A 48455-nucleotide genomic window follows, 5' to 3' on the forward strand; every position below is an offset into this window, starting at 1 on the left:
CAAACACCAGGGCAGCCGCACCGTACTGTGGGCCGAGGAGTAGTTCGAGGAGGCCGGCGGCGTCTTCAACCTCGCCAACCTCATCAAGACCGACCCGGCAGCCGGGGAAGGGGAGTAACGAGCCATGGCCGACTCGAGCGGCGACGGCCTGGACCGCGCCCTCGAAGGCACGTTCACCCGGCCCGTCCCCAAGGGCGCCCCGGCCCAGATGAGATACCTGGTCCGGCAGCTCAAGGGCACCCGGGCCACCGCACAACTCCTCGGCGTGTCCATGCGTACCGTCGAACGCTACGTCAAGGACCATCTCAAGCAGCCCCGCCCCGAGCTGCGCGCCCGGATGGAACGCGAGGTCAGACGCCGCTGGCAGCCGCAGGTCACGGCCCGGGCCAAGAAGAAGGCGGCCACCACCGACGGCCTGGTCGTCTCCACCCGGGCCCGGTTCGGCTTCACCGCCGCCCCCGGCACCACCGACGACGCCCGCATCCGCGACATCACCCAGGCCCTCACCCCCCAGTGGGCCGACCGCCTCTTCCAGGCCCACGACACCGGCGCCACCGAACACCAACTCCAGCGCATCGCCGCCGACGGCCTGGCCCAGATGTACTTCCGCGCGGGCAACACCCGCGCCGCGGGCCTCGGTGTGGAGTTCACCGACGTCGAACACGTCGACATCGAGCTGTAGGGCGGCTCGACGCGTTCTCCTCACCCGGGCGATCCGGGACAGCGGGAGTGAGTCGAAGCACGATAGTTGTCACACAGGCGGGCTTGTTGTCACCCTCGGTCCGATATTGCATCGCCTGAGGTGGGCGCCCGATGGCAGGCTGCCCGCATGGACCACGCAGAAGCACTGCTTATCGGAGGACGAGCTGGTGTCGGCAAAACGACGGTGGGGTGGGAGGTTTCGGCGCTGCTGCGCTCCGCGGCTGTCGCACACGCGATCATCGATGGTGACTTCATGGGGCAGGTGCATCCTGCACCAGAGGGAGACCCTCACCGCGCGGAGATCACCGAGAGCAATCTGACTGCCGTGTGGGCGAACTTCACCCAGCGTGGATACCGGCGTCTCATCTACACGAACACCTTGAGCGTGCTACCGGAGGCAGCGGGCATGTTCGAACGTGCCATGGGACGTGGGGTACGGATCACACGGGTCTTGCTCACCTCCTCCGACGCCACTGCCCGTGAGCGGTTGGTGGGCCGGGAACGCGGCTCAGAGCTGGAACAGGAGCTGGAGGGAAGTGTCCGCAAGGCACGGCTCCTGGATCAGCGGGCCCCTGAAGACACTGTGCGAGTAGCGACGGACGGGCGGCTCATCGTCGACATCGCACGGGAGGTAGTGGCCGCCACCGGTTGGGCAACCACCGTTTCTCCGTGACAGAAGGGCTGCCGAACGAGTACTTGTGACAAGTCGAATGCCTCGTTGGTGACAACCAGGCTGCCTCGTCCAGCTCTGCCCGCCAGCTCAGCGGGCTTCGCCGATGACAACTTCTGCGCTTCGGCTCAGGGAGGCTGCCCCGGTGACGCACACCCCGTCGCAGTTCACCCCGAGAGCGGGCCGTCGTGATCCCGCTCCTCACCCAGTGACGAGGTGTGCGGCCAGCCCCGCGCCCGTCCCATCACCTCCTCGCAGTTCAACGCCGTGACCCAGGCGTCGGCGTGCTCGGTGTTCCCGCCGTCCGGAAGCGGACCCACCCCGAGCACCCGCAGGCCGGCCCGCCACGCCGACTCGACCCCGGTCAGGGAGTCCTCGACGGCCAGCGCCGCCGCCGGAAGGACACCGCACAGGCGGGCCGCGGTGGCGTACACATCGGGCCACGGCTTGGGCCGTACCGCCTCCCCCCGCTCGCCGCCCGCCACCGGCACCGGTTCCGGTTCCGGTGCGGCCTGCTCCCCGGGCGGTGCCGTGGGCACGACGATGTGGCGGAAGTGCCGGCGCAGTCCGGCGCGGTCGAGGCTCTCCTCCACCACCTCCAGCGGGCAGTTGCTGGCCACGGCCAAGGGCAGCCGCCCGGACAGCAGACGTACGAACTCGGAGGCGCCCGGCATCGTCAGCGGCTCCTCCGCCACGAGGGACAGGAAGTGTCCGAGCAGCGCCGAGGTCAGGTTTGCGGCCAGTTCGGGCTTGTTCGCCTCCTCGGCCATCAGGCGGCCGCAGTCAACGTAGTGCACGCCTTTGGCACGCTCGGCGAACCCTGGCGGAGGCAGCAGCCCGAACTCGCGGAAGGCGCGGCCACGTGCCTCCTGCCAATGGCGTTCCGTGTCCATCAGCGTGCCGTCGCAGTCGAAGACGACGGCCTCGGGCGACCAGTTCGAGAGGGCGTGGAGCGGTGGCGTCATGGTGGTCTCCTGTGGAGCGGACGGGCGGTCACACGCGTGCTGGACCGCTGGGTGAGGTGATGCGGGACTTCGACGACCGGGCTGCCGGGAGAGTGAGTGTTCGTCCGGCGGTGCCACCGAGAAGACGGCTCGAATTCCAATTGATCGGCCGCGAAGAGAAAAACATTGCAGTGACTACGTTATTTAGGGCCGAGAAATCGGTGCAATCACCGCTTCGAGTACTCGACCGGCGGGCGATCGCGGTGTAAGCGGTTGACGAGGATGTCTCGGCCCGACGGTCTGATGCAGCGTCACCAGTGCTGTCTCAGCGCCAGGTTGGGGCATATGTGCGCGGCAATAAAACCCGTCGCTTCATGCGGCGGCGCTTCGAACGGCGAACCAGGAGTGGCGCCCGCGAAGCCAGTTTCCACTCTTGGGTGTTCAAATTCGAAAGAAATACGCAATCGCCGTGCGTGGCTGCCGATTCATTGCCCCAGGCGTACGCGGGCGCACTACATTTGCTCGTTCACGATGAACCCGAGCTGAGGTGCACGGAATCTTGCAGGACCGGGCCAGAGCAACCCGCAGATCACTTCTGGAGGCAGCCGCCTGCCTCTTCGCCCAGCAGGGTTACGCGGGCACCAGCGTCAACGACATAAGCGCCCGCTCCGGACGGACCAGCGGGTCCATCTACTTCCACTACGCGAGCAAGGAAGGCATCGCGCTGGCCGTCGTCCAGGACGGCTTCGCGTCCTGGACGAGCCTCGTCACGCGGTACGAAGACCGAAGCGTGCCACCCTTGGAGCGGCTCGTCGCACTGAGCCACGAGATCGCCCGAGCGCTCGCCGAGGACTCCCTGACGCGCGCGGGTGCCCGTCTGTGGGCGGAGCGCCACGCCATGAACGTGCAGCTTCCCGACCCCTTCGTGCTCTGGACGACCGCGGCCACCCGGCTGCTCGCCCAGGCCCACGCCGGCGGCCAACTGGCCGCCGGAGTTCGCCCGGCCCCCACCGCTCGCACCCTGGTCCCGGCCTTCTACGGATTCTGCACACTCACGGAGGCGTTGGAGGGCCCCCAGGCGCTCACCGGCCGCCTGTCCGACTGGTGGCAGTTGGTGCTGCCGTCACTCCAAGGGGGCCCGGGGCCCGGTCCGGCCCCGGTACGGCGGACAGTCCTCGTTCCCCCGCCCGGCCTTCCCCCCGAGGCCAGGACGCCATCCCACTCGGCGTGATCTCGCGGTTACGGCTGCCGCCACCCGTCACGAGTCAGGGAAGGGGAGGTCAAGCTGGTCGGGGAACCTGCTTGGCGGCGGCGTGCTGATGGCCGTGCTCGTGGTGATGGCCCGTACCGTCGGGCCGCTCATCGACCCTGCCGAATATGAGGACCTCGATCCCCATGCGTCGCTGGTGATGAGACGCGCCTCGATGGCGATGATCCTCGTCGGAGGACTTGGCACCTGGATCACTCGAAGGGCACAGAGACCGCTTCTCCTTGTTGCTGGGGAGGTGCCGACGGGCTCCTGGTGGAGTCGGCTATCGCCGAATGAGAAGTTCGCTGCGGTTGCGGCTGGCGCGGGTGTCGTCTCGGCGATTGCCGCGGTGTTCAACGGCGGATAGGAGCGCAGGGCCCGCGGCACAGGACCTTCAGCCCGGCCTCCGAGCACCCGCAACGTGGATGAATCACCAGGTCACCGGCCCCTTGAGTAAAAGGACGCCTTGGCGGACTCTTGGAGACAGGAGCCTGCGATGCCGAACAAGCGCCCCCGCGGGCCGCAGCCGCGCTGGCGGCTCAAGCGGGAAACCCTCCGAGTGCTGACCGCGATCGACGCCGTCCTCGACCGCTACCGTGACCACCTGCCGGTTTCCCTCCGCCAGCTCTTCTACGTACTCCTGAGCGACGGCGTGCTGGAGAAGACGGAGCGCGACTACAAACGGATGTGTGAGTACGTCGGCATGGCCCGCCGCTCCGGACGGATCCCTTGGGACGTGATCCGCGACGACACCCAGATCGCCGTGGACGCCCCGCCTTCCTTCACTGGCCCCGCAGACTTCTGGACGGCCGTGGACACGGCGGTCGATGACTACCGTCGACTGCCAGGACGGCCAGCCTCTCCGACTGGAACTCTGGTGCGAAACGGCGGGAATGGTACCTCAACTGGTACGCATCGGAGCGGACTTCGGCATCGCCTGCTTCTCCGGCGGCGGCTTCGACGGCTTGGCCGGCAAGCACGATGCAGCCGTCCGAGCGATGGCAGGAAATCGGAAAACCCGGGTACTCCACCTTGGCGACTACGACCAGAGTGGCGAACACATGTTCAGCGCCCTTGTCGAGGACGTGATCGCGTCCGCTGAGGCCACGGGCGCCGAGGTGGAGTTCGAGCGAGTCGCGGTCACTTCTGAGCAGATCGCCACCTACAACTTGCCGACCGCCCCGCCGAAGGCGACCGACCGGCGCTCGTTCTCCGGCACCACAACCACCCAGGCCGAGGCCCTGCCGCCTGACATCCTGGCCTCCATCGTGCGCGAGGCCATCGAGGCCCACCGCGACCCTGCGGTCCACCGGCGGACACTCGCCCGCGAGGAAGCCGAACGACGCACGATCCGCGAGCGCCTGAACGGGCGGCCTGAACCCGGCTGGCCTCCCACCGAGTGAATCTTGCGCCGGGCTCCGTGCACCACACATGTTGCACACGCTGTGGTCGTCCCGACCGCTTCTGAGCTGCGTGAACTCGGACCGCGCGCTCGCGGAGCCCCGGAGAAACGTCGGCGACTGGGACCCTACCGGCAGGTGCGTCCCTCGCTCGGTGGTCGAGTGGATGGAACGCTACGGCAACGGCGCACTCGACCTGGAGTTCCGGCAGATCGCCATCACCGCCGCCGTCCGCTCCGGCCGGCTCACCACCCACGACGCCAACACCCGTGACGTCAACTTCGCCCGCTACCGCGAGGAGTGCCTGCGCGAAGGCATCGAACCTCACACCGCCGTCGAGGTCGAAGCGCTCCGTGGCTGCTGCGGCAGTGCCTCGGCGAGACGATCGAGGGCCTGGTCGACGACGTCCGGCAGTGGAACATCGAATTCAGAATGGAGAGCGCCGAGCGGGAGCTGCTACGCGAACTGCAAGGCGCGGTGAAGAACATGGCTCGCGGCAAGTCGCCGATCGAGAACGAGCAGGATGAGTAGCCCGTGCACCACACGTGTTGCATCAGCCACAGTGCTTGTGACCGCTCCTGAGCTCCGAAAACTCCTACCGCACACCCGTGGCGCCCCGGAGAATCGTGCACCGCGGTGTGGAGACGGCGCGCGCGGGCAGCGGCCAGCCCGCCCGGTACCGGGGTCGCCGGTGTGGCGGTGGCGGGTTCGGGCAGACAGGGGCGATGGGCCGCTGCCACCCCGTAGACTTTGCGGCCGAGTCCCTGCCAGAGGTGGAAGCGGCCGCGGACCGGAGAGCGTCGGGAGCACCGGCGGTGATGGCGCCGCGGTAGGTGACCGAGCCGTCGCGGCAGACCACCTCGATGCCCGGATGCGCGCGCAGCCAGGCGGTCAGGGACTCGGCCTCTTGGGTGTCCCACACGTCGATGGGGAGGCGGCTGTCGGCATCGACCAGCAGGGGTCCGTACCGGCGTGAACGGCGCAGGGCGAAATCGTCGACCGCCGCCACCCTCGGGGCCACCGGGGCTGGATCATCCATTTTCATCAGGCAGTTCAGCACACTCGCCCGGGTCAGCACGTGGTGCAGCACGCTCAGTTAGCGGGCCCCGGCCGAACCCGCCAGCGCTACCGCCACCGCGTCGACCGCCTGTTGCAGGGCCGGGGTCCGACACTGGTAGCGCACCGTGAGCCCGCCGGCAACGGCGCGTCGTAGACCGTGTCCGGGCGTGCCGGAAGTATGGCAAGCCTTGCAAGATCCAGAAGAAACGGCCTAGCCACGTCAGCAGTCCAGGCAGTCGACCGCCGATGCTGCTCGGCGTGCCGGTCGCAGCGGTGTGCCTGGGCTGCACGGCGGTCGCCGCTGGCTGGCCCGTCTGCTCCCGCTTGACCTGGGTAGACCTGTCTGTCTAATCTGAGCCATCGGTTAGACAGACAGGTCTACTCAATGCTCTGACGGGATAGTCATGACGCACCTTCCGGTCGCCCCGGAGTCCCCGCCGGCACGCACCTCGACGGCGGAACCCGCCGACGCCGCATCCGCGGCCCCTTCCGGATCGCGTTCCGCCGCCATGACGGCGCGGGGCCGGCGGCTGCCGCCGGCCGTGGCGCTGTACCTGCTCGCCTCGATCACCATCTCGTTCCTGGCGGCCTCCAGCGCACCGACCCCGCTCTACGCGGTCTACCAGGCCGAATGGGGCTTCGATCCGATCACCACGACCGTGGTCTTCGGTGTCTACGCCGTGGCCGTGCTGCTCGGGCTGCTCACCATGGGCAAGCTCTCCGACCACGTCGGCAGGCGGCCGGTGCTGCTGGCCGCGCTGGCGGCGCAGGCGGCCTCGATGGTCGTGTTCGCCACCGCCGAGGGCGTGCCGGGACTGCTGGTCGCCCGGATCGTGCAGGGACTGTCGACCGGAGCGGCGCTCGGCGCGGTGGGGGCCGGGATGATGGACATCGACCGGCCACGCGGCACCCTCACCAACGCGGTCGTGCCGGGCATCGGTACGGCCACCGGCGCCCTGGTCTCCGGCCTCGTCGTCCAGTTCCTGCCCGCCCCCACGCATCTGGTCTACCTCGGACTGCTGGCCGTCTTCGTCCTCCAGGCCGTCGCCGTCGTGCTGATGGCGGAGACGGTGGTACGCGTGCCCGGGGCGCTGGCCAGCCTGGTTCCGGAGATCAGGCTGCCGCGTGCCGTGCGCCGTCCGATGCTGGTGGCCGCGCCGGTGCTGTTCGCCGTCTGGGCGCTGGCCGGGCTCTACGGATCGCTCGGCCCTTCCCTGGCACGGCAGTTGACCGGTTCGAAGTCCGAAGTGCTCGGCGGGCTGAGCCTGTTCGTGCTCGCGGGGGTGGCCGCCGTATCGGTGGTGGTCCTGCGGAAGGCGGCGGCCCGCACGGTGATGCTCACCGGCATCCTCGCGCTGATAGCCGGCGTGACCCTCACCCTCCTCTCGGTCCGCGACTCCTCCGCCGCCGGATTCTTCGTCGGCACCGCCGTCGCGGGTGTCGGGTTCGGCAGCGGCCTCCAGGGCGGCATCCGCACGGTGGTGCCACTGGCTCGGCCGCACGAGAGCTCCGGGGTGCTGTCGCTGGTCTTCGTGGTCTCCTACCTCGGCATGGGAGTGCCCGCCGTGGTCGCCGGGTTCCTCGTCGTCCACGCGGGCGGACTGACCGCCACCGCGCAGGAGTACGGCGCCGCGGTGATCGTCCTGGCAGCCCTCGCACTGTTCGGGCTGCTGCGCGGGGGCCGGAACGGGGCGGGGGTGCTGCCGGGCGAGCGGGTGGACGGCAGCGTGTGAGAAGGGCTGCCACCTGGCCGGAACTCGGCCGGAGGCCCCCGCCGACAGGACATAAGCTGGACAGATCCGTCTGAAGGAGTGACCGACATGGCGCGTGTGACGAGTGCCCGGAGCACTGCGAAGCCGTCGGCGCGTGAACGCCTGCTCGACGCCGCGAACGAGCTGTTCTACGCCGAAGGCGTGCAGAGCGTCGGCATCGACCGGGTCATCGAGCACGCCGGCGTGGCCAAGGCGTCGCTGTACAACACCTTCGGCGGCAAGGAACAGCTGGTTCGGGCCTACCTCGACACCCGGCACGCGGGTACCGCCGACCGGATCACCCAGGCCGTCGCGGAGCACGACACACCCCGCGCGAAGATGCTGGCGGTCTTCGAGTCCCAGGGGCGGCAGTTCGACCGGCCCAGCTTCCACGGCTGCGCCTTCGTCCGCGCCGGCGCGGAGGCGGGCCCCGGCGGACTGGTCAAGGAGGCGGCGGACAACTTCCGCGGCTGGATGCGCGACCTCTTCACCGGCCTGGCCACCGAGGCCGGGGCCACAGACCCCGCCGCCCTGGGCCACCAGCTCCAGATTCTCTACGACGGCGCCGGCGTCTCCGCTCTCATGGACCACGACGCCACGGTGGCCGCGACCACCCGCGCCGCGGCGGACGCCCTGATCGCGGCAGCGACGGGCGCGCCCGCCGGGGCATAGAGTCAGGAACCCCCGGCACGGCCGTCGACCGGTTCGATGACACAGAGCCCTGTTGGTCGGAGTTCGGTGACGCGCTGAGTGCCGCCGTCCGACCACGCCGCCCTCCCGGTCGGGCGAACCGGGGCTGGAAGCACGGACGTTGAGGCGGGTATTCAGAAAACAACGGCACCAGAGGAACAGCCCATACGACAGGGTCGGTCGTGCGGGCTGTTCCTGCGAGGGCCGGAGTGGACCCGGCCTATGGGGAGGAGGCCCTTGCCAAACGACGGGAACATCCGTGGTGTAAAAACGGCTAACACAATGACTTGAGTTGTTGGTGGGTGATCAGGCAGCAAGCGAGTTTGAGGAACGCTTCGTGGATGTCGGCTCGTCTCTCCCAGCGGATGCGGAGCCGACGGTAGCCGTGGAGCCAGGCGATGGTCCGTTCGACCACCCACCGGTAGATGCCGAGGCCGGTGCCGTGGAGAGTTCCGCGTCGGGCGATGGCGGGAACGATGCCGCGGGCGCGGACCTGGTCGCGGTAGCTGTCGTGGTCGTAACCGCGATCGGCGAACAGCGAGTCGAACCTGCGGCGCGGATGTCCGACCCTGCCGCGCACGGGCGGCACCGCGTCGAGCAGGGGCATCAGCTGGGTGACGTCGTTGCGGTTGCCGCCTGTCAGCAAGACGGCGAGCGGGGTACCGTGCCCGTCCGTGATCACGTGGTGTTTCGATCCCGGCCGGCCCCGGTCGACCGGCGACGGGCCGGTGTGGACCCCCCTTTTAGCGCCCTGACGTGCGAGGAATCGACCACGCACCGCGACCAGTCGAGGCGTGCCGCCGCGTTCAGTTCGGCCAGGAGCACTTCGTGAAGGCGCTGCCACACGCCGGCCTCGTTCCAGTCCCGCAGCCGCCGCCAGCACGTCATCCCCGACCCGAACCCCAGCTCCTGCGGGAGGTGTTCCCCCTGGATCCCGGTGTGCAGCACATACCGGATCCCGGACAGCACTTCCCGGTCCGGCAGCGGCTTCCGCCCCGGATACCCGAACCTCCTGGGTCTCTGCGGCAGGAGCGGCTCCAGGCGATCCCACAGTTCATCCGGCACGATCCACGGCGACGCCCCCACGCCCAGCTGAACGCTCAACTCCCGGCAGGGGCACGGCCAGCAGTACCGACCCACCTCATTGTGTTAGCCGCTGTAAGGGTGTGAGGTCCGAGGATCTTCCGGGAGTTGATAAGCGCACAGCGGCCGCGATTATCCTTCGACCGGCCCGGGTTCACCGACCGCCTCCAGGCCGCCGGCAAGGGCGCGGAGGCGACCGAGGACCTGATCGGCGACGCCCAGGCCATGGTCTCCGCGCTCGCCCAGCTCGTCGCCGCCGCCTCGGTCCTCACCGTCCCGCACCCACTGCTGCTGTGCCCCTGCTCCTGCTGGCCGTGGTACCCAAGGGCGCCGCCGCAGTGAGCACCGCCCGCATCCAGCACCGGCGGACTTCCAGAACATCTCCGACAACCACCTGCGCCACCTGCCGCGGTACTACTCCACCGACCGACGGACCGCCGCCGAGGTCCGCCCCGCCACCATGTCCGGCTTCCTCACCAGCTGGTACCGGGAGACCACCGGCCGGATCAAGGCCACGCACCGCGCGGCGGCCCCACGGGTGCTGCGGGTGATACTGGCCGGTTCCGCCGCCGGCGGGCTGATGCTCGCCGCGATGCGGGCAGCGCTCGGATGGCTGGCTGGGACCGGCCGGATGGACCTCGCAGTCGCCGCGACCGCCGTGCTGGCAGTACGGACCTCCACCGGAGCGCTGACCTCACTGGCGCGGGCCGCCGCCCGCACGTTCCGCACCAGCCTCTACCTGGAGGACTGGCAGAGCTTCCTGCGCCACGCGAAGGCCTGCACGCCGAACGCGGCACCAAGACGATCCCGGACGATGCCCCGCGCGGGATCAAGGCCAGGAACGCGACATACACCTACCCGGGCGCTGACACGCCGGTGCCCCGCGCAGAACCCGCCCCCTGGCTGCCCGCGACAGATAGTCGGCGCGCCCTCGATCGCGGCGAGGGTGCGGTTCAGGCGGTGTGTGCGTCGGCGTAGTCAGGCAGCTGCCAGTCGCCGCCGCGGTCATTCTTGGAGAACCGAGCGACCAGGTCGGGGATGTGCATGAAGCAGGCCAGCGCGGTGGCGTTCTGGAAGGCGCTGATGGCGTGCTTGTTCATCGGCATGCCCACGCGCAGGATCTTGGGGTTGACCTCGCCCTGGATCTCGTCGACGAAGGGCCGCAGGACACGGTCGTAGTTCGCCAGCGCGGTCGGCAGGTCGTGCGCATGCCGGTTGATCTCGCCGGCCAGGACGTACGCGCCGACCAGCCCGCCGGAGATGCCCATGCCGCTGTAGGGGGAGGCGCAGTGCGCGGCGTCACCGGCCAGAACCACCCGGCCCTTGGACCAGCTGTCGATCCGCACTTGGGCGATCTCCTGGGAGTAGAAGAACGGGCTGGTCTTCATGCCCGCGATGAAGCGATCGGTCTGCCATCCGGCGTCGTGGAACCGCTCAGCCCAGAACTTCTGCTGTTCCTCGACGGGAGCACGGTGGATCGCGGACGCCTCCGCCGACTCCTCACGCATCACGAAGTACACCTGGGTCTCGGTCGCACTGTGGCTGCGCCGCATGATCTGCCGGCCGCCCGGGACCATGTAGGTGTCGCGGATGTTGGTGTCGGAGGCAGTGCGCGGGACGAACCAGTAGGCCATGTGGATGCCCACGCGCCAGTACGGGTCGAATCCTTCGGGCAGCAGCGCCGGGCGGGTGCGCGAGCCCTGCCCGTCGGCGCCGATCAGCAGGTCGTACTCGCCGGAGGTTCCGTCCGAGAAGTGGGCTGTGACTCCTTCCGTGTCCTGGTCGAAGCCGTCGACGCTCTTGCCGAAGACGTACACGGCGTCGCCCTTGGCCGCCTCGTGCAGAATCCGCACGAGGTCGCCGCGCATGATCTCGTACTCCGAGGTCAACGTCTGGCGGCCCTTGCCGGAGGTGTTCGCCATGATCGTCGCCTTCGGCTTGCCGTGTGAGTCGACGAACGCGACGCCCGCCTCGTCCACCAGCTGACTGCGCACCGTCTCCAGCAGCCCCATGCGCTCGACCGCCTCAATGCCCTGTCCCCGCAGGTCGACCTGCGCGCCCGTCGCGCGCAGTGCCGGGAAGCGCTCGACAACCGTCACCTGATGACCGCCGCGGGAGAGCCAGAAGGCCAGCGCCTGCCCGGCGACGCCGCCGCCGGTGACGAGGATCCGCAACGAGCGCTTTGCGATCTTGTTCGGCATGCCCGATCACTCCAGAATCTATCGGTGATTGATTCCTTCGAGAGTCGCCTATCGCCGATAGAATGTCAATGTGACCAAGATGAATCGTGAGGCCGTCATCACCGAGGCACTGGATCTGCTGGACGAGGTGGGCCTGGAAGCCGTGAGCACCCGGCGACTGGCTAGGCGCCTCGGCGTCGAGCAGCCGTCGCTCTACTACCACTTCAAGACCAAGAGGGATCTTCTTGCCGCCATGGCTGAAAAGGCCATGGCGCCGCATGCCGACGCGCCGCTGCCCTGTCCCGAGGACGACTGGCGCGAGTGGTTCCTGGAGAACTCCCGCAGCTTCCGCCGCACTCTTCTGATGCGACGGGACGGCGCCCGCCTGCACGCCGGCAGCACGCCGAGGGGAGACCTCGACCGGATCCGCCGCAAGATGGCCTTCCTGGTCACCTCCGGTGTCCCTGAACGGCATGCGCAGATGGCCATGCTGGCCGCCAGCCGCTTCACCGTCGGCTGCGTGCTGGAGGAGCAGGCCGAAGCGGACGCGCCGGACGCCGGGGACCTGCCGGACGACGTCCCTGCGCTCGACCACGAGGCGGCGTTCGAGGCGGGCCTCGCACTCATCCTCATCGGTCTCGAACAACACACCGCCGACGCAGCCCGCTGACGTCGTCGGGCGAGGTCACAACAGGCCGCTTCGGGGGGGCACGGGTGAGGTCACCCACGTGGCCGCGAGTGACGCAGGTCGTCCGCGACAGCTCCAGCAGCTTGCCGTACGCCCCGTGCGATGCGGGCACCCGCAGCCGGAACTGGTCCTCGGTCCGCACCAGCGCGGCGTGCGCGTCGTCGACGACGCCCAGGCCGACCGGCTCCTCGCCGCCCCCGACGACACCGAACGCCGACTTGCCGTTGAGCAGCTTCGGGTGGCTCGTCACCAGCACCGCCTGGGCGGTGGTGAACGCCGGGTCGTACGGATCGTCCGTGGTGGCCATGCTGAGCCTGGCGGCCTCCTCGCGGACCTGATCGCCGCCGACGGCTGGGAGGTCGACCTGCCGCTGTGGGCGGACGCCGCCGAGTGCGGTCCCTGTCACCCGGGCAACGACTCGCACGGACCCCGCACCGTTGACCGCAGGCCCCGGCCGCCCGGCCCGGGCCTGCCGGCACACCCCGCAGTGAGATTCCCTCGAACCGGCCCGCCAGCCGACAGCGCCCGCCAGGATGTGCGGGCGCCCGCCGGCCGACAGCGCCCGCCAGGATGTGCGGGGTGGCCAACCCCACCGCAGACCTCTGGCACCACTACGGCCGCACCCGACACGCCACCGACCGGTTCTCCTGGAGCTGAGGCCAGGACAACGGACCCGGAACCGAAGCCCTCGGCGACCTCACCGGGCGCCGGGGCCGCCCGGCACTCCGCCCGCCCGGCCGTCCACGCGACGTCCACGACGGCCAGGCCCGGCTCGGCCACGTGCAGTTCGCTGATCGGCATCATGCCCGGCACGAAGCGGCCGTGCGCCTGCAAGTTCCCGCGCCCTGGCACGTTCACTCGACCGAGTGGTGCCATCACCGGCACCGGGCGCCGCCCTTCGGCACCCCTCGCTGCTGTCGATGGCCGCTCACCCGCCGGAACTTGTGCTGCGGCGGGTGATGGACCTGCCCGACCCGGCAGCGACGCAGCCCCGCGCCGTCGGCGTGGACGACTTCGCGCTCCGACGCGGCCACGTCTACGGAACGGCCGTGATCGACGCAGAGACCCACCAGGTCCTCGACCTGCTGCCCGAGCGAGATGCCGCCACCCTCGCCCCGTGGCTCGCGGCTCATCCTGAAACCGAGGTCATCTGCCGCGGCCGGGCCGGCGCCTACGCCGGGGCAGCGACACCGCCGCACCGCAGGCCCTGCGGGTCGCCGACCGGTTCCATCTCTGGCAAAACATCGCCTCCGCGGCCGAGAAGACCGGCGCCGACCACCGCTCCTGCCTGCGCGACCTACCGCCGCCCAGCCCAAAACCCGAGCCCGCATGGGAGATGCCCGCCGAGGCGGACGGCCAGGAGGCCGAAACGGATGACCCGACCGGCAAGTTCGCTGAACGGGCCCGCGCCCACCACGCTCTCGTCCGCGATCTCCGCGCCCAGGTCATGAGTCTGCGGGGCGTTGCCCACCATCTGGGCTGGGGACGGCACACCGTGCAGAGGTAGGCACGCGCCGCCCGCTGGCAGGACATGGTCAAGGGCCGCAAGCGGCAACTCCCCAGCAAACTCGACCAGTTCAAGCCCTACCTGGCCGACCGTTGGGCCGAGACCGACGGGCACGTGACCATTCTCGGTCTCCACCGGGAGATCACCGCGCGTGGCTTCCGCGGCCACTACTCCACGGTCCGCGACTGGATCCGCCGCGACCTGCCGCAGCAGGAGGGCGTCCCCGCCCCACCCACCACTGTCGATACGACAGGTGACCGGCTGGCTCACCCGGCATCCCACGACCCTGACCGAAGAGGAGAAGCTGCACCGCGAGGCCGTACTCGACCGCTGCCCGAAGCCGGCCTCCGCCGCAGAGCTGACCAGCTCGTTCGCGGAGATGCTCACACCCCTCAGCGGCGACCGTCTGCCCGAGTGGATCACCGAGGCCACGACGCCAACCTGCCCGGCATCAGCAGCTTCGCCGCCGGCCTGAACAGCGATCTTGACGCGGTGACCGCGGGACTGACCACCGACTGGAACTCCGGCCCGGTCGAAGGTGCGGTCAACCGGATCAAGATGCGCAAGAGGCGGTTGTTCGGCCGTGCCGGCTTCGGTCTGCTGCGTAAACGAGTCCCGCTCTCATGAGGCTGCGGTCAGACCGCGTCCCTGACCAGTCCGAAGCCGTCCGGGAACTCCTCCAGGAACGCTCGCCGCGACGGATCAGGCTCCTCGCGGGCCATGGTGGTGAGTAGGCCGAGGAACTCCTCCTGCTGCTCACGCGACAACTTGCTCACGACGTGCGCGACGCCCTCCAGGATCTTGACGTCGTCGTCTGGATCCAGTTGCTCGTCTTCACAACCTTCGACGAACCAGAGGACATCAACCAGAGCCTCGGCCAGAGCTCGCGTCAAGGAGGCGTACGCACCAGGCATCGAGACGATCTCCCAGCAAGTCGGCGAACAGAGTCCCGCCATCTCAACACATGCCACTGACGTCACGGTCAGCAACCGGCTCACGGAACTTGTGTCAGACCCGAGAAGTGAAACCGGTCGACAGGTGAGTTCTGACTCCAGTGACGGGATCGGTGGTGGGAGTACCCAGGTGCTACTCGGCCTGCAGGACGAAGAACAGGAAGCACAGGAAGCGCGGCTTGGCCGCGATGGCTTCGGGGAACAGCTCGCGGGCGGCTGGATCAGGCTCCGGCTCGCTGATGACCGTGATCCGGAAACCGGCCCCGGTGAATGCCTCGATCATCGCGTGCAGCGGCCTGTGCCAGATACTGATCAGCGCGGTCTGGCCGCCCATGGTCCACTCTTCGGTCCAGTTGGTGGTGTCGAAGTAGTCGTACTCGGCCTCGCGGCCGGCCTGGCGGTGCATGAGGTTGATGGCAAAGGGATGGTCGACGGACGCGATCAGCCGGCCGCCGGGCTTGAGCACACGGCGCAGCTCAGCCAGCGCCGGCCCCCAGTCCTCCAGGTAGTGCAGCACCAGGGAGGCGATGACATCGTCGAACGTGTCATCGGAGTAAGAACTCCTAACGAAATGATCTCCAAGGTAGTTGGATCGCTCCGGGACCGTTGATCCGGGGGTGCGGGGTGGCTCGGCCGAAGCCGTGGGATGTCGATGACGAACTGTGGGCGGTGATCGAACCGTTGCTTCCCAAGGTCGAGCGGCGGACGCGGCATCCCGGGCGCAAGCGGCATCCTGACCGGCTGGTGTTCGAGGGCATCCTGTTCGTGCTGCACACCGGGATCGCGTGGGACCTCCCACAGGAACTCGGCTTCGGCTCAGGAATGACCTGCTGGCGCCGCCTGGCCGAGTGGACCGGGGCCGGCGTGTGGCCCCGGGTGCACCAGGAACTCCTGGCAATGCTGCGCAACGCCAACGCCCTGGACTTCTCCCGGGCAGCAGTCGACGGCTCCCACATCCGGGCGCTAAAAGGGGGCCCAAGACGGGACGAAGCCCTGCTGACCGGGGCAGAACCGGCAGCAAGCACCACCTGATCACCGACGCCACCGGCATCCCGCTCGCCGCCACCCTGACCGGCGGTAACCGCAACGACGTCACCCAGCTCATCCCGCTCCTCGTAGCCGTCCCACCGGTGCGGGGCAAGCGCGGCCGGCCACGGCGCCGTCCGGACATCGTGCTCGGTGACCGCGGCTACGACCACGACAAGTACCGCCGCCTCGTCTGGTCCCTCGGCGTGAAGCCGGTAATCGCCCGACGCGGCACCGAGCACGGGCTCCGGACTCGGCACCCAGCGCTGGGTCGTGGAGCGAGCCTTTGCACACCTGCACTGGTACCGCCGTCTGCGGATCCGTTGGGAGATCCGCGACGACATCCACGAAGCCTTCCTGACCCTTGGATGCGCACTGATCTGCTGGCGCCGCCTCAGTGCGCCCCGCCGTACGCCCGTCGAGGCCGCTGTTGCAGGATCTTGAGGTCGGGACGAGTTCCGGGAGGCACGCCATCACCATCATCACGCACGAGAACCCGATCGGCCGGGGCCCGTCCAACTACATGATCCACGCCGATCTGTCCGAGCGGGAGGCTGGCTGGCGCGAGCAGTTGTGGACCCGACAGCTCGCCGATGGCAAGTTCGAAATCGCCTGCTTGCCCTTCTTCACCTATGGGATCTGCTACCGCGACGTGGTGACCATCGACAGCGACCACCTGGTGTCCGCCGTGGTGCACAAAGCCGGCCACCGCACCCTTCGTGTCGCCCTCGTCGCCGAACACCAAGACCGGCACCAACTGCACGAGATCCTGCACGGCAAGGTCACCGAAGCCGGCCTGCCCCATGAGTGGCTTCAGGGCACCTACCTTGCCGTGGACCTCGCCCCAGGCGCCGACCCGGCCACTCTCGTCGCAGTGTTGGAATCCCTCGCCCAAGCGGGAACCATCCACTGGGAGATCGACTCCTGAGCTCCGAACTCATTCCGAGAGGAGTTCTAAGGAAGCGGGCCGCCCAGGTCCGCCACCTGCAGGTCCGCGCTGTCGCCGAGCCGCCGCCGGGCCAGCTCCAGCATCCCGGCACTCGCGTCGAAGCCCCTCACGATGGCGCCACGCTCGCGCAGCGCCGCGGACAGTGGCCCGGAGCCGCAGCCGGCGTCGAGGATGCGCCGGCCGGCCACATCTCCGGCGAGGGCCAGCATCGCGGGCCGCTCGTAGTAGGCGTTGATGAGGTTGGTTTCGTTTTCGGCCGTGTACGCCTGGGCGAAGGTGTTGTAGTCGTTGGCCTTCGGTGGATCCACAGTCACCACGGACGGCGAGGCGAGCCCGGTGGAGCTCGCGTGCTCGTGGTGCTCGTTGGAGATCATGGTGCGGGAGACGTGTGCTGCATCAGTTCGGTTCCTGACTGCTCCTGATCGTCCTCACAGCCTCGGAGATCCAACGAGCCGTTCGTTTAAGCGTCACGACCACCGTTATGTCATGTCGGCCTCAGGAACAGGCACTCAAGACCGTCAGCCCTCTCGTGCCATGGCTGCCATCAACGCGTCCAGCAGGCCCGGTGCCGCTTCTTGGAGGGCGGTGCGGCGGAGGCGGTGTCCGCGGGAAGGGCCGACCATGACCGGGTGCAGGACGCCTGCCTCGACCAGAACCTTGAAGTGGTGGGTCGCGGTGGATTTGGTCAGGCCCTCGTAGAGGTCCGAGCAGGGGGCTTCGGCAGCTGGATGTGTCGCCAGGCGGCGGACCATTTCCAGGCGTACGGGGTCCGCGAGCGCGCGCAGCAGTTTCTGGACGGAGGCGACGGGCGGCAACTGGCCGGGCGGGGTCTCCCAGGACGGCATCAGGCAACTCCACAAGTTTGACGTGCGTCGTACTTCTCCCTAGCATCCTCGAAGTACGATTCACATCATACTTGCAGGAGTCCTCGTGAAGGCACTCTCCCCGGGCCGCCGTCCCCAGTCATGGAGCTACGCGGCCCTCCTCGCCCTGCTCATGCTGGGGCAGGCGACCTCCGCCATCCCCTCGCCGCTCTACTCCCTGTACGCCGAGAAATGGGACTACCCGCCCTTTCTGACCACCGTCATCTTCGCCGCGTACGGGGCCGTGGCGGTCGTCGCGATCCTCGTCTCCGGGGCCCTGTCCGACCGGTACGGCCGTCGGCCCGTACTCATCGTCGCCGTCCTGCTGCTGCTTGCCGGGCTGGCCGTCTTCATCTTCGCCGCAGGGCCCGGCCATCTCGTCGTGGCGCGGATGCTCAACGGCCTGGGAATCGGCGCGGTTGTTGTGGTGGGCGGAGCCGCCCTGCTGGACGTGAGCCCGGAGCGGGCGGCGCGGAGCGGGACACTCACCGCCATCGCGTTCAACGTCGGCATCGCTGTTGCCGCGCTCGGCACCGCAGGCCTCGCCCAGACCGGCTTCCGCCCCCTGCTCCTGCCCTATCTCGCCGACGCGCTCATCGCCCTCGTCCTGCTCGTCCTCCTCCTGGTGATGCGTGAACCGCACCCCTCGGCCGGTGCCGCGCCCCTCGGAATCCCGCGTCCGCAGGTGCCCAGGGAGATCCGCGGGCGCTTCGTCTTCGCCGTGATCGGCGCCGGTGCCGCCTGGGCCGTACTCGGGGTCTGCTTCTCCCTGGAGCCATCGATCGCCGCCCACGCCGCGCACGTCGACGGACCGTTCTTCGGCGGCGTCGTCATCGCGGCAGTGACGCTCTCCGCCGCGTTCGCCCAGGTAGCCAGCGCCCGCTACCCGGCCCGCACGGTCGCGCTGGTCGGTGACACGGCGCTCGCCGTGCTCATGCTGGCCGGAGTGGGCGGCTTCGCGACCGGCAACGCCGCCGTCATCATCGTCACCGTCGCACTCCAGGGCGGCGCCTACGGACTCGCCTTCGGCGGCTCCCTGCGCCACCTGACCGCCCACATCCCCGCCGACCGGCGCGGAGCCGTCATGTCGATGTTCTACCTGCTCGCGTACGGTGCGCTCATCACGCCCACGCTCCTTGTGGGTATCGGCGCGACCGTCTGGGGCGACACCGCGATCTTCCCCGTCTTCTCCGTACTCGCGGCCCTTCTCTGCCTCTCCGCCGTGACCGTCGAGCGCGTACTGGGACGTCGAGGAAGCCACCTCACGGCGACGGCGCGGGCGACGGCGGCAAAGGCGTCCCCGATGAGCGAGGTCGACTGACGGACGATCCCATAGCTGCCCGGTACGCGTCCGCCGGGTAGCAGTGACCCGCACCCAGGAGGCGAAAGGTATAGCCCCCTGGCGGGAGTGCCCCCCGGACCGATGTCACATCAGGTGCACGGGCATCGAGAGGACCGACCGGCGCAACAGCCGGCGGCGGATCTCCGTGGGCGTCGTAGCTGGTGAGGCTGCGGCCGCCATGGTGCGATGTGCCGGGTTGGTGTCAGTGGGTGGGTAGCGGTGACGGTTTGTCAGGCTGGGATGTTGTCGCTGGTGGGGCACTGAGCGGGGGTGTGGTCACTGTCGTGGGGCGGCGCTTGCGGCGGTCACGGCAGTCATGGGCCGGTACACCTCCGCTCCACTGTCTTGAGAGCGGCACTTCAGAGCTGCGCGGCCGGGTCTACGGCACCGACCACGACCACCCGGGCCCGCTCCCGCACCGCGACTACGCCGAACTGGTCGGCGGCCCGCTCGATGGCTGCTGTTCGACATCACCGGCTGGACAGCCGACGAGATCCAGACCGGCGTTGCCCTGATGACCCAGCTCGGGCAGTTCGGCGCTGGCGGCCGCGCTCTGCACGACCCGCGCCCCGGTGAGCGAAGCCGCTGGGACTGGTCCGGCGACACACCCTGACGCCCCGGGCCGACTCGCCCAGCCGATCGGCCCGGGGCCCGCTGGGAGGCGTGACCAGCGCGCCGATCGTCGTGCACCGGCCCTCCCATTCCGGCGGCCGGAGAGTCACCGTGCACAGCAGCGGCCGGGACGAGATCCTCGGCACCGCCTACAGCGACCACGACCTGGTCGTGTTCCTCGAGGGCGCCGGCGGCACCGAACCCGAGGCCATCTGGGACGACCCGCAATGGGTGGAGTGGTGCGGCGGCCAGGCCCACGAGTTCCACGCCGACCGCCGGTCAGCCGATCAGCTTGTGCGGCACGGGAAGACTGGCTACCGCGGCCACCAGGCCCGCCGCGACGGCCGCGGGCACGGACTTGTCGTGGAGGAACACGAGGCCGCCCATGACGAGGCCGATGAGGATGGCTATGTAGGTGAGCAGGGGAGGCGTTTGTCGTTCAGTGCGGAAGGCGGCTTCGTATCGCGAAGGGTGATGTCGCCCAGTTTTGAAGGCACTTGAAGCCTTGCAGTGGGACGATCGGTGTGCTTCTCCCGCTGGGGGCCCTTGTGCACATACCGGCGAGCAAGGTCGAGCTGTACGCGGCGATCCGCCGCGACCACCGTGCCGGCCTGTCGATGCGCGCTTTGGGAGCGCAAGTACGGGGCGACCTGGCGGACGATCCGCAAGGCCCTGGACTCGAACTGGCCTGAGCCCCGGAAGAAGCAGGCACCACGTCCGACCCGGCTGGACCCATATAAGCCGGTGATCGACGGGATGCTGGAGGCGGACCTCGACGCGCCGCCGAAGCAGAAGCACACCGTGAAGAGGATCTTCGACCGGCTGCTGGACGAGCACGCGGCAACCGGGATCTCCTACCGGATGGTCCGCGCCTACGTCGCGGTGCGGCGCAAGGAGATCCGGTGGGAGGCCGGCCGCGGGCCGGAGGAGATGTTCGTCCCGCAGTCCCACATGCCGGGGGACGAAGCGGAGGTCGACTTCGGCGATGTCCACATCGTGCTGGCGGGGGTGCCCACCCGCTGCTACCTGTTCTCGCTGCGGCTGTCGTACTCCGGCAAGGCGGTGCACCGGGTGTCGGCTTCCTGCGGCCAGGAGGCGTTCTTCGAAGGCCATGTCCACGCGCTGTCCGTGCTGGGCGGGGTGCCCCGCGGCAAGGTGCGCTACGACAACCTGAAGGCGGCGGTCGCCCAGGTCCTGGGGTTCTCCCGGCAGCGCACAGAACCGGAGCGGTGGATTGCTTTCCGTTCGCACTGGGGGATCGAGAGTTTCTACTGCCGTCCGGGCATCGAGGGCGCCCACGAGAAGGGCGGGGTGGAGGGCCAGATCGGCTACTTCCGCCGCAACCACTTCGTGCCGGTCCCCGAAGTCGCGACCCTCGCCGAGCTGACCGAGATGGTCGACCGGTGGGACCTTGAGGACGAGGGCCGGCGCATCCGCTCACGTCCCAGAACGATCGGCGAATACTTCGCCGTCGAACAGCCGCAGTTGAAACCACTGCCCGTCGAACCGTTCGAGACGGGCCGCTGGTTCACCCCACGGGTCGACCGCTACGGACAGATCACGGTCCGCGCCAACCGGTACTCGGTGCCGGTCCGGCTGATCGGCAAGACTCTCCGAGTGCTGCTGCACGCCTCCGAGCTGGTGGTCTTCGACGACGGCCGGGAAGTGGCCCGGCACGAAAGGCTGAGCACGCAGGGCGGCTCGCGCCTGGTCCTCGATCACTACCTGGAGGCCGTGGTCCGCAAGCCGGGCGCCTTCCCCGGGTCAACAGCTCTGGAACAGGCTCGTTCGGCTGGCCGGTTCACGCCGGTCCACGACGACTGGTGGGACGCGGCCCGCGCGGCCCACGGCGACAAGGAAGGCACCAAGGCCCTGATCCAGGTGCTGCTGCTGGCCCGGCACATGAGCCACGAGCATGTGGTCGCCGGGCTCGCGGTCGCGCTGCGGGCCGGGGCACTGACAGCGGACGCCGTCGCGCTGGAGGCCCGCAAGATCGCCGATGGCGACATGCCGGACCAGCCCGTGCCCTCCCCACCGCCAGAGCCCGGAGAGATCAGGTCGGCACGGGCCACCGTCACCTTTCTCGCCGACTGGCGGCTGTCCCACCTGCCGCCCGACACCCGGCCGCTGCCGTCGGTTGCCGCCTATGACCAGCTGCTGCGACGGCGCGGCGGGAGTGCTCCGAGCAAGGGAGAAGCGACATGAACGCCAAACGCAACCGCGGGCTGACGGAGGAAGCCGCGACCACCGCCATCGACCAGGCATGCCGGATGCTCCGGCTTCCCACCATCCGCGGCCAGTTCCCCGACCTCGCCGAGGCGGCGTCCCACGAGCAGATGTCCTACCGGGGCTTCTTGGCGGAACTGCTGCTGGCCGAGTGCGACGACCGGGCCTGTCGACGCTCGGAGCGGCGCATCAAGGCCGCCGGGTTCCCGCGAGAGAAGTCACTGCGGGCCTTCGACTACGACGCGAATCCCAACATCGACGCCGCGACCATCAACACCCTCGCCACCTGTGAATGGGTCCGCAAGGGCCACCCGCTCTGCCTGATCGGAGACTCGGGCACGGGCAAGTCCTATCTGCTCATTGCGCTGGGGACCGAGGCCGCGATGAAGGGATACCGGGTCAAGTACGTCCTGGCGACCAAGCTGGTCAACGAGCTGGTCGAGGCCGCCGACGAGAAGCAGCTGGCCAAGACCATCGCCCGCTACGGGCGCGTCGATCTTTTATGCATTGATGAACTCGGCTACATGGAACTCGATCGCCGGGGCGCCGAACTCCTCTTCCAGGTTCTGACGGAGCGTGAGGAAAAGAATTCTGTGGCGATCGCTTCGAACGAGTCGTTCGGCGGGTGGACGAAGACGTTCACCGATCCCAGGCTCTGCGCGGCCATCGTCGACCGCATCACCTTCGGCGGCAACATCATCGAGACCGGCACCGACTCCTACCGCCTCGCCCAAACCAAAGCCCAGGCCGAACGATCCATCGGATGATCACGTCCACTCGAACTACCGGAGTGGTCCGCGCTCATCGATGAACACGGTGGGTGCAGACAAGAACACATCGGCATTCACTGGGCCGTATGCGATGTTGAACGTGTCCAACCAGTACGTCCAGCCCCGGATACCCAGTGCACTGCTGAAACGGTAGTTGAGCTGCCAGCGGACCCATTGGCCGGGAACGAGCCGGACAGCCGGTGGCCGCCGCTTCCGAGGCGGCAGGGCAAACAGCGGCTGCACTCGCGGAAATATCCGCAGTCGGTCATCTGCTTCACGGAGCTGGACATCGACCTTGCTCAGGACTTCCCGGCTGTCATACGGCTCGAAGCCGTCGCGCTCATGCATCCGGATCACATGCGCGAGGGCAACCGCCTCATGCGGGAGAGCGAAGCCGACCGGGGCCGCGTTCCGTCGAGCCGCAGCATCCCCGCCCCGCGATTCCTTCGTCCAGGTCGTCCGGATCCACTGGACGGTGATCTCCACAGCCGTTGCCCCTACCGCCTTGTCGAGGAGTCCACTCTACGGCCCTGCCCCTCCACGCCAGCACGAGCACTCGCACGCGTGAGCGACTTCAGTTCTCACCGCTATTGATCTTCTCCAACAGCGATGTGCGACTCCCGAAGACGGCGATAAACGCCTCCTGGAGAAGGTGACACAGCCAACACCGCGACGTCCGAGGCCGACTACCTCAAGGCCATCGGAGTTCACGCTGATGCCCACGCCGTGTGGGACCGCATCAACCCGATCGAGCGCGACGGGATCACCTCGATCCTGCGCACCATCCTGTCCGCGCCGGAACTCGCCGCGGAGCTCCTGGTCCTCGCCGACCGGCAGCCGGCCGGAGGCGAGAGCCGGTGAGCCGCGCAGCCGACGGGCCGCACCCGCACCCGCTCACCCCGGCCAACCTCCTCGACGGTGACGACTGGTTCCACGGCTGCCCGGACTGCCACCTGCCCATCCAGGGCGGGGGCGCCGGCCTCGCCGCGCACCGCCGCACCGTCCACACCCACGCCGGTGACCCCCGGCGGCCCATCACGATCCATCTGGACCTCTGAGCCAGCTGGACCACCCGCAGCGACTTCGCGCTGTAGCTCCGCCCCGGGACAGCCGCTCTGCTTGGCGGCTTCGTCGGCTGCCCCGGGCCCATCCATCCCGTACGAGACGAGACGGAGAACCCAAGTATGTCGTCCCTCCTGCGCGTTCAGGGCCGGATCGGCCAGCGCACCCTCTTACTGACGACCGCCGCCGTGCCGTTGACCGGCTGGGCCGTCCACGCGGTCACGCTGCACAGGCAGCTCGCCGCCACCCGCCGCGACCCGCTGACCGGCCTGCTGCGCCGCGACGCCTACACCGCCCGCGCCCGCCGGATCCTCGCCCGACACGGCGACGACACCGTGCTGGTCATGGTCGACGCCGACCACTTCAAGCAGATCAACGACACGATGGGCCACCCGGCCGGGGACGCCGTCCTCGCGGCTTTCGGGGCCTGGATCAGCGCGTGGGCGGGCCCGCGCGCCGCCGCCGGCCGCCTCGGAGGCGATGAGTTCGCCGTGGTCCTGGAGCTGCCCGTCGCCCGCCACGCGCAGCGCCTGGAGCAGCTGGTGAGGATGCTGCACGCCCCGGTCACCCTGGACGACGGCCGCACCGTCAACGTCGCCGCCTCGGTCTGCGCCGCGAACCCGGCCTCGATCGGCTCCCGGGACCTGACCGCGTTGCAGAGGGCCGCCGACGCCGCTCTTTACGACGGCAAGCACTCCGGTCGCGCGGCTTTCGCGACGGCGCAGCACGTCACCGTGCCATCCCATCCATCAACGGCCGTCGGGCGGGCAGGCTGGGCACGGCCGTGTGGGGGCGGGCCGCAGGAGCACCGCGACGCTCCCCGAAGGCGACTGGATCCGCGGCATCAGCATCAGGCAGCATCTGCGGCCTTGCCCGCCAGTGCGACAGCACCAGCGCCTCGACGCTCGTGAGCATGATCGTCGCCTGGCTGTCACCCACGTACACCGCTGAGGCCCGGCCGCGGCCTCGTCGCTCGTGCAGCACCGTGTTCCGCGGTCGTCGGTTTCGCTCAGGCGTCGTCGCCGAAGGTGACGACGACCTTCTCCGCCGCCCCAGGGGTCATCGTGAGCCGGAAGGCACGGTTGGCCTCGGAGAACGGCACACAGTCGCTGATCAGCCTGGCGAACAGTGCGTGATGCTGGACGAGTTCGGGTGTCACCTCGAAGATCTCCGTGGGGTAGCCCTGGGAGGCGATGAGAGTCAGTTCGCTGCGGAGCATCCCGCCCAGATCGATCTCCGCACCCTTCTTCTGCACCGCCACCATCACCAGCCTGGCGTGCCACTTGGCGTTGTCGACCACGGTGTTGAACACTGCCGCGGCCCCAGCCGCGTCGAAGTAGACGTCCGTCCCCGGCCTCGGCTGCCCGAGCGCGTTGGCACTCTCTCCGTGCAGCTCGGTCAGCCGCGCGGTCATGTCCTCCTCGGCAGAGTTGATGACCGCGTCCGCCCCCACGGCGAGCGCCTTCTCCAGCCTGGAGGAGATGACGTCGACGACCACCACATGTGCCACTCCGCGCAGCTTCAGCCAGATCGCCGCACCCAGACCGATCGGCCCCGCGCCGAAGACGACCACCTTGTCCGCGGGCTTCGCCCCGGAACGGTTGACGGCATGGCGGGCCACGGCCATCGGTTCGTTGAGTGACGCCACCTCGAACGGCACCGAGTCGGGGAAGGTGGCGACGCTCCTTCCGATCTCCACGTTCTCCATGATCAGGTACTCGCTCATGCCGCCGTACCTGCTACCGCAGCCGATGACACCGTTGGTCTCGTCCTGCGGGTTGACCACGACCCGATCACCTACCCGCAGACCGGCGACCTCGGCACCGACCTCGACGATCTCACCCGCCACCTCGTGGCCCAGCGGGATGGAGGTCAGCTCGCCTCCCAGGTGGGCGTGGGCCGGCATGCCGCCCATGTGCAGGAAGGTCACATCGGTGCCGCAGATGCCGCAGGCGCGGACGCGTACCAGTGCGTCGCGGGGACCGGTGACCGGCCGGGCGGTGTCCACCACCTCGATGGCGTTGTCGCCACCGGTGCGAACAGACTTCATCGTGCTCATCGTGCTCATCGGGTTTCCGCTTTTCTCGTTGTTCGAAATTGGCTGGGGGAGGTAGGTGTGAGGCCCGGAGGGCGGCTCGGGACCCGGTTCAGGACACCGTCGGGTTCCGCCTGCGCGCGGCGATCAGACCGGAACCGGCGCCCACGGATACCAGGCCCATCATCACGGCGGCCATCAGCCCCTGGGTGCCGTCGACCATCAGGTAGCAGTAGGCCGCCACGGCCCCGTTGAACAGGAACAGGAACCACAGGACCGGACGGGTGGCGAGGAACGCCTTGATCCTGGGCCGCCGTGCGATGCGCGAGCCCGCCAGCAGCGCGAGAACGATGCCCGCGTAGGTGGCGATGTCTTTCCGCGTGCCGTCGAGGACGGCCCCGGAGCCCGCGCTGGCGACGAGCCCCGCGAGGAAAACGAGCCAGAGCAGGACGGTCGAAAGCGGGTTCTTCACGGCGGATTCCCTGGGGACGAGGTGATTGGCTGACGCGATCAACGATCCCGTGCGGGAAAGCTCGCTGCGAGGGAGCGCACTCCCGAACCCGTGGTGTAGCGCGCTACACCATCCGTCCGTACCGAGTCGAGCCGCGATACCGCGCGACCCGGCCCCGGACCGGTGCGTGTTCGGCGGTCGGGCCCCGAGAGACCTCGTACGACGACGGACGAGCCTGGGATGCCGGGCCGCCCGGTGCGGGGACCAGGGCCTCCACACCCTTTCCACGCGCGTCAGGATCGACAGGCCGCCGGCCCTCAGCGACGCCGAAAGGTGTACCTGGCCACACCCACGCAGTGGTGCGCGCTCATCCTCGGATGTGATCCTTTTGGCATAGCGTTGACGTCATGTGGAGAACCACGCGGCAGGCCTCACGTGCCACCACTCACCTCGCGCTGACCGCGGCCATGGCCTTTGGCCTGTACCTTTTCGTCACGGTGTTGATCATCGCGGGCGTCGGCACTCTGGCTGTCGTCGGTGCCTGGATGCTGCCGGAGACGGTCCTGCTGATCCGCCGGATCGCCGGGGTGAGGCGGCGGCAGGTGGCCTCGTGGACGGGCCGCGAGATCCCTGAAGCCTATGCGCCGTTGACCGGGACGCTCCGCCGGCGTCTGCGGACCGTGACCAGGGATCCGAATACCTACACCGATCTCCGCTGACTCGGTGTTCAGTACCTCTACAGCCCTCTTGTACTGCTGGCGGTCCCGCCCTGCACCTGCGGTGCCTAGTCTCACCGCTCCTGGACTGCCGCCTGGACACCGCCTCCATGCAGGCTCTCACCGACACTCCGGGTTGGACCCGCTCGGCCGCCGAGCGGGCCTGGGACCACTACCTCGGTGGCCCGCCGCATCCGGGGCGGCGACGGAGCCAGCGCCTACGCGGCACCCGGCCGCGCCACGAGCCTGGCCGGGCTGCCCCCGACCTACCTCGCGGTCGCGCAGTTCGATCCGCTGCGTGGCGAGAACCTGGCCTACGGCCGACGCCTCCTGGACCACGGCGTCCCCGGTCGGCATCGTCGGTGGACCACCACCCGTTGGAATGCTTGCGCAAGCAACTCGTCGTCACGGAAACCGGCCCAAGGTCTTTGACGACGTCATGGCCCAACACGCTCATCCCCCGAGAAAGGGGGCGCACCTGGTGATGGGTGTCCTGCCCTAGCATTGCAGGTACATGACGGCCTTGCGGTCGGCCGGATCGGTGACCTGCCCGAAGTAGTCGCCGAAGACGGCCAGGGCGTGGTCGACCAGCCGGACCGGGCGCCCCGCGCTCAGCAGTCTCCCCAGGTTGGCGGCCATCGCTGGAACTGCTTCCTTGTTCTTTATGAGCCAGGTCGCCCACCAGGGAGTGCGCTCGTCCGGGGAGTTGAGGCGGAGGAGTGCTTCGTCGCGGGACCGGAGAACCGCGTCAGGGTCGTGCCGTCATCCTGTGGCGTAGATGCGGCGGTCGGCGATGACCGAGGCCGCTGCGGTCGGAAGGTCCGGTGTACGGGCGGCGATGTCGAGGAGCGCGGCGGCGTCGTTGTGGTGGCCCAGTCATGTGGCCTGATAGGCGGTGGAGGCGACGAGGTTGGGGTCGCCTGGCGGATGGTCGGTGAGGTGCCGCTCTCACGGGCCAGGCGCATGCCGGTGCGGTAGATGCGCTGTGCCTGCGGGTGCTGGCCGGCGTCGAAGCACATCCAGCCGACCTGCTCGCTTACCTCGATGTAAGCGGTGTGGAGCCGGTCAGCGCGAATCCGTTCGGCTTCGTCCCGCTTACGGGGCGTTGATCAGGTCGTCCGTGTCCTGAATGCGGCAGGGCGCGTCATCGTCGAAGTCCCGTGCCCCGGGAACAGCGGGCGAACGCTTCGGTCAGGCTGAAGCGGTAGCCGTCCTCTTCCCTCAGCACGACGGTGACGCCGAACGGGTCGGGGTGGTCCAGTTCGATCGGGATGAAGGAGAAGTTCACCGCGGCCTGGATCGGCGGCACCAGCTCGCCGCCGGACTGCGGGGCGGGGGCCGGCCTCCAGTCCGGGGCGCCGACGCCCAGCCCTCGGGACTGCGGGCCAGGAGCCGCTCGCTGTAGGGGAACTGGAACTGGCGCAGGACGTGCCCGTCCCGGGTGGCGATCACCAAGTTGAGGCACGGTGCCGGGCCGACGATCGGAAGGAGCGCTCTGCCGTCCGGTGATCCGATCACCGCACACTGCCACGGGGGCCGAGGCCGTGTCAGCGGGGTGATCAGCGCCAGCCAGCGTCCCCCGGCGAGTGGGATGTTCTTGGCGCACAGGCAGCACCTGATGCGGAACGCGACGAACACGGTGGAGCTGTCAATCACCCTGCGGGCGTCTTGCACTCTCACCCATCGCGCGATTGATGCGCGATTGAGTGCGCGAATCAGTGTGCGATCTGTCATGATGTCTATGGAGGTGACCTCTGTGTCCACTGAGAGCGAGCTGTTCAGCGCCGTCGATGCGCTGCTGGAGCAAGTCGCGCAGGACGACCTGCCGGCCCCCGCGGAGCGCAAGCGTTTGCGGGAGGCGGCGGGCCTGAGCCAAGCGCAGATCGCCAAGGCGCTGGACGCCCGCCGGGAGGCCGTGGGGAACTGGGAGACCGGCAAGACCGAGCCGCGGCTGCCGAAGCGCGCCGCGTACGCCCGGCTGCTGGAGGGCCTCGCCGCCCGCTTCCCCACCCCGGCCGCCGACGCGCCCGACGCTGCGGTGCCGGTGGCCCCGGAGTCGTTCACCGGCCCCTCGCCCGCTCCCGCCCCGGCGGCCGAAGCCCCAGCGGCACCGCCCCCGGCTGCTGCCGTACGACCGACGCCCGCCGCGAAGCCTGCTGCGACGTCGCGGCGCCCGGGTGTGAAGAAGACGGTGGCGAAGAAGACCACGGCGTCGGCGGCCGCCGACGACCCACGCTTCGAGAACGGGCCGCTCGCGGTCATCGACTGCGAGGACGGGCAGGTCTCCGCGTACTGCGTCGGCGGCCTGGTCCTGGACGTGCCCGCCAAGACGATCCCGGCGCTGGTCGACTGGACGCTGACCGAGGCCCGCCTCGGGCAGGCCCGGCTGCACCGCAACGGCCGCGACGCCGACCCGATCCTCGCCCTCACCGCATCCGCGCTGGAGCGCTTCGGCCTGCCGGTCGCCCTGTCGGAGGAGGAGCGGCATGCGGGCCGACTCCCGTCCGGCCACAAGGTGGTCAAGCAGATCGAGCGCGCGGGCCTCCAAATGACCCAGCGGGGCTTCGGCCCGTGGGCCCGGCTCTACCGCGACCCCGAAGGCTCCCGACGGCGCTGCGTCCAGCTGTGCATCCTGCCCTGGAACGCCCTGGACACCAGGGAGTGGGGCCGCAAGGACGACCCGGAGCTGCTGCTGACGATGCACCCGGCCGACCTCGTGCAGTACCTCGGCCTGTACGCGGCCCGGGTGATGACGCCGCGCGGCTCCACCGCGACGACCGGCCTGGAGCTCATGACCGCGCTGCGCCCGGCGACCCGCGCGGAGAAGAACCCGGCGACCGGCGAGTTCGAGCGGGCGTACAACGAGGACGCGCTCACCCAGCTTCACCCGGTGGTGCCGTGCGAGGTCCCCGACGAACATCCGATCCTCAAGGGCCAGTTCGCCCGGCACCACATGCGTACCCCGGCAGAGATGCTGATGGAGGAGCCGTACGACTGGTGCCGGCCGCTGACCGATGAGGAGTGCGCCAACCCGTACCTGGTCGTCGTGGACCTCAACATGTCGTTCGCCGCCGCCGCCAACGGTCTCACGGTCGGGTTGAACGGGCCGACCCACCTGGAGAACAATCCGGCGTTCGACCCGGCGCTGCCCGGCTCCTGGCTGGTCGACCTCAGCCATGTGGATCTGTCCCGCGTACGGGTCAACGGCCGTACCGTCTACGGCGACCGGCTCCCCTCTCCGTTCACGCCGACCGGAGAGCGCCCGACCGGCCCGGCCTGGTACGCCACGCCCACCGTCGCCTACGCGGTGGAACTTGGCTTCGACGTCGCGCCGATCGAGGCGTACGTGCGTACCCAGACCGGCCGCTACCTCGACTCCTGGTACAAGCGGCTGCGCGACGCCTACGTGGAGACGATGGCCGACATGGGCGTCACCACCGACCTCCAGGGCCCGGATTTCCTCGAGGCGATGGCGCGGCGCAAGCAGGTCGACCCGACGATGGCGCTGCTGGAGACCGCGATCAAGGCGACGGCGAAGGGCGCGATCGGCAAGCTGCGCCAGCGCTCCCGGGGGCAGGTGCCGTACTACGAGCCGTACCCGGCGCTGGACCGTTGGACTTGGCGCCCGGACATCCGGGCCGCCGTGCTCGCCAACCAGCGCACCGGCCTGCACCGCAAGCTGATGAAGACGGCGGCCGCCGCCGACCTGTACCCGGTCGCGATCGGCACCGACGCCATCGTCTACCCCTCGCCGGGCCCGTCCCCGCTGGACGTCTTGCCGTACACGCCCGACGGCAAGCCGGCGCCGGGCACGTTCCGGCTCGGGGTCTCGCCGGGGATGGTCAAGCACCAGGGCACCCAGACCGTCCTGTGGGCAGAGCGGCAGTTCGAGGAGCGCGGCGGCGTCTTCAACATCTCCAACCTCATCAAGACCGACCAGAGCGCCGGAGAAGGGGAGTAGGCCGTGGTGGACTCGCTCGCGGACAGCCTGGACCGCGCGCTGGAAGGGGCGTTCACCCGCCGCATCCCGCAAAGCGCCCAGGCGCAGATGAAGTACCTGGTCAAGCAGCTCAAGGGCACCAAGGCAGCCGCCCAGGCGCTCGGAATCTCCCAGCGCACCGTGGAGCGGTACGTCAAGGGGCAGCTCAAGCGGCCCCGCCAGGACCTGCGCGGCCGCATAGAGCGCGAGGTGAAGAAGAGGTGGCAGCCGCAGATCCGCGCAAAGGCAAGGAAGAAGGCGGCGACCACGGACGGCCTGGTCGTCTCCACTCGCGCCCGCTTCGGATTCGAAGCCGCCGCAGGCACCACCGATGACGCCCGGATCCGCGACATCACCCAGGCGCTGCCGCCTGCTTTCGCGGACCAGCTGTTCACCGCGCGGGAGCAGGGCGCCACCGAGCAGCAGCTCCAGCAGATCGCGGCCGACGGCCTCGCCCAGATGTACTTCCGCGCCAACAACAGCCGCGCGCACGGGCTGAGCGTGGAGTTCACCGACGTGGAGCGGCTCGACATCGAGCTGTGATCACCCGCCCACGGTAGGGGCCCCGAACCGCGCGCCGGTTCGGGGCCCCTCCCACACGCCGCCGGTCAGCCGGCGACGGCCTTCTCTTCGGCGAGCTTCTTCTTGGCCTGCTGGTAATCGGCGTAGTCACGGCGTTCAACGCCTCGATCCGGGCGAGGGTCCCCACATGTCGTCCTTCTTCATCGCGGCGTCGGTGAACTTCAACAGCAGCTCCAGTGTTCGGACACGCTCTCCCCTTCTCCTCGCAGAACGGGCAGCATGCCCGTCGTACGGCGGGCCGGGCAATCAGGCGGCCGGGCCTACAGGGGGTCCGGGTCCGCGTCGCCGGACGCGGCCGCCGTACGACAGGAGCGCCGGATGACGTCGGGCAGCTGGCGGCTGACGGCGGCCGGGATGAAGAACAGGCCCGTCGTGCCGAGTCCGGCCACGGCGGCGCTCAGCAGACCCACCGACACCGAGACGGCATGACCGTCATCTCCGGCGCACAGGACCTGCGGGCCAAGGAGTCGGACCGGATCGCCTCCACCGCGGCGATGCTGCGGGCCTTCGGCGTGCGGGTGACCGAGACCGAGGACGGCATGGTCCTCGAGGGCATTTCCCGGCTGCGCGCGGTCCGCGTCGACAGCCACGGCGACCACCGGATCGCGATGACGGCCGCTGTCGCCGGGGCGTGCGCGGCCGAGGGAACGACCGTCGTCGAGGGCTGGTAGCTGGTGGCGACCAGCTACCCGGGCTTCGCCGGCGACCTGGTGCGCCTGACCGGGACGGCCGCCGCTCCCGCAGCGTAGCCCTCCCGCCCGGCGCCAGGGTCCAGCCCCTTCCCGTACGAGGAGCATGACCTGCTCAACGGCAGAGCCAGATCGTCGATGCAGGGGTCGTGCGACTCCCGTTCCGGTCCGCCACGGCTGCTTCCAGCTAGCAAGGAATTTGGCTGCCGTTGTCAGGCAGGTATGTGTCCCATATCCAACCGATGTAGGGATCCGAGATATGGGTCCACGTATTCCCGTAGATGTTCACTGTGTAACAGTCGTACGTGACTACCGTTTTCGCCGGGATATCGAAACCGGGGCAGGCGCCGTACGGTCCGTAGGAATGAAGCGGGGTCTTCTGTGTCAGTTCTACGTCCTTTCCGTCAGCACCAGGGGTGATGCTCTCGGCCTCGCAGTAAGCAGCGCTGCGGGCGGGGGGACTGGCTTGGGCCGGCACCGCGAGAAACGGGGGAAGACAGACAGATGACGGCCAGAACACTAGCGACGTATTTCACGACAAGTCCTCTCGTGGTGTGTTTTTGCGTGAGGCCCGCTCGTCCAATCAGCCAGGGAGTCGGAACGGTGTTCGCCTCACGCGCGGACGCGGCAGCACGTCCTCTCCCTGACAGCCAAGATCCGAGTTCGCCGACTTACTGATCGTTTCAGAATGAGTTGGAGCTGCGGATCTTGCGTTTGTCGATCTTGATCGGCAGGGTGTCCGGGTGCGTGCTGATCTTGTTCCTGACGATTTGTGGGAGCGGGTGGCCCCGCTGCTGCCGCCCGCACCCGAACGGCGCCGTCGGAATCCCGGGCGACTTCGCGTTCCGGACCGGGCGGCTCTCGCCGGCATCTTGTACGTCCTTCGGACCGGCGTCGCCTGGCGCGACGTCCCGGCCGAGACCGTGGGCTGCTCCGGAGTCACGGCCTGGCGCCGCCTCCGGGAGTGGACCAAGGCCGGCGTCTGGCCACGTCTGCACGCCGCCCTGCTGGCCGAGCTTCGCCGTGCCGGTCTGCTGGACCTGGAGGACTGCTCCGTGGACGGGTCGCATGTCCGGGCTCTCAAAGGGGGGATCACGTCGGCCCCTCGCCCGTCGACCGGGCTCGCCCTGGCTCCAAGCACCACCTGATCGTCGACCGTCACGGAACCCCGCTCGCGGTCACACTCACCGGGGAGCGAGCTGCGCTACGAGCTGCTCGACCTGGCCGAGGTCGACCTGCCCTTCCTCGACGAGCCGTTCATAGCGGCGCTCGGCGACTACCAGCACGAGCACACCAGGGCCTGGAGCCGGACCGCGCAGTCCTACGGCGGATTCCTGTTCGTGTTCCCGCAGTACAACTGGGGCTACCCGGCGGTGCTGAAGAACGCGCTGGACTACCTGTACCGGGAGTGGCGCGACAAGCCGGCCAGTTTCATCACCTACGGCACCCGGGGCGGGACCAAGGCCGCCGAACAGTTCACAGAGGTCCTGCACGGCCTGCGCATGCGGGTCCTGGACCACGTGGAGGCCGTCATCACCGGCGACGACATCGACGGACACTGGCAGCTGAAGGACCTCGACGCCACCTTCGGTTCCGTCGTGCCCACGCTCGCCGCCATCGACTCCCAGATGTCCCAAGCGCTGCACGACACCCCAACGACACCCCGCTGATCACATCCACGCCTCACCATGAGCCGCCCCGTTTCGAATGGAGACTCGTAAGCCTTACACCTGCGAAACAGCGTCAGGAGACTGCGGTCGTCACGAGGGCTCTCCCAGGGCCAACTGGGCACGGCCCTCGGGGTCCCCCGGCAGACGATCAACGCCATCGAATCCGAGCGGTACACACCTTCCCTCGACAAGCGGTGTCAGAACTCAACCGATAAAGCCAGCTGCGGTTTTTCAAGGACCTCGGCTGCCGTCTGCGCCAGCGCCGCGACGAGCGGCGGCAGATACGTAGCGCTGTACGGGCGCCCGGGGGCTCAGGCGGGCGCCGGAGCCCCCGGGCGCGGCGCCGCGAGCGGAGAGAACCGGAGTCACCCACGCTGACCGGTTCGGCCTCGTCGGCCAGGTCGGCCAGGATGTCGCTGATGCCCTCGATCAGCGGTGAGAAGTCCTGGTCGCCCAGCCCCGCACGCACTCCACGACACGAGCGGCCCATTCCACCTGCGGGTACGGCCCAGGCTGACGTCGAACCGATTGTTCGGAGCGAGCTCCCGGAAGATGAAGCGCAGGAAGCCAGCGCTCATCAGGGCGTCCGGTGCGGTGTACTGCCGGTGCGCCTGCGCCGCCGCCCGGACCAGGCCCTGGGCATTGGCCGGGTCATACGTCTTCATCGCGCCGGTTCCACTCGACGTCAGTCCGGGGCTCCTGACGTGCTGCGCGAGAGCACCGCGCCCGCGTCGACCTTCATCTGGAGACCGGTGACGTACCGGGATTCGTCGGAGGCGAGGAAGAGCACCGCGTTGCTGATGTCTTCCGGTTCCACGTACGGGACGGGGATGCTCTGTGTGCTCCGGAACGCTTCTTCGGCGTCTTCGCGGCCGGGGTTGTCCAGGTCGGGCCGGAAGAGCCGGTACATCGGCTTGTTCTGGAGCATGTCGGTGTCGCAGTTCGTCGGATGCACGGCGTTGACGCGGATGTAACGGGGCCCCAGTTGACGAGCGAGGTCGTGCACGAAGCGAGTGACCGCGCGCTTGGAGTGCGAGTAGCCGAATCCGCCGGGGCCGTTCTCGGGACTGTCGACGCTTCCCTGCATCAAACCCGCGCTTGATCCAGTGCAGATGACCGACGCGCCGGCACCGAGGTGGGGATAGGCGGCCTCGACGGTGTTGATGACACCGACGAGGTTCACTCCCACCGCGTCCAAGAAGCCCTCGGGCGGCACGTCACTGCCCAGCGGCGCTATGCCGGCGTTCGCCACCACGATGTCGAGACGGCCTAGTTCGGCGATCCCGTCGTGCACGGCGGCGGCGAGTTGCGAGCGCTCACGGACGTCGGCCTTGCGGGTGACGACCCGACGGCCGAGCTTCTCCACCAGCCGCGCAGTCTCGGCCAGGTCGGCCTCGACGGCCAGCGGGTAGTGGGCGGTGGCGATGTTCTCGCACAGGTCGATGGCGATGATGTCAGCGCCCTCCTGGGCCAGCCGCACCGCGTGGCTGCGCCCCTGGCCGCGCGCGGCTCCGGTGATGAACGCGACTTTCCCCTTGACTCGTCCTGCCATGGCAGTACCCCTCTGCTCGGCGTCCGGCTGCCGTCGCGGGTGGAGGCACCGGTACCGCTCGGCGGTGAACTCGGCGGGTCGCCTCCCCTGGACGCGGACTGCTGCCTCCCTCTCGGGAGTCCTTCGGCCGACGTCCTTCGGACATGGTGGATCAGCGGGCAGCGACCAGTTTCAGCGTACACCAACCTAGCGCGATATCAGTCAACTATATACACTCTTTGCCGAGTAGCTGATCGTTTCAGAACGAGGTGGAACGAGGTGCGGAGTCGTGGCAAGCAGATGATGCTGCAAGCGAGTTGGAGCAGGCCGTCGTGGAGATCGGCGCGTATGGGTTCGTAGCCGTTTGAACTGGTGAAGCCGGGCAAAGGTACCTCGACGACCCAGCGGGGCTTCCCCAGGCCGGTGCCGTGGGCGGTGGCCTGGCGGGCGATCTTCGGCGCGATGCCCGGGCCCGGAGGCGACGGCGGCAATACCGGCCCATCACACCACCCCGGAAGCGAGCATCCCTGCGCGCTCCTCAGCGCCCACACCTGCCGGCTGGCCTCGGCCGGCACGCGAACACAGCAGATCAACCCCGCCCTCACGCTGTGGCTTGTCGACGTGCGCGGAGAAGCCGTGCGCTGATCTCGGGGGAGGTGCTGTCGTCCGCTGCCAGCCCGATCAGGAGGAGTTCGACGAGCCGCTGAAGGTCTGTGGCGGAGTGCGCCAGACGGAACGAGGCGATGGCGCGGAGGCATACGCGTACGTCATCCACTGTGACGTCCGGACGCACTGCACCCGCCTCGCGGGCGCGGTCTACGAGCTGCTCCATTGCCCGTGCCTGTTCGCGGCGGTCGACAGCGAAGGCCGCCGCCGCCGGGTGGGAACCGAACAGAGCCTCATTCAGCCCGCGGTCCTGCAACCGGTGCTCCGCGAAGCTGTGTACGACGCCGCTGAGCGCGCGCCAGGGATCGGGCTCGTCGAGAGATGCCTGCATGTCCCCACGGCATTGGGCGACAAGCTCGGCGAGCGCCGCCGTGACGAGGTCGGTACGTGCCGGGAAGTGCCGATGGACCGTGGCAATGCCCAGACCGGCGCGGCGGGCGATCTCCCGCATCGGCAGGTCGAGCCCTTCGCCGGCGAAGGCGGCGCGGGCGGTGGCGATGATACGGCGCCGATTGAGCTCCGCGTCCACGCGTGGTTTCCGAGTCACTTCGATCTCCGCGATTCTCACTTCAGCCTGATACGGAACACCTGCTCCACATCCATGCTTACTGTAAGGCAGCGCCCGGAAATTCCGGGCCGGAGAGGTGATCATGCAAGCAGTACAGTTCGACCGTTTCGGTTCCCCCGACGTACTCGGCGTCCGCTCCGCGCCCGAGCCGCACGCAGGCCCGGGCGAGGTGCGCGTCGTGGTCCGCACCAGCGGGGTTTCGCCGGTCGACCTCGCGCTGCGGGCCGGTGAGTCACCCTCACGCGACAGCCTTGCCCTGCCCCACATCCCTGGCGTGGACGCGGCCGGTGTGATAGACGAGGTCGGCGAGGGCGTCGAAGGCTTTGCCCTCGGGGACGAAGTGTTCGGCGCCGTCGATGTCGCCCGACTGGGCGGGGCGAGCGCGCAGTTCGCCGTCCTGGCGTTCTGGGCGGTGAAGCCGGCCGCTTGGTCCTGGGAGGAGGCAGGTGCCGCCGGGACGAGCGTGGAGACGGCGACCCGTGCGCTGGACCTGCTCGGCGTGCGCGAGGAAAAGGACACGACATTGCTGATCGACGGCGCGACGGGCGGTGTCGGGAGCATCGCCCTGCAGCTGGCCGTGGCTCGCGGAGCCCGTGTCGTCGGGACCGGCCGCCCCGGCAGCGAAGAATTCCTCTCCGGTCTCGGCGCGACCCCCCTGCCCTACGGGCCTGGCCTGCCCGAGCGGGTTCGCGCGCTGGGCATCTCACGCGTCGACCGCGCGCTCGACGTGGCCGGAGCCGGCTCGCTCGATGAACTCATCAGTCTCACCAACGGACCTCAGTCGGTGGTCACCCTGGCGGATTTAACCGGCCCCAGCCGTGAGGTGTCCCTCTCCCTCGGCCAGTTCGGCGGCCAGCCCGACGGGCGCCACGGACTCGCCGTCGCTGCGGATCTCGCCGAAAAGGGACTGTTCCACGTACCGGTCCAGGCGGTCTTCCCTGCCAGCCAGGCGGCCGAAGCACACACGGCGGCGGGGACAGGCCCCCGCCGCGGGAAGACCGTCGTCGATCTCACGGCGCTCACGCCTGGCCTCTGACGCTGGTCAGGCGAGACCAACATCCCTGATTCCCGCTGGCTACTACTCCGGCGACACGCCCTGACACCCGCCGGCGCCGCACTGGAGCACACCGGCCCCACCCACGAGGGCGGACCCCGACCATGACCCCGACCACGGCAGGTCAGCGTGCTGACGGACCTCGCCGACCGCCCGTGCGTCCGGCGTTCCTTGAGGAAGCCCTCCGGGAGGGCGCCGTCTTCGCGGGCCTGGTTGGCACCTCGGGCACCTCCGTCTCACCGCGCGCTGCCCGGGCCGTGCTGACGGACTCCTGTCGAGGCGAAACCGGGCAGGTTCACGCCGTCCGCGCCGGAACAGGCCCCTGGCCCCGGGCGGCCAGGCGGCGGCTCATGAGCATGGTCATCGACCACGGGATGACCGCTTCGCTGGTGTCGGTGCGGCGCTCGTAGTCCCGGACCAGGCGCCGGCTGCGCAGGCACCAGGCGAAAGACCGTTCCACGACCCAGCGGCGGGGCAGGATCTGGAAGCCGCGCATGTCGTCGCTGCGGCAGACGATGTCCAGGACGACGCCGAGCTGCGTTGCACTCCAGTCGACGAGGTGGCCGGTGTAACCGCCGTCGGCCCATACCCGTGCCAGCCGCCCGAAGCGGCCCCGGGCCGCAGGCAGCAGGCGGCGGGCGGCGTCCCGGTCGGTGGTCGACGCCGGGGTGACCAGCACGGCCAGTAGCAGTCCGAGCGTGTCGGTGAGCAGGTGCCGCTTGCGCCCATTGATCTTCTTGCCCGCGTCGTAGCCCCGCGGGGTGCGGGCGACGGTGGCGTCCGCCTTCACCGACTGCGTCGATGACCGCCGCACTCGGTTCCCGGTCACGGCCCTCGGCGTCGCGGACCGCCTCGCGCAGCCGGTCGTGCAGCTCGGCCACGAGTCCCGCGTCCCGCCAGCGGGCGAAGAAGGCATACACCCGCGGCCAGGGCGGGAAGGCCGACGGCATCGCCCGCCACTTGATGCCGTTGTCGACGAGGTAGCGGAGCGCGTCGATCATCTGCCGGTGGCAGTAGCCCTCCGCCCGCCCGCCCCGGCCGGCCAGCCATCCTGGAACCGGCAGCAGATCCCGCACTGTTGCCCACTCGGCATCGCTCAGGTCCGAGCCGTACCGGGGCCGGCGCCCCGGACGGTCGGCCGCGTTCCCGAACCTGTGGGCGAGACAGTCACACCCAGGAATGGACGGACTGGCCCCGGCCACCGCGACCACGCGACACTTCGACAACAGGGCCTCTTGCTCCTCGCTGGACTCGACATCCGCGAGCTACCAAGAGGCCCTTCTTCCACGCCCGTGCACAGCCGGCGTTGACCGCCGCGCGGATCGGCCGGGTGTCGATGTGTCGGCGCAATTCAGGCTGCCGCGCCGAACCACGTGGTCAGTGCCTCGTGCATGTGGTGGCGCATTGACGGTCCCGCCGTGTCATCCGCGGCCCACGCCAGGTATCCGTCGGGACGGACGAGGATGGCGGAGGCCGGCAGGGACCGGTCTGCGGACCGGGCAGTGATGACGTCCGCCCGGTCCGTCCAGGCGTCGGCGGCCGCGGCCGTCGCTGAGTTTCCGGTGAGGTCCACGAGCACGGGGCGGGCTGCGCGCAGCCGTTCGGCGATCTGTTCCCAGCCGTCGGTGATGTGCGTCCGGAGATCGGGAAGCCACCGTCCGGCCAGTGGATGCCCGGTGTCGTGGCCCATGTCGTACCGGATGTCGGTTCCGGCCAGGAGGGCTGCGATGCGCGCGCGGTTGCGTGGGTCGTCGAGCAGTTCCGTCAGCAGGTCGCGGGCCGCAGTGATGTCGGCTGCCGGACGCATCAGGGCCATCTGGGCGCGGGTCTGCATGAGGACTTGCCGGCTGACCGGAGCTCGCTCGCTGTGGTAGGTGTCCAGCAGACCGGGGGGCGCCCAGCCGTGGATCTGGGCGGCGAGTTTCCAGCCGAGGTTGATGGCGTCCTGCATGCCCAGGTTCAGCCCTGGCCCGCCGACGGCGGAATGTACGTGCGCGGCGTCTCCGAGCAGCAGGACGCGGCCGGCGCGATAGGCGTTGGCCTGTCGCGAGTTGGTGCCGGTGAGGTGGCGCAGCAGGTGCGGTCCGGGGGTGGTGGGTGGGCTCAGCGGCAGGTCTGCGCCAAGGACACGACGGTCGCTGGTCCGGAGTTCGTCAAAGGTCATCGGTGTGCTGTCGTCGGTCGGCGGCTGGTCCCACTCGAAGGTGGCTACGAGGTGGATGCCTGATCCGGGTTGCGTCATCGCGAAGGTGAGCACGCCGCCCGGCAGGCGGTTGTGGGTGTACGGCCGAAGACGCATGCCAGGCTCGGGCAGGTCGAGATCCCCGGTGGCGGGATCCAGCAGCGCGTCGGGGATGACGGCGTATCCCGCGCAGGAGGCGAAGCTGTCGTCGGTGATGCCGGGGAAGTCGATGCCGGCCTGCTTGCGGACCGTGCTGTGGCCGCCGTCCGCTCCGACCAGGTACCGAGTGCGGACCCGGTAGGCGCCCTGCGGGGCTCGGATGTCGAGGGTGACGGCGTCGTCATCGTCCTGGTGCAGGGCGGTCAGTTCCTGCCCGCGGCGGATCTCGACGCCCAGTTTTCGGGCGCGCTCTTCGAGTACCTGCTCGATACGCGCTTGCGGAACCTGGAGGGCGTGCAGCGGGTTGTCGGGAAGGTCGCGCAGGTCCAGCGGCAGGCCACTGAACTGGTAGAAGGGCAACGGCTGCGCATGCCCGGAACGACCGGTGAGGGGCTTGTGCAGGCCGCGCAACTCCAGCGCCTGGACCACGCGGCCGACGAGCCCGTTGGCCCTGGGGACCGCGCTGCGGGTGTGCAGCTGCTCCAGGAGCAGCGGTCGCACGCCTGCGAGTCGTAGCTCGCAGGCCAGCAGCAGCCCGTTCGGGCCGCCACCGACGATGGTGACGTCAGCGGTCATCGCAGGTCTCCTTCAGTTCGCCGGGCAGAAGGCGTCCAGCCGCGACTGCATGTCAGCCTGGGCTGACAGTGCGACCTGACGTCAGTCTGGGTTGACAATCGAGGGAATGTCAATCCAGACTGACAGGCATGGAAGCGGGAGATCTCTCAGAACGCCTCAGGTCGCATGACCCCGCGGTGGGGCTGCGGGCCGTGGGCGTCTTGCACCGGCTGGCCGAGCAAGTCGAAGCGGCAGCAGTCGCACGCGCCAGGGAGCAGGGATGGTCCTGGGAACAGATCGGCGATGCCCTCGGCGTCTCCCGGCAATCCGTGCACGCCAAGTACGGGAAGTGAGACGACCATGTTCGAACAGTTCGCAGCAGGTGCCCGTGGGGCCGTCACTTCGGCACTGGGCGAAGCCACGTTGCGTGGCGATCGCCGCATCGGCACCGAGCACCTCCTCCTGGGAGTGCTCCACGAGCCCGGCGCAGTCCGGGCCCTCGGAACCGACCTGGAAACCGCGCGTGCTGCTCTCGATGCCCTCGACCGGTCCGCGCTGGCCGCGGTCGGCATCGACATCGAGGGGATCGAGCGGCCGCCGATTCCCGCCTCACGCAAGCGCACCCCGTTCACCTCCGGCGCCCGTGCCGTCCTCCCACGCGCCCTGGCTGAGACGAGCAAGGCCAGCAGCCGGCGCATCACACCAGAGCATCTTCTGCTGGCCCTGCTCGACTGTGAGCAGCCGGATCCCGCGGCAGTGCTCATGGCAGAGCTCGGCATCGACCGCGCCGCTGTCCGGGAACGCATTCGGACGGGCGCCTGAGACGCGGGGCGTCCTCTCGCGGGGCGGGACTCTCGGCCGCCGGTCTCACTCGTCTTCGGGGGCGTCCGGATCACGCAAGGGCCTCAGTCCGCCGGGCAGGTCGGGGAGCTGGAAGGAGTAGCGGCCGAGCATGTTGATGTGGTGCCGCACGAACGGGGAGAGGCGGGCGACGTCCTCGTCGCCGACGTCGAAGCCGTCCGCGCGCAGTTGCTTCACCGCAGCGTCCATGTACGTCACGACCGCCAACCCGGCGAACCTATGCGGTCAGAGCACTAGCAGGCCACTCACGCACGGGCACCGGGGCTCACCACCTGCTTGTCGTCACGAAATGCGAGTATTTGTGACCTTTGTCATTCTTGTGGGCGAGGGTGCTCGCACCCGCCTGCCCGCCGCGCCTGCGCAGGGGTCGCCCGTCGGTGACCGACGCGGAAGCGGATACCGGGAGGGTTGCCCGCACCCGGACAGGACACGGCCCGGACAGTGCGGAGACCGGACAGTGAACAGGGAGCCGCAATGCCTTTCGTGACGACGCGCGACAACGTGGAGATCTTCTACAAGGACTGGGGGAAGGGGCGTCCGGTCGTGTTCATCCACGGCTGGCCGCTCAACGGCGACGCCTGGCAGGACCAGCTCAAGGCGGTCGCCGACGCCGGCTACCGTGGCATCGCCCACGACCGGCGAGGCCACGGCCGCTCGACCCCGGTGTACGACGGCTACGACTTCGACACCTTCGCCGACGACCTCAACGACCTCCTGACCCACCTGGACCTCCAGGACGTCACCCTCGTCGCGCACTCCATGGGTGGCGGCGAACTCGCCCGCTACATCGGCCGCCACGGCACCGCACGCATCCGCTCCGCCGTGCTGCTCTCCGCCGTTCCGCCGCTGATGCTGCAGACGCCCGACAACCCCGAGGGCGTCCCGCAGTCGGTCTTCGACGACATCAAGGCGGGCATCCTCAAGGAGCGCTCACAGTTCTGGAAGGACACCGCGGTCGGCTTCTTCTCCGCCAACCGCGAGGGCAACGCGGTCACCCAGGGCAACAAGGACGCCTTCTGGTACATGGCCATGGCCCAGACCATCAAGGGCGGCGTTGACTGCGTCGACGCGTTCGCGCCCACGGACTTCCACGAGGACCTCAAGAAGTTCGACATCCCGACCCTCGTCGTCCACGGCGACGACGACCAGGTCGTCCCCATCGACGCCACCGGCCGCAAGTCCGCCGCCATCATCCCGGACGCCGAACTCAAGGTCTACAGCAACGGCTCCCACGGCATCGCCATGGTCCCCGGCGACAAGGAGGCCTTCAACCAGGACCTCCTCCAGTTCCTCAAGAAGTGACCGGCTGACCAGACGCACGGCACGCCGTCAGGGGTGTGGCAGCAGTAGCCGCGCCCTCGCGGCGTTCCGCCCACGCGGTGGTCTACCGCCAGAGGCACTCGTACCGGGCGTCTTCGGCGGCGGCGCGGTGGTGGCCAGAGCAGCACGGATCCGGCGCGGGGCGATGCACGCGGCGGGCCAGGAACTCCGAGGGACGGTTGAGCAGGTGGTTCCCATCGGTGACGGGATCGTCGGGCTGGTCTCCTTCCGGGAAATCGACGGCCGCTCTGCGGGGAGTGGAGGTGGACTTGGAGGCCAGAGAGGGGATCTCCGTCGTCGTCACGGAGATCGAGCTGCTGACCCGCCGGGTACCTCCCCATGCCGGAGGATGGCAGGCCTCGAGGTGTCGCGCCGGCCACGTGACGGCCGGCGTGCCCACGTCGTCACGGATGACGGGAGGCGGTGTGGCGATGTCGCGGCTTGGCGAGCCGGACCCGCCGGTGCGTACTGCCCGGTGACCGACTCCTGGCTGCGCGAGCTTCGGTACCTGGAGCAGCGTGTGCTTCCTGCCCTGGCCCGGGCCGCCATGGTTGCCGTGGACCGGTTCGTAGAGAATGCGTTCGTGGTGACGGGTGAGACCTACCTCGGGGCGGCCGGCACCACTGGTGTCGCTGACCGCGCGGTGACGTGTGAGACCTTGGGCCCAGGCGGCCCGGGGTCTCGTGGCGGTGGGGCGCGCATGACCGTTCAGGCAGGTCGTTTGGCGGTGGGGATTGCGGCCGGGTCGTGGAGCAGTTGCAGTACGCGCTGTAGGTCGGGGCGCTTGCTGGTTCCCGCGCGGCTGACGGTGAAGATGGAGCGGGACAGGGGCTGGAGCAAGGGGTGGAGGCTGAGGAACTCGGTGGTGTCGGGTAGTGCCATGCGTGGGATGAGGGCAGTGCCCGCTCCCGCGGCGACCAGGGCCGCCAGCACGCTGAAGTCGCTGCTGCGGGTCCTGATGTCCGGGACGAAGCCGGCTGCGCCGCAGGCGCGTTGGATCATCTCGTAGCAGGAGGTCTCCGGCCCCGGGGTGAGCCAGGGCAGGTCTGCCGCGTGGGACAGGTCTACCGGCTGGCCGGGCTCCAGGCCCAGTTCGCCGGCCTGACGGGGATGCAGGGCAAGCAGCACCGGTTCCTCCATGAGGAGAGTTTGCTCGTAGGTGGCGGGGAAACGGCGTGGCAGCGAGGTGTAGCTGTGGACCAGAGCGAGGTCGGTGGAACGCTTGTGCAGTTCGTCGAGGGCTTCGTCGGGTTCCCGCACGGACAGTCGCAGCGACAGCTCAGGGGTGGAATCGGTGTCGGCCAGTCGTTGCCACAGGGGCGCGACGAGGGTGCGGGCGGCGGAGGCGAAGGCGGTGATCCGCACGATGCCGCGCCGGCCGCTCTGCAGGGCGGCCAGGCCGGACTCGGCCGCCGCGAGTTCCGCGAGGATGATCTCGGCATGGGCCACCAGCAGTTCCCCGGCTGCGGTCAGGCGCAGCGTACGTCCCTGTTTCTCCACCACCGGTGTGCCGGCCTCCTTCTGCAGGGCGGCAAGGTGCTGGGAGACTGCGGGCGGAGTCAGGTGAAGTGCCTCGGCGGTGGCCGCGACGGTCCCGTACGCGGCGAGGTGCTGAAGGATGCGCAGACGGCGTACGTCGAGCACGGTCTACTCCTTGGTCGGGCCGGGGCCGGAGACGGATTCCACGGTGCGGTGCGGACTGCGCGTGTTCTCGCCGTCTATGGTCACGGGCTCGTCGGCCGCTGTCCTGCCGGGGGTACCTTCCCGTTCTCTGCGGGGCTGCTGTGTCTGATTGCGTCGGTTGATCATGACTACTCCCGCTACGCTGACCGCTCCGCCCACCAGCTCGATGAAGTGGGGTACCTCGCCCAGCCAGACGAAGGCGATGATCAGGGCCACCGGCGGGACCAGGTATAGGGCGGCGGTGGAGGCGGCGAGCGGCAGTCGAGCGACGGCATAGGCCCATATGACGAAGCCGAGCGCGGAGGGAAGCAGACCCAGGTAGAGCGCACAGGCCAGGGCGTCGGCCGGTGCCTGCAGGGTTGAGTGCCAGGTGGCGGGGGCCAGCGGCAGAGCGAAGATCGTGCCGGCGACCATCGCGTAGGTGGCGACCTCCAGGCCGGTGTAGTGACGCAGCAGGGGCTTGGTGGCGACGTGGTATACCCCTTGGACGACGGCGGCGGCCAGGACGACGAGGGCGGAGACGGTGAACCCACCGGGGCCCTTGGCCATGCTGACGATGGCCGCGCCCGCGAGCGCGACGACGCTACCGAGGACGATGTTGCGGCTCACCCGCTCTCTGAGGAACAGACTTCCCAGCAGCACGCTGAAGGCGGGGACGATCGCGATCAACAGGCTCGCTGTCCCGGCCGCCACGTTCACCTCGCCCCAGTTGAGCAGGAGCTGGTAGGCGGCGATGCCGGTCGCCCCGCACAAGACGATCATGGGCAGATCGCGGAATCGGGGCATGCGGACCTTCGCGAACGGCGCCACCAGCAGCAGGGCGATGGCAGCGATCACGATCCGCAGGAAGGAGAGGGCCTGCACCCCCAGACCGTCGACCCCGACCCGGATGGCGGGAAAGGCCGAGGCCCACAGGACCACGGTGCCGGTCAAGGCGAGGAAGCGAGGGGAAACGAGGCGTGGCTGCATAAGGTCAGCATCCCCATCCGGAAGGTAAAGTTCCAGTTAGATTCGGGGGAAAAATCCGTTAGGCATACTTAATTGTCGAGCTGCGTCTAGTGCTCTGACTGGGAAGGTTCACGCCGAGTGCGACCTCTCGGCTGCGGTCCTGCAGACCGAGCTGGAGCGGCTGCGCCACGAGCACGCCCTGGCGCTCACCGAGGAACGCAGCGTCCGCTGGCTCGCCGAGGCTCGGCACCGTGAGCACGCCTGAGAGAACGCGGCTCCCACATTGAGGACCGGCAGCGCGTCCGGGCGACGCGGCCGTCTCCTTCGGCAGGGGCGGTGATTCCCCGTCCCGTGCGGACGTTCCCAGAGCCTGCCGTGACACGGACAGCTTTCCCGTCCGTGGGCATTGAAGATGCTGAGCATTAAGACCGTGTCCTACGTGGTGAGGCGGACGAGTCGTTTGTAGCAGCACAGGGCGGCGGCGAGGCCGAGCGACTAGGTTCGCTGAGACGACGACTCGATTGCTTGAAACCGGACACCACCTGATCGAGAAGTTCGCCCCGAGCTCCTGGTAGTCCCGCCCGAGCCCCCGGCCGCGCCGGGGGCTCTCCGCTGCACCGCCAACTCGCTACCTTCACGCTGCACGAGGCTCCCGACGACGCCGACCGCGACCGGCGGAGCGCGATTCGAGGTTCTCAGTCCGGGATCGGGTAGTTAGACCCGCAAGCCGCATGACCTGACGAGGACGCCACTCCGACTACCGCGGTTGCGGCGGCTGGCCCGGCCGCCTCCCTCCTTACGGTGACCGGCTGCGTTGGACCGCCCGTCCTCGCTCGCCGTGCAGCACAGTGGGCGAGTGCATCGCCGAGCGCTGACCGTCTTGGGTAGCGGACTGGCGTTCGGTCTCGCCTGAATCCACGGTCTGGCGTGGTGGACTTGATCGGTCGCCCAGTCGCCCAGTCGCCCAGTCGCCCAGTGGCTCAGCTGTTGCCAGGGGTGTAGTTGTTTGAGTGGGTAGCTGGTGGCGGGTGTGGCGGCCGCGGTGACGATGATGTCCGTCACGCCCATCGCATGCCGATGGTGGTGAGTTGTTCGATCCGTTCCGGTGTCAGTGTTGTGGCCCGGGAGCGCTGGTTCCCGATCCAGGCGCCCAGCTTGTGCTCCCGCTCCTCCTGGTCCTCGCCGCTGCCGCCCCTTCCATCGCCGCCGACGGCGATCCGTTCGATGTGCTTCCTGGGGACCTGGAGGTGCCCCTCACGCTCGTAGTACTGTTTGGCGGCCGCGTAGTTGATGGCCCATGTGTCGGTCTGTGTACGGTGTTTGGGTTTCTCGTTCTCGGTGGCGGGTTCGATGCTGAGGACCTGTTCGAACATCCACTGCTGCACGGTCGTGAGCTGGTCCCAGCCGAGCCGGACCGAGTGCACCCATCGGCCGAGGTCCTCGCCCTGGCGTACGACGTCGCCCGCTGCGGTGGGCAGTGCCTCGCCGGCGTTCAGGTGCATGCGGACCAGGTGGAAGCAGCGTTGCCAGGTGACCGGCCAGCTCGGGCACCACGATGGGTCGATGTCCTCGAGCTGCTCGCGCCGCGCCTGCGACAGCGCTCCGGCCGACGACTGAACTGGCAGGCCCTCGGTACGCCGCTGCTCGTTCTTGGCTGCCTTGCGGGCGGCGGCCCGCGCGTTCTTCAGCCAGATGCCCACCCGGTAGCCCTGGTAGGTGGCGTCCAGCGGCGCCAGGAGGTGCCCATGTTCGGCCGCCCACCCTCGCGCGGCGGACAGGCCCTCTTCCCACGCGACGTCGAAGTGGCTCCAGATCATGCCGAGCTCCTCAAGCTGCGCGATGCGGTCCTCGTCCATGTCGCCGCGGGCGTAGAAGCGCCGGTTGTCGGCGGTCCACTGCCCGAGCGGGAACCCGGCGAGCGAGGCCGGCCACCCCGCGCCTTGCGCCTCCTGCCTGTCTTCGGCGGTGGCGGGCACGCGGTACGTGTACGGCACCTTCAGGTTGCCGTGCTTGCGGGCGTAGAGGACGGCGGCCTCGATGCCGCGCCGCCAGTGCTCGTGCTCGGGGTTGAGGACGCGCAGGTTGATGAACGCGGCGAGGGCGGCCGGGTCGCGGGGCGTGGAGAACTTCAGCAGGGCCTTGGCGGGGGCGCTGACGCCTCCGGAGCCCTCGCCGTTCCCGCCCGTGCTCTTACCGCTCTCGTCCTTGCTGACGGGCTTGTAGCGGCTCGGAGCCTGCTGCTCCGCGAGGGTCTCCACGATCCTGGCGTCGTGGGCCCGCAGCGCCTCCAGCAGCTTGGCCAGCCCGCCGAACGCCCGGCTCGTCAGCATGTTGTCGGCCGTCTCGCCCGGCCCGAGCAGCACGGGCACCACGAGCGAGGCCACCTTGCCCTCGCCCGGCTGCATCCGCAGCGCCCGGCCCACGGCCTGGACCAGGTCCGGCGTGGAGCCGCGCACATCCGCCCAGTACACGGAGTCGCAGTGCTTGGTGTCGACGCCCTCGCCCAGGACTTTAACCGAGCACAGGAAGCACTTCTCCACGACGGTGCCGTCCGTGGCGATCCCGGCCGCGAACTCGCCCAGCAGCCGGCGCCGGTGGAGCGGCTTGTGGTCGCCGTACAGCCAGTCCGCCCAGATCGTCTTCGGATACAGCTCGGGGTCGCTGGCGTGCAGCTGCGCGGCGACGTCGGGAAGGCCGGCCGCGAACGCTTCGGCCTCGCGGACCTGGTGGTGGAACACGAGCGTCCTGCGGAAGCCCTCCTCGGCCGACGCCTTCACCAGGGCGGTCTGGAGCGCGGCGAGCCGGGCGCCGCGAACCTCTGCCGAGCGGCCTTCGGCGCCCAGGAGCTGCGCGGCCTGGAGCGCGGTGTCGGTGACGTCGACACATACGACCTGGTAGGGGGCACAGATTCCCCGGTCGATCGCCTCCGAGAGGGTCAAAGTGAAGCAGCGGCTGCCGAAGGGGCCCTCCGGGTCGTCTTCCATGTATGTCGTCTCAGTTGTATTGCAGTCTTATGGTCTTCTAGTAGATCTCTGACCTGCGGTGCTGCAAGGAGTGAGAATACGATCAAGATGGGGTCT

At 69.2% G+C, this 48455-nt stretch carries 49 protein-coding genes and 11 pseudogenes (1 of these 60 running past the window's edge); 34 read left to right on the forward strand and 26 right to left on the reverse strand.

Going from position 1 to position 48455, the window contains the following annotated elements:
* The 3 genes from AB0G32_RS13575 to AB0G32_RS13585 all read left to right on the forward strand — a co-directional run.
* Window positions 1-43, forward strand: the end of a protein-coding gene (locus AB0G32_RS13575; protein WP_361162278.1) for a telomere-binding protein TapR2. 1145 nt of this gene lie to the left of the window's left edge; 43 of the gene's 1188 nt are visible here — the last part of the coding sequence; the start codon falls outside the window, past its left edge; it ends in the stop codon at window positions 41-43.
* A gap of 81 nt (window positions 44-124) precedes the next feature.
* Window positions 125-682, forward strand: a complete 558-nt coding sequence (locus tag AB0G32_RS13580; protein ID WP_361162279.1) for an XRE family transcriptional regulator — start codon at window positions 125-127, stop codon at window positions 680-682.
* A gap of 147 nt (window positions 683-829) precedes the next feature.
* On the forward strand, window positions 830-1375 hold the full coding sequence (locus AB0G32_RS13585; RefSeq protein ID WP_361162281.1) for a hypothetical protein: 546 nt from the start codon (window positions 830-832) through the stop codon (window positions 1373-1375).
* A 164-nt stretch (window positions 1376-1539) separates the two neighbouring features.
* Here the strand turns inward: AB0G32_RS13585 and AB0G32_RS13590 are convergent, their stop codons facing one another.
* Entirely contained in the window at window positions 1540-2337 is a 798-nt protein-coding gene (locus tag AB0G32_RS13590) for an HAD family phosphatase (RefSeq protein ID WP_361162283.1), read from the reverse strand.
* Between the two features lie 526 nt (window positions 2338-2863).
* On the opposite strand from AB0G32_RS13590, the gene AB0G32_RS13595 reads away from it, so the two are divergent.
* The 4 genes from AB0G32_RS13595 to AB0G32_RS13610 all read left to right on the forward strand — a co-directional run bounded on the left by AB0G32_RS13595 (window position 2864) and on the right by AB0G32_RS13610 (window position 5446).
* A complete protein-coding gene (locus AB0G32_RS13595; protein WP_361162284.1) occupies window positions 2864-3547 on the forward strand; it encodes a ScbR family autoregulator-binding transcription factor in 684 nt (227 codons plus the stop codon).
* Window positions 3548-3629: 82 nt separating this feature from the next.
* Entirely contained in the window at window positions 3630-3932 is a 303-nt protein-coding gene (locus AB0G32_RS13600; RefSeq protein WP_361162286.1) for a hypothetical protein, read from the forward strand.
* 460 nt (window positions 3933-4392) lie between these two features.
* Window positions 4393-4968 carry a hypothetical protein gene (locus AB0G32_RS13605; RefSeq protein WP_361162288.1) on the forward strand — a complete coding sequence of 192 codons (576 nt, stop codon included), beginning with the start codon at window positions 4393-4395 and terminating at the stop codon, window positions 4966-4968.
* 163 nt (window positions 4969-5131) lie between these two features.
* Window positions 5132-5446 (forward strand): hypothetical protein, encoded by a 315-nt coding sequence (locus tag AB0G32_RS13610; protein WP_361162290.1) that lies wholly within the window; start codon window positions 5132-5134, stop codon window positions 5444-5446.
* Window positions 5447-5560: 114 nt separating this feature from the next.
* Here the strand turns inward: AB0G32_RS13610 and AB0G32_RS13615 are convergent, their stop codons facing one another.
* Window positions 5561-6010, reverse strand: a complete 450-nt coding sequence (locus AB0G32_RS13615; RefSeq protein WP_361162363.1) for a transposase — start codon at window positions 6008-6010, stop codon at window positions 5561-5563.
* Between the two features lie 418 nt (window positions 6011-6428).
* On the opposite strand from AB0G32_RS13615, the gene AB0G32_RS13620 reads away from it, so the two are divergent.
* Window positions 6429-7757, forward strand: coding sequence for an MFS transporter (locus AB0G32_RS13620; RefSeq protein WP_361162292.1), 1329 nt, complete (start codon window positions 6429-6431; stop codon window positions 7755-7757).
* Between the two features lie 87 nt (window positions 7758-7844).
* Window positions 7845-8447: a TetR/AcrR family transcriptional regulator gene (locus AB0G32_RS13625; protein ID WP_361162293.1), complete on the forward strand. Its 603-nt coding sequence runs from the start codon at window positions 7845-7847 to the stop codon at window positions 8445-8447.
* Window positions 8448-8739: 292 nt separating this feature from the next.
* On the opposite strand, the gene AB0G32_RS13630 is transcribed toward AB0G32_RS13625, so the two are convergent.
* Together AB0G32_RS13630 and AB0G32_RS13635 are read right to left on the reverse strand one after the other, a co-directional pair.
* A protein-coding gene (locus AB0G32_RS13630) for an IS5 family transposase (protein WP_361162365.1) occupies window positions 8740-9551 on the reverse strand; the annotation gives its coding sequence in 2 pieces (ribosomal slippage) (window positions 8740-9197 and window positions 9197-9551; 813 coding nt in all).
* A 950-nt stretch (window positions 9552-10501) separates the two neighbouring features.
* Window positions 10502-11749: an FAD-dependent monooxygenase gene (locus AB0G32_RS13635; protein ID WP_361162295.1), complete on the reverse strand. Its 1248-nt coding sequence runs from the start codon at window positions 11747-11749 to the stop codon at window positions 10502-10504.
* Between the two features lie 79 nt (window positions 11750-11828).
* Here AB0G32_RS13635 and AB0G32_RS13640 point away from each other — a divergent pair, with 79 nt between their 5' ends.
* Window positions 11829-12398, forward strand: coding sequence for a TetR/AcrR family transcriptional regulator C-terminal domain-containing protein (locus AB0G32_RS13640; RefSeq protein WP_361162367.1), 570 nt, complete (start codon window positions 11829-11831; stop codon window positions 12396-12398).
* Here the strand turns inward: AB0G32_RS13640 and AB0G32_RS13645 are convergent.
* Both AB0G32_RS13645 and AB0G32_RS13650 read right to left on the reverse strand, forming a co-directional pair.
* Window positions 12358-12822, reverse strand: coding sequence for a hypothetical protein (locus tag AB0G32_RS13645; protein ID WP_361162297.1), 465 nt, complete (start codon window positions 12820-12822; stop codon window positions 12358-12360). The two genes, AB0G32_RS13640 and AB0G32_RS13645, sit on opposite strands and share 41 nt — an antisense overlap.
* A gap of 469 nt (window positions 12823-13291) precedes the next feature.
* Window positions 13292-13549: a hypothetical protein gene (locus tag AB0G32_RS13650; protein ID WP_361162381.1), complete on the reverse strand. Its 258-nt coding sequence runs from the start codon at window positions 13547-13549 to the stop codon at window positions 13292-13294.
* Here AB0G32_RS13650 and AB0G32_RS13655 point away from each other — a divergent pair.
* Both AB0G32_RS13655 and AB0G32_RS13660 read left to right on the forward strand, forming a co-directional pair.
* Window positions 13466-13867 carry a hypothetical protein gene (locus AB0G32_RS13655; RefSeq protein WP_361162369.1) on the forward strand — a complete coding sequence of 134 codons (402 nt, stop codon included), beginning with the start codon at window positions 13466-13468 and terminating at the stop codon, window positions 13865-13867. The two genes, AB0G32_RS13650 and AB0G32_RS13655, sit on opposite strands and share 84 nt — an antisense overlap.
* Before the next feature lie 80 nt (window positions 13868-13947).
* On the forward strand, window positions 13948-14550 hold the full coding sequence (locus AB0G32_RS13660; protein ID WP_361162299.1) for a hypothetical protein: 603 nt from the start codon (window positions 13948-13950) through the stop codon (window positions 14548-14550).
* Between the two features lie 8 nt (window positions 14551-14558).
* Here AB0G32_RS13660 and AB0G32_RS13665 read toward each other — a convergent pair whose 3' ends face one another.
* Complete coding sequence (locus AB0G32_RS13665; RefSeq protein ID WP_361162301.1) at window positions 14559-14921, reverse strand: hypothetical protein; 363 nt, start codon at window positions 14919-14921, stop codon at window positions 14559-14561.
* Between the two features lie 88 nt (window positions 14922-15009).
* Window positions 15010-15432: pseudogene (locus AB0G32_RS13670) on the reverse strand (class I SAM-dependent methyltransferase); the annotation flags it as partial.
* A gap of 68 nt (window positions 15433-15500) precedes the next feature.
* Here AB0G32_RS13670 and AB0G32_RS13675 point away from each other — a divergent pair.
* Window positions 15501-16346 (forward strand): annotated as a pseudogene (locus AB0G32_RS13675) (IS5 family transposase).
* Window positions 16333-16830 carry a DUF4265 domain-containing protein gene (locus AB0G32_RS13680; RefSeq protein ID WP_361162303.1) on the forward strand — a complete coding sequence of 166 codons (498 nt, stop codon included), beginning with the start codon at window positions 16333-16335 and terminating at the stop codon, window positions 16828-16830. The pseudogene AB0G32_RS13675 and the gene AB0G32_RS13680 overlap by 14 nt, the downstream one beginning before the upstream one ends.
* 29 nt (window positions 16831-16859) lie before the next feature.
* Here the strand turns inward: AB0G32_RS13680 and AB0G32_RS13685 are convergent.
* Together AB0G32_RS13685 and AB0G32_RS13690 are read right to left on the reverse strand one after the other, a co-directional pair.
* Window positions 16860-17225: pseudogene (locus AB0G32_RS13685) on the reverse strand (methyltransferase domain-containing protein); the annotation flags it as partial.
* Between the two features lie 144 nt (window positions 17226-17369).
* Entirely contained in the window at window positions 17370-17696 is a 327-nt protein-coding gene (locus AB0G32_RS13690; protein ID WP_361162305.1) for a helix-turn-helix domain-containing protein, read from the reverse strand.
* 85 nt (window positions 17697-17781) lie between these two features.
* Here AB0G32_RS13690 and AB0G32_RS13695 point away from each other — a divergent pair, with 85 nt between their 5' ends.
* From AB0G32_RS13695 to istB, 5 genes and pseudogenes are all read left to right on the forward strand, one after another.
* Window positions 17782-19035: an MFS transporter gene (locus AB0G32_RS13695; protein WP_361162307.1), complete on the forward strand. Its 1254-nt coding sequence runs from the start codon at window positions 17782-17784 to the stop codon at window positions 19033-19035.
* A 386-nt stretch (window positions 19036-19421) separates the two neighbouring features.
* Window positions 19422-19669, forward strand: a pseudogene (locus AB0G32_RS13700) (hypothetical protein).
* A 50-nt stretch (window positions 19670-19719) separates the two neighbouring features.
* Window positions 19720-19938, forward strand: a pseudogene (locus AB0G32_RS13705) (hypothetical protein); the annotation flags it as partial.
* Between the two features lie 347 nt (window positions 19939-20285).
* Window positions 20286-21873, forward strand: a pseudogene (istA, locus tag AB0G32_RS13710) (IS21 family transposase).
* Complete coding sequence (gene istB, locus AB0G32_RS13715; protein ID WP_361162309.1) at window positions 21870-22661, forward strand: IS21-like element helper ATPase IstB; 792 nt, start codon at window positions 21870-21872, stop codon at window positions 22659-22661. Before istA ends, istB begins: the two are co-directional and overlap by 4 nt.
* 15 nt (window positions 22662-22676) lie before the next feature.
* On the opposite strand, the gene AB0G32_RS13720 is transcribed toward istB, so the two are convergent.
* On the reverse strand, window positions 22677-23150 hold the full coding sequence (locus AB0G32_RS13720) for a hypothetical protein (protein WP_361162311.1): 474 nt from the start codon (window positions 23148-23150) through the stop codon (window positions 22677-22679).
* A 183-nt stretch (window positions 23151-23333) separates the two neighbouring features.
* Between AB0G32_RS13720 and AB0G32_RS13725 the strand changes: the two are divergent.
* The 3 genes and pseudogenes from AB0G32_RS13725 to AB0G32_RS13735 form a co-directional block, all read left to right on the forward strand.
* A pseudogene (locus tag AB0G32_RS13725) lies at window positions 23334-23525 on the forward strand (hypothetical protein); the annotation flags it as partial.
* On the forward strand, window positions 23522-23722 hold the full coding sequence (locus AB0G32_RS13730) for a hypothetical protein (protein ID WP_361162312.1): 201 nt from the start codon (window positions 23522-23524) through the stop codon (window positions 23720-23722). The pseudogene AB0G32_RS13725 and the gene AB0G32_RS13730, both read left to right, overlap by 4 nt.
* 126 nt (window positions 23723-23848) lie before the next feature.
* A complete protein-coding gene (locus AB0G32_RS13735) occupies window positions 23849-24637 on the forward strand; it encodes a GGDEF domain-containing protein (protein WP_361162314.1) in 789 nt (262 codons plus the stop codon).
* Between the two features lie 98 nt (window positions 24638-24735).
* Here AB0G32_RS13735 and AB0G32_RS13740 read toward each other — a convergent pair whose 3' ends face one another.
* The gene (locus tag AB0G32_RS13740; protein WP_361162371.1) at window positions 24736-25785 is read right to left on the reverse strand and encodes a zinc-binding dehydrogenase; all 1050 of its coding nucleotides are present in this window, start codon (window positions 25783-25785) and stop codon (window positions 24736-24738) included.
* A gap of 88 nt (window positions 25786-25873) precedes the next feature.
* Window positions 25874-26233 carry a hypothetical protein gene (locus AB0G32_RS13745; RefSeq protein ID WP_361162316.1) on the reverse strand — a complete coding sequence of 120 codons (360 nt, stop codon included), beginning with the start codon at window positions 26231-26233 and terminating at the stop codon, window positions 25874-25876.
* A 386-nt stretch (window positions 26234-26619) separates the two neighbouring features.
* Here AB0G32_RS13745 and AB0G32_RS13750 point away from each other — a divergent pair, with 386 nt between their 5' ends.
* Window positions 26620-26931 carry a sensor domain-containing protein gene (locus AB0G32_RS13750; RefSeq protein ID WP_361162318.1) on the forward strand — a complete coding sequence of 104 codons (312 nt, stop codon included), beginning with the start codon at window positions 26620-26622 and terminating at the stop codon, window positions 26929-26931.
* A gap of 177 nt (window positions 26932-27108) precedes the next feature.
* Entirely contained in the window at window positions 27109-27360 is a 252-nt protein-coding gene (locus AB0G32_RS13755; RefSeq protein ID WP_361162320.1) for an alpha/beta hydrolase fold domain-containing protein, read from the forward strand.
* Between the two features lie 66 nt (window positions 27361-27426).
* On the opposite strand, the gene AB0G32_RS13760 is transcribed toward AB0G32_RS13755, so the two are convergent.
* On the reverse strand, window positions 27427-27567 hold the full coding sequence (locus AB0G32_RS13760) for a hypothetical protein (protein WP_361162322.1): 141 nt from the start codon (window positions 27565-27567) through the stop codon (window positions 27427-27429).
* Between the two features lie 505 nt (window positions 27568-28072).
* Window positions 28073-28237 carry a hypothetical protein gene (locus tag AB0G32_RS13765; RefSeq protein WP_361162324.1) on the reverse strand — a complete coding sequence of 55 codons (165 nt, stop codon included), beginning with the start codon at window positions 28235-28237 and terminating at the stop codon, window positions 28073-28075.
* Between the two features lie 447 nt (window positions 28238-28684).
* Here AB0G32_RS13765 and AB0G32_RS13770 point away from each other — a divergent pair, with 447 nt between their 5' ends.
* Together AB0G32_RS13770 and AB0G32_RS13775 are read left to right on the forward strand one after the other, a co-directional pair.
* Complete coding sequence (locus AB0G32_RS13770; RefSeq protein ID WP_361162326.1) at window positions 28685-30889, forward strand: helix-turn-helix transcriptional regulator; 2205 nt, start codon at window positions 28685-28687, stop codon at window positions 30887-30889.
* A gap of 3 nt (window positions 30890-30892) precedes the next feature.
* Window positions 30893-31450, forward strand: a complete 558-nt coding sequence (locus AB0G32_RS13775; RefSeq protein WP_361162328.1) for an XRE family transcriptional regulator — start codon at window positions 30893-30895, stop codon at window positions 31448-31450.
* 299 nt (window positions 31451-31749) lie between these two features.
* Here the strand turns inward: AB0G32_RS13775 and AB0G32_RS13780 are convergent, their stop codons facing one another.
* Window positions 31750-31899 (reverse strand): hypothetical protein, encoded by a 150-nt coding sequence (locus AB0G32_RS13780; RefSeq protein ID WP_361162330.1) that lies wholly within the window; start codon window positions 31897-31899, stop codon window positions 31750-31752.
* A 15-nt stretch (window positions 31900-31914) separates the two neighbouring features.
* Here AB0G32_RS13780 and AB0G32_RS13785 point away from each other — a divergent pair, with 15 nt between their 5' ends.
* The 4 genes and pseudogenes from AB0G32_RS13785 to AB0G32_RS13800 all read left to right on the forward strand — a co-directional run bounded on the left by AB0G32_RS13785 (window position 31915) and on the right by AB0G32_RS13800 (window position 34226).
* The gene (locus AB0G32_RS13785) at window positions 31915-32160 is read left to right on the forward strand and encodes a hypothetical protein (RefSeq protein WP_361162332.1); all 246 of its coding nucleotides are present in this window, start codon (window positions 31915-31917) and stop codon (window positions 32158-32160) included.
* Between the two features lie 761 nt (window positions 32161-32921).
* Window positions 32922-33370: pseudogene (locus AB0G32_RS13790) on the forward strand (IS5 family transposase); the annotation flags it as partial.
* A 43-nt stretch (window positions 33371-33413) separates the two neighbouring features.
* The gene (locus AB0G32_RS13795) at window positions 33414-33848 is read left to right on the forward strand and encodes an NADPH-dependent FMN reductase (RefSeq protein ID WP_361162373.1); all 435 of its coding nucleotides are present in this window, start codon (window positions 33414-33416) and stop codon (window positions 33846-33848) included.
* An 81-nt stretch (window positions 33849-33929) separates the two neighbouring features.
* Window positions 33930-34226: a helix-turn-helix domain-containing protein gene (locus tag AB0G32_RS13800; protein WP_361162375.1), complete on the forward strand. Its 297-nt coding sequence runs from the start codon at window positions 33930-33932 to the stop codon at window positions 34224-34226.
* A gap of 307 nt (window positions 34227-34533) precedes the next feature.
* Here the strand turns inward: AB0G32_RS13800 and AB0G32_RS13805 are convergent, their stop codons facing one another.
* The 3 genes and pseudogenes from AB0G32_RS13805 to AB0G32_RS13815 form a co-directional block, all read right to left on the reverse strand.
* Window positions 34534-35400, reverse strand: coding sequence for a mycofactocin-coupled SDR family oxidoreductase (locus AB0G32_RS13805; protein ID WP_361162333.1), 867 nt, complete (start codon window positions 35398-35400; stop codon window positions 34534-34536).
* A 197-nt stretch (window positions 35401-35597) separates the two neighbouring features.
* Window positions 35598-35872 (reverse strand): annotated as a pseudogene (locus AB0G32_RS13810) (hypothetical protein); the annotation flags it as partial.
* Window positions 35873-35980: 108 nt separating this feature from the next.
* The gene (locus AB0G32_RS13815; RefSeq protein ID WP_361162335.1) at window positions 35981-36574 is read right to left on the reverse strand and encodes a helix-turn-helix domain-containing protein; all 594 of its coding nucleotides are present in this window, start codon (window positions 36572-36574) and stop codon (window positions 35981-35983) included.
* Window positions 36575-36695: 121 nt separating this feature from the next.
* Here AB0G32_RS13815 and AB0G32_RS13820 point away from each other — a divergent pair, with 121 nt between their 5' ends.
* Window positions 36696-37649, forward strand: a complete 954-nt coding sequence (locus AB0G32_RS13820; RefSeq protein ID WP_361162337.1) for an NADP-dependent oxidoreductase — start codon at window positions 36696-36698, stop codon at window positions 37647-37649.
* A 313-nt stretch (window positions 37650-37962) separates the two neighbouring features.
* On the opposite strand, the gene AB0G32_RS13825 is transcribed toward AB0G32_RS13820, so the two are convergent.
* The 3 genes and pseudogenes from AB0G32_RS13825 to AB0G32_RS13835 form a co-directional block, all read right to left on the reverse strand.
* Window positions 37963-38496: a transposase gene (locus tag AB0G32_RS13825; RefSeq protein WP_361162339.1), complete on the reverse strand. Its 534-nt coding sequence runs from the start codon at window positions 38494-38496 to the stop codon at window positions 37963-37965.
* A gap of 97 nt (window positions 38497-38593) precedes the next feature.
* Window positions 38594-38878: pseudogene (locus AB0G32_RS13830) on the reverse strand (transposase); the annotation flags it as partial.
* A 140-nt stretch (window positions 38879-39018) separates the two neighbouring features.
* The gene (locus AB0G32_RS13835; RefSeq protein WP_361162341.1) at window positions 39019-40584 is read right to left on the reverse strand and encodes an FAD-dependent monooxygenase; all 1566 of its coding nucleotides are present in this window, start codon (window positions 40582-40584) and stop codon (window positions 39019-39021) included.
* Window positions 40585-40712: 128 nt separating this feature from the next.
* Here AB0G32_RS13835 and AB0G32_RS13840 point away from each other — a divergent pair, with 128 nt between their 5' ends.
* Both AB0G32_RS13840 and AB0G32_RS13845 read left to right on the forward strand, forming a co-directional pair.
* Entirely contained in the window at window positions 40713-40916 is a 204-nt protein-coding gene (locus AB0G32_RS13840) for a helix-turn-helix domain-containing protein (protein ID WP_361162342.1), read from the forward strand.
* Window positions 40917-40923: 7 nt separating this feature from the next.
* Entirely contained in the window at window positions 40924-41385 is a 462-nt protein-coding gene (locus AB0G32_RS13845; RefSeq protein WP_361162344.1) for a Clp protease N-terminal domain-containing protein, read from the forward strand.
* 45 nt (window positions 41386-41430) lie between these two features.
* On the opposite strand, the pseudogene AB0G32_RS13850 reads toward AB0G32_RS13845, so the two are convergent.
* Window positions 41431-41616: pseudogene (locus AB0G32_RS13850) on the reverse strand (Tn3 family transposase); the annotation flags it as partial.
* A 282-nt stretch (window positions 41617-41898) separates the two neighbouring features.
* On the opposite strand from AB0G32_RS13850, the gene AB0G32_RS13855 reads away from it, so the two are divergent.
* Window positions 41899-42726, forward strand: coding sequence for an alpha/beta hydrolase (locus tag AB0G32_RS13855; RefSeq protein ID WP_361162346.1), 828 nt, complete (start codon window positions 41899-41901; stop codon window positions 42724-42726).
* A gap of 726 nt (window positions 42727-43452) precedes the next feature.
* On the opposite strand, the gene AB0G32_RS13860 is transcribed toward AB0G32_RS13855, so the two are convergent.
* The 3 genes from AB0G32_RS13860 to AB0G32_RS13870 form a co-directional block, all read right to left on the reverse strand.
* Entirely contained in the window at window positions 43453-44388 is a 936-nt protein-coding gene (locus AB0G32_RS13860; RefSeq protein WP_356548212.1) for a LysR family transcriptional regulator, read from the reverse strand.
* Window positions 44389-44391: 3 nt separating this feature from the next.
* Window positions 44392-45396 (reverse strand): DMT family transporter, encoded by a 1005-nt coding sequence (locus AB0G32_RS13865; protein ID WP_361162348.1) that lies wholly within the window; start codon window positions 45394-45396, stop codon window positions 44392-44394.
* Window positions 45397-46433: 1037 nt separating this feature from the next.
* Window positions 46434-48359 (reverse strand): Helicase associated domain protein, encoded by a 1926-nt coding sequence (locus AB0G32_RS13870; RefSeq protein WP_361162350.1) that lies wholly within the window; start codon window positions 48357-48359, stop codon window positions 46434-46436.
* Window positions 48360-48455: the final 96 nt, after the last annotated feature.

Origin of the sequence: Streptomyces sp. NPDC023723, from assembly GCF_040639815.1 — a bacterium.
GTDB lineage: Bacteria > Actinomycetota > Actinomycetes > Streptomycetales > Streptomycetaceae > Streptomyces.

Coding starts and splice junctions, on each gene's coding strand:
- AB0G32_RS13580 (WP_361162279.1), top strand. CDS start 125: ATGGCCGACTCGAGCGGCGACGGCCTGGACCGCGCCCTCGAAGGCACG.
- AB0G32_RS13585 (WP_361162281.1), top strand. CDS start 830: ATGGACCACGCAGAAGCACTGCTTATCGGAGGACGAGCTGGTGTCGGC.
- AB0G32_RS13590 (WP_361162283.1), bottom strand. CDS start 2,337: ATGACGCCACCGCTCCACGCCCTCTCGAACTGGTCGCCCGAGGCCGTC.
- AB0G32_RS13605 (WP_361162288.1), top strand. CDS start 4,393: ATGACTACCGTCGACTGCCAGGACGGCCAGCCTCTCCGACTGGAACTC.
- AB0G32_RS13610 (WP_361162290.1), top strand. CDS start 5,132: ATGGAACGCTACGGCAACGGCGCACTCGACCTGGAGTTCCGGCAGATC.
- AB0G32_RS13615 (WP_361162363.1), bottom strand. CDS start 6,010: ATGAAAATGGATGATCCAGCCCCGGTGGCCCCGAGGGTGGCGGCGGTC.
- AB0G32_RS13620 (WP_361162292.1), top strand. CDS start 6,429: ATGACGCACCTTCCGGTCGCCCCGGAGTCCCCGCCGGCACGCACCTCG.
- AB0G32_RS13625 (WP_361162293.1), top strand. CDS start 7,845: ATGGCGCGTGTGACGAGTGCCCGGAGCACTGCGAAGCCGTCGGCGCGT.
- AB0G32_RS13635 (WP_361162295.1), bottom strand. CDS start 11,749: ATGCCGAACAAGATCGCAAAGCGCTCGTTGCGGATCCTCGTCACCGGC.
- AB0G32_RS13640 (WP_361162367.1), top strand. CDS start 11,829: ATGAATCGTGAGGCCGTCATCACCGAGGCACTGGATCTGCTGGACGAG.
- AB0G32_RS13650 (WP_361162381.1), bottom strand. CDS start 13,549: ATGAGCCGCGAGCCACGGGGCGAGGGTGGCGGCATCTCGCTCGGGCAG.
- AB0G32_RS13660 (WP_361162299.1), top strand. CDS start 13,948: ATGGTCAAGGGCCGCAAGCGGCAACTCCCCAGCAAACTCGACCAGTTC.
- AB0G32_RS13690 (WP_361162305.1), bottom strand. CDS start 17,696: ATGCCGTCCTGGGAGACCCCGCCCGGCCAGTTGCCGCCCGTCGCCTCC.
- istB (WP_361162309.1), top strand. CDS start 21,870: ATGAACGCCAAACGCAACCGCGGGCTGACGGAGGAAGCCGCGACCACC.
- AB0G32_RS13735 (WP_361162314.1), top strand. CDS start 23,849: ATGTCGTCCCTCCTGCGCGTTCAGGGCCGGATCGGCCAGCGCACCCTC.
- AB0G32_RS13740 (WP_361162371.1), bottom strand. CDS start 25,785: ATGAGCACGATGAAGTCTGTTCGCACCGGTGGCGACAACGCCATCGAG.
- AB0G32_RS13750 (WP_361162318.1), top strand. CDS start 26,620: ATGTGGAGAACCACGCGGCAGGCCTCACGTGCCACCACTCACCTCGCG.
- AB0G32_RS13760 (WP_361162322.1), bottom strand. CDS start 27,567: ATGGCCGCCAACCTGGGGAGACTGCTGAGCGCGGGGCGCCCGGTCCGG.
- AB0G32_RS13785 (WP_361162332.1), top strand. CDS start 31,915: ATGACCGTCATCTCCGGCGCACAGGACCTGCGGGCCAAGGAGTCGGAC.
- AB0G32_RS13805 (WP_361162333.1), bottom strand. CDS start 35,400: ATGGCAGGACGAGTCAAGGGGAAAGTCGCGTTCATCACCGGAGCCGCG.
- AB0G32_RS13820 (WP_361162337.1), top strand. CDS start 36,696: ATGCAAGCAGTACAGTTCGACCGTTTCGGTTCCCCCGACGTACTCGGC.
- AB0G32_RS13835 (WP_361162341.1), bottom strand. CDS start 40,584: ATGACCGCTGACGTCACCATCGTCGGTGGCGGCCCGAACGGGCTGCTG.
- AB0G32_RS13840 (WP_361162342.1), top strand. CDS start 40,713: ATGGAAGCGGGAGATCTCTCAGAACGCCTCAGGTCGCATGACCCCGCG.
- AB0G32_RS13845 (WP_361162344.1), top strand. CDS start 40,924: ATGTTCGAACAGTTCGCAGCAGGTGCCCGTGGGGCCGTCACTTCGGCA.
- AB0G32_RS13855 (WP_361162346.1), top strand. CDS start 41,899: ATGCCTTTCGTGACGACGCGCGACAACGTGGAGATCTTCTACAAGGAC.
- AB0G32_RS13865 (WP_361162348.1), bottom strand. CDS start 45,396: ATGCAGCCACGCCTCGTTTCCCCTCGCTTCCTCGCCTTGACCGGCACC.
- AB0G32_RS13870 (WP_361162350.1), bottom strand. CDS start 48,359: ATGGAAGACGACCCGGAGGGCCCCTTCGGCAGCCGCTGCTTCACTTTG.